General features: G+C 41.5%; 46 protein-coding genes. 40 read left to right on the top strand and 6 right to left on the bottom strand.

The window, feature by feature from the left end:
- The 9 genes from K4H96_RS10780 to K4H96_RS10745 all read left to right on the top strand — a co-directional run.
- On the top strand, positions 1-834 hold an 834-nt coding region (locus tag K4H96_RS10780; protein WP_457810472.1), incomplete at its 5' end, for a WYL domain-containing protein.
- A gap of 86 nt (positions 835-920) precedes the next feature.
- Positions 921-1,043 (top strand): hypothetical protein, encoded by a 123-nt coding sequence (locus K4H96_RS12280; RefSeq protein ID WP_263281030.1) that lies wholly within the window; start codon positions 921-923, stop codon positions 1,041-1,043.
- Between the two features lie 40 nt (positions 1,044-1,083).
- Positions 1,084-2,430 (top strand): DUF262 domain-containing protein, encoded by a 1,347-nt coding sequence (locus K4H96_RS10775; RefSeq protein WP_227956523.1) that lies wholly within the window; start codon positions 1,084-1,086, stop codon positions 2,428-2,430.
- Positions 2,424-4,280 (top strand): DUF262 domain-containing protein, encoded by a 1,857-nt coding sequence (locus K4H96_RS10770; RefSeq protein ID WP_227956522.1) that lies wholly within the window; start codon positions 2,424-2,426, stop codon positions 4,278-4,280. Before K4H96_RS10775 ends, K4H96_RS10770 begins: the two co-directional genes overlap by 7 nt.
- A 108-nt stretch (positions 4,281-4,388) precedes the next feature.
- The gene (locus tag K4H96_RS10765) at positions 4,389-4,652 is read left to right on the top strand and encodes a type II toxin-antitoxin system RelB/DinJ family antitoxin (protein WP_002908676.1); all 264 of its coding nucleotides are present in this window, start codon (positions 4,389-4,391) and stop codon (positions 4,650-4,652) included.
- Positions 4,645-4,923: a type II toxin-antitoxin system YafQ family toxin gene (locus K4H96_RS10760; RefSeq protein ID WP_002916507.1), complete on the top strand. Its 279-nt coding sequence runs from the start codon at positions 4,645-4,647 to the stop codon at positions 4,921-4,923. The genes K4H96_RS10765 and K4H96_RS10760 overlap by 8 nt, the downstream gene beginning before the upstream one ends.
- Positions 4,924-5,010: 87 nt before the next feature.
- Complete coding sequence (locus tag K4H96_RS10755; RefSeq protein WP_002893811.1) at positions 5,011-5,163, top strand: hypothetical protein; 153 nt, start codon at positions 5,011-5,013, stop codon at positions 5,161-5,163.
- A gap of 21 nt (positions 5,164-5,184) precedes the next feature.
- Positions 5,185-6,426: an aminopeptidase gene (locus tag K4H96_RS10750; protein WP_223337666.1), complete on the top strand. Its 1,242-nt coding sequence runs from the start codon at positions 5,185-5,187 to the stop codon at positions 6,424-6,426.
- A gap of 94 nt (positions 6,427-6,520) precedes the next feature.
- Entirely contained in the window at positions 6,521-6,751 is a 231-nt protein-coding gene (locus K4H96_RS10745) for a GlsB/YeaQ/YmgE family stress response membrane protein (RefSeq protein ID WP_002893807.1), read from the top strand.
- Positions 6,752-6,812: 61 nt separating this feature from the next.
- Here K4H96_RS10745 and def read toward each other — a convergent pair whose 3' ends face one another.
- Entirely contained in the window at positions 6,813-7,445 is a 633-nt protein-coding gene (gene def / locus K4H96_RS10740; protein WP_002902258.1) for a peptide deformylase, read from the bottom strand.
- A 193-nt stretch (positions 7,446-7,638) separates the two neighbouring features.
- On the opposite strand from def, the gene K4H96_RS10735 reads away from it, so the two are divergent.
- The 8 genes from K4H96_RS10735 (at position 7,639) to rpsO (ending at position 16,037) form a co-directional block, all read left to right on the top strand.
- On the top strand, positions 7,639-8,808 hold the full coding sequence (locus K4H96_RS10735) for an MFS transporter (protein ID WP_223337665.1): 1,170 nt from the start codon (positions 7,639-7,641) through the stop codon (positions 8,806-8,808).
- Between the two features lie 11 nt (positions 8,809-8,819).
- A complete protein-coding gene (locus K4H96_RS10730) occupies positions 8,820-9,548 on the top strand; it encodes a pseudouridine synthase (protein WP_223337664.1) in 729 nt (242 codons plus the stop codon).
- Between the two features lie 178 nt (positions 9,549-9,726).
- On the top strand, positions 9,727-11,778 hold the full coding sequence (locus K4H96_RS10725) for a BglG family transcription antiterminator (RefSeq protein WP_227956520.1): 2,052 nt from the start codon (positions 9,727-9,729) through the stop codon (positions 11,776-11,778).
- A complete protein-coding gene (locus tag K4H96_RS10720) occupies positions 11,771-12,049 on the top strand; it encodes a PTS sugar transporter subunit IIB (protein WP_032913355.1) in 279 nt (92 codons plus the stop codon). The genes K4H96_RS10725 and K4H96_RS10720 overlap by 8 nt, the downstream gene beginning before the upstream one ends.
- Positions 12,050-12,088: 39 nt before the next feature.
- Positions 12,089-13,471, top strand: coding sequence for a PTS ascorbate transporter subunit IIC (locus K4H96_RS10715; RefSeq protein ID WP_223337662.1), 1,383 nt, complete (start codon positions 12,089-12,091; stop codon positions 13,469-13,471).
- An 8-nt stretch (positions 13,472-13,479) separates the two neighbouring features.
- The gene (locus tag K4H96_RS10710; RefSeq protein WP_223337661.1) at positions 13,480-14,202 is read left to right on the top strand and encodes a transaldolase; all 723 of its coding nucleotides are present in this window, start codon (positions 13,480-13,482) and stop codon (positions 14,200-14,202) included.
- 319 nt (positions 14,203-14,521) lie between these two features.
- On the top strand, positions 14,522-15,517 hold the full coding sequence (locus K4H96_RS10705; RefSeq protein ID WP_227956518.1) for a hypothetical protein: 996 nt from the start codon (positions 14,522-14,524) through the stop codon (positions 15,515-15,517).
- A gap of 250 nt (positions 15,518-15,767) precedes the next feature.
- Positions 15,768-16,037 (top strand): 30S ribosomal protein S15, encoded by a 270-nt coding sequence (gene rpsO, locus K4H96_RS10700; RefSeq protein WP_001018251.1) that lies wholly within the window; start codon positions 15,768-15,770, stop codon positions 16,035-16,037.
- A gap of 563 nt (positions 16,038-16,600) precedes the next feature.
- Here the strand turns inward: rpsO and K4H96_RS10695 are convergent.
- Positions 16,601-17,527: an alpha/beta hydrolase family protein gene (locus tag K4H96_RS10695; protein ID WP_223337659.1), complete on the bottom strand. Its 927-nt coding sequence runs from the start codon at positions 17,525-17,527 to the stop codon at positions 16,601-16,603.
- Positions 17,528-17,816: 289 nt separating this feature from the next.
- On the opposite strand from K4H96_RS10695, the gene K4H96_RS10690 reads away from it, so the two are divergent.
- The 4 genes from K4H96_RS10690 (at position 17,817) to K4H96_RS12345 (ending at position 19,542) form a co-directional block, all read left to right on the top strand.
- Complete coding sequence (locus tag K4H96_RS10690) at positions 17,817-18,230, top strand: YjdF family protein (protein ID WP_223337658.1); 414 nt, start codon at positions 17,817-17,819, stop codon at positions 18,228-18,230.
- A 188-nt stretch (positions 18,231-18,418) separates the two neighbouring features.
- Complete coding sequence (locus K4H96_RS10685) at positions 18,419-18,640, top strand: DUF4649 family protein (RefSeq protein ID WP_002899027.1); 222 nt, start codon at positions 18,419-18,421, stop codon at positions 18,638-18,640.
- 18 nt (positions 18,641-18,658) lie between these two features.
- On the top strand, positions 18,659-18,973 hold the full coding sequence (gene trxA, locus K4H96_RS10680) for a thioredoxin (protein ID WP_223337657.1): 315 nt from the start codon (positions 18,659-18,661) through the stop codon (positions 18,971-18,973).
- A gap of 209 nt (positions 18,974-19,182) precedes the next feature.
- Complete coding sequence (locus K4H96_RS12345; protein ID WP_317628008.1) at positions 19,183-19,542, top strand: hypothetical protein; 360 nt, start codon at positions 19,183-19,185, stop codon at positions 19,540-19,542.
- Positions 19,543-19,592: 50 nt separating this feature from the next.
- On the opposite strand, the gene pepF is transcribed toward K4H96_RS12345, so the two are convergent.
- Together pepF and K4H96_RS10670 are read right to left on the bottom strand one after the other, a co-directional pair.
- Positions 19,593-21,389 carry an oligoendopeptidase F gene (pepF, locus tag K4H96_RS10675; protein WP_223337656.1) on the bottom strand — a complete coding sequence of 599 codons (1,797 nt, stop codon included), beginning with the start codon at positions 21,387-21,389 and terminating at the stop codon, positions 19,593-19,595.
- A gap of 115 nt (positions 21,390-21,504) precedes the next feature.
- Positions 21,505-22,866, bottom strand: a complete 1,362-nt coding sequence (locus K4H96_RS10670) for an MFS transporter (RefSeq protein ID WP_223337655.1) — start codon at positions 22,864-22,866, stop codon at positions 21,505-21,507.
- Between the two features lie 522 nt (positions 22,867-23,388).
- Between K4H96_RS10670 and pnp the strand changes: the two genes are divergently transcribed.
- The 10 genes from pnp to K4H96_RS10620 all read left to right on the top strand — a co-directional run bounded on the left by pnp (position 23,389) and on the right by K4H96_RS10620 (position 33,939).
- Positions 23,389-25,590 (top strand): polyribonucleotide nucleotidyltransferase, encoded by a 2,202-nt coding sequence (pnp, locus tag K4H96_RS10665; protein WP_223337654.1) that lies wholly within the window; start codon positions 23,389-23,391, stop codon positions 25,588-25,590.
- A 91-nt stretch (positions 25,591-25,681) separates the two neighbouring features.
- On the top strand, positions 25,682-26,299 hold the full coding sequence (gene cysE / locus K4H96_RS10660; RefSeq protein WP_002905377.1) for a serine O-acetyltransferase: 618 nt from the start codon (positions 25,682-25,684) through the stop codon (positions 26,297-26,299).
- Positions 26,300-26,329: 30 nt separating this feature from the next.
- Positions 26,330-26,548, top strand: coding sequence for a YdeI/OmpD-associated family protein (locus K4H96_RS10655; RefSeq protein ID WP_002905376.1), 219 nt, complete (start codon positions 26,330-26,332; stop codon positions 26,546-26,548).
- Positions 26,549-26,561: 13 nt separating this feature from the next.
- Positions 26,562-27,326, top strand: a complete 765-nt coding sequence (locus K4H96_RS10650) for a nucleoside phosphorylase (protein WP_002905375.1) — start codon at positions 26,562-26,564, stop codon at positions 27,324-27,326.
- A gap of 8 nt (positions 27,327-27,334) precedes the next feature.
- Positions 27,335-27,856: a dihydrofolate reductase family protein gene (locus tag K4H96_RS10645; RefSeq protein WP_000301974.1), complete on the top strand. Its 522-nt coding sequence runs from the start codon at positions 27,335-27,337 to the stop codon at positions 27,854-27,856.
- A 17-nt stretch (positions 27,857-27,873) separates the two neighbouring features.
- Positions 27,874-29,217: a cysteine--tRNA ligase gene (cysS, locus tag K4H96_RS10640; protein ID WP_032913663.1), complete on the top strand. Its 1,344-nt coding sequence runs from the start codon at positions 27,874-27,876 to the stop codon at positions 29,215-29,217.
- Positions 29,210-29,614 carry a Mini-ribonuclease 3 gene (locus tag K4H96_RS10635; protein WP_223337653.1) on the top strand — a complete coding sequence of 135 codons (405 nt, stop codon included), beginning with the start codon at positions 29,210-29,212 and terminating at the stop codon, positions 29,612-29,614. Before cysS ends, K4H96_RS10635 begins: the two co-directional genes overlap by 8 nt.
- Positions 29,601-30,476: a helix-turn-helix domain-containing protein gene (locus K4H96_RS10630; RefSeq protein ID WP_223337652.1), complete on the top strand. Its 876-nt coding sequence runs from the start codon at positions 29,601-29,603 to the stop codon at positions 30,474-30,476. The genes K4H96_RS10635 and K4H96_RS10630 overlap by 14 nt, the downstream gene beginning before the upstream one ends.
- Positions 30,477-30,584: 108 nt before the next feature.
- Entirely contained in the window at positions 30,585-31,715 is a 1,131-nt protein-coding gene (locus K4H96_RS10625; RefSeq protein WP_045634339.1) for an ABC transporter ATP-binding protein, read from the top strand.
- A 376-nt stretch (positions 31,716-32,091) separates the two neighbouring features.
- Entirely contained in the window at positions 32,092-33,939 is a 1,848-nt protein-coding gene (locus K4H96_RS10620; protein ID WP_223337651.1) for an APC family permease, read from the top strand.
- Positions 33,940-34,006: 67 nt separating this feature from the next.
- Here the strand turns inward: K4H96_RS10620 and K4H96_RS10615 are convergent, their stop codons facing one another.
- Complete coding sequence (locus tag K4H96_RS10615) at positions 34,007-34,969, bottom strand: aromatic acid exporter family protein (protein ID WP_223337650.1); 963 nt, start codon at positions 34,967-34,969, stop codon at positions 34,007-34,009.
- A 152-nt stretch (positions 34,970-35,121) separates the two neighbouring features.
- On the opposite strand from K4H96_RS10615, the gene rlmB reads away from it, so the two are divergent.
- The 9 genes from rlmB (at position 35,122) to K4H96_RS10570 (ending at position 40,565) form a co-directional block, all read left to right on the top strand.
- Positions 35,122-35,850: a 23S rRNA (guanosine(2251)-2'-O)-methyltransferase RlmB gene (gene rlmB / locus K4H96_RS10610; protein WP_223337649.1), complete on the top strand. Its 729-nt coding sequence runs from the start codon at positions 35,122-35,124 to the stop codon at positions 35,848-35,850.
- Positions 35,847-36,368, top strand: a complete 522-nt coding sequence (locus tag K4H96_RS10605; RefSeq protein WP_223337648.1) for an NYN domain-containing protein — start codon at positions 35,847-35,849, stop codon at positions 36,366-36,368. The genes rlmB and K4H96_RS10605 overlap by 4 nt, the downstream gene beginning before the upstream one ends.
- The gene (locus tag K4H96_RS10600; protein ID WP_223337647.1) at positions 36,358-37,221 is read left to right on the top strand and encodes a DegV family protein; all 864 of its coding nucleotides are present in this window, start codon (positions 36,358-36,360) and stop codon (positions 37,219-37,221) included. Before K4H96_RS10605 ends, K4H96_RS10600 begins: the two co-directional genes overlap by 11 nt.
- Before the next feature lie 179 nt (positions 37,222-37,400).
- Complete coding sequence (gene rplM / locus K4H96_RS10595) at positions 37,401-37,847, top strand: 50S ribosomal protein L13 (protein ID WP_002893769.1); 447 nt, start codon at positions 37,401-37,403, stop codon at positions 37,845-37,847.
- A 19-nt stretch (positions 37,848-37,866) separates the two neighbouring features.
- Positions 37,867-38,259, top strand: a complete 393-nt coding sequence (gene rpsI, locus K4H96_RS10590) for a 30S ribosomal protein S9 (RefSeq protein ID WP_002902303.1) — start codon at positions 37,867-37,869, stop codon at positions 38,257-38,259.
- A gap of 353 nt (positions 38,260-38,612) precedes the next feature.
- Positions 38,613-38,915: a TMEM175 family protein gene (locus K4H96_RS10585; protein WP_227956517.1), complete on the top strand. Its 303-nt coding sequence runs from the start codon at positions 38,613-38,615 to the stop codon at positions 38,913-38,915.
- Complete coding sequence (locus K4H96_RS10580) at positions 38,840-39,199, top strand: hypothetical protein (RefSeq protein WP_000397555.1); 360 nt, start codon at positions 38,840-38,842, stop codon at positions 39,197-39,199. The genes K4H96_RS10585 and K4H96_RS10580 overlap by 76 nt, the downstream gene beginning before the upstream one ends.
- Positions 39,196-39,519: a potassium channel family protein gene (locus K4H96_RS10575; protein WP_000825751.1), complete on the top strand. Its 324-nt coding sequence runs from the start codon at positions 39,196-39,198 to the stop codon at positions 39,517-39,519. Before K4H96_RS10580 ends, K4H96_RS10575 begins: the two co-directional genes overlap by 4 nt.
- Entirely contained in the window at positions 39,516-40,565 is a 1,050-nt protein-coding gene (locus tag K4H96_RS10570) for a DUF389 domain-containing protein (RefSeq protein ID WP_000126416.1), read from the top strand. The genes K4H96_RS10575 and K4H96_RS10570 overlap by 4 nt, the downstream gene beginning before the upstream one ends.
- 472 nt (positions 40,566-41,037) lie before the next feature.
- Here K4H96_RS10570 and K4H96_RS10565 read toward each other — a convergent pair.
- A partial coding sequence (locus K4H96_RS10565; RefSeq protein WP_227956515.1) for a tyrosine-type recombinase/integrase occupies positions 41,038-41,420 on the bottom strand: 383 nt, incomplete at its 5' end.

Raw genomic sequence — 41,420 nt, 5'->3', positions numbered from 1 at the left:
GCAGTTATGTTGGCTCCGATTGGGGCTCCCATGATAGTTGGCCAACTGGAGGAGTTGGCATACGATTCAAAATATCATACAAGATATTTAAAAGGAAAATCACTTTTTAATAAAAAAGATATTTTAATAATTTCTAAGATTTTATTAGAAAATAGAGCTTTAAATAAAGTAGAAAATGAGTACTTGTTAAAAAGCTTGTTGGGGCTTGTTTCAAAAGAGGAACAAAAAGAAATAGAAATGATTATCAACAGCGAAAGACTGAACTATGCCCCGATTACAGACGAGCAAAATCGTATTCAAAAGATTTGGGAATGGTCAGAGATGATTCGCAAGGAGAAGGTGCTAAAAATTTTCTACAAGGGTCCATATCAAGATAAAAAAGAACATTTAATTTTTCCAGTTTCTCTGTACTATGATATTCATTATTTTTACATTGTAGCCTACAATCTTAAGAATGAGCATTACATGACCTTGCGTTTGGACAGAATACAGACTTGGAAGTCCACAAAGGAATCTAAACCTCCTATTTCCTATGGAAAAAAATTCAGGGATGGAGATATTCGTAATCAGCGAGTAGACTCTTTTATAGGAAGAAAGATCACAGTTGAATTGGAATTCCGTTATGATCCAACTATTGTTTTAGACCAATTTCCTAATGCACAGCGCTTATCAGCTGACGAAGGATGGACACGTTTTAAGTTTGAGAGCCAATATACACCTGGTCTTAAGCGTTGGCTGCTCAGTCAAGGAGAAGCCGTTAAAATTTTGTCGCCACAGTCTTTAGTTGATGATATTCGGAAGACGATGAAAGAAATTTTAGGCTACTATCAATAAATATTTTTCATATTTGAACTTGAGTGGACATAAAATGTCCACCGAAAGGTGTAGAATTTATCCATTAAGAAATAAAGGAGGCAAAAATGATTGAATGGATTGTAGTTGATAGGTTTGGCAATCAAATCGCAGGACCATTTTTTGATAAAATAGTAGCAGAAAACTTTGCAAAAGCAATTCCTAATGCTACTATTATTCCAAAGCATTAATGGCCCAAAGATTCTATGCTGATAAGATTTTTAGGAGATAATGATGAATATCAATGAAAAAGAAATAGGGTTTGAAAGTAAAAAAGTATCAGAAATATTGAAATGGGATAGGCTAACAATACCAAGTTATCAAAGGCCTTATAAATGGAACAGAAAACATATCCGTAATCTTTTTTATGATTTACGAGATGCTATGGGGAAAAAGGAATATCAGATAGGCTCCGTTATCCTGCATGAAAATGAAGGACACCATGAAAATGAAGGACACTTAGATATTGTCGATGGACAGCAACGGCTAATTTCAATTTCTTTGTTTCTTCATTTATTAGATGATTTAGAGAATTATAAGGGGGCTAATCAACTGTTGAGTGCTAAATTTGGAGAGATATCTTGCTATCATGCGAGTGAAAATTATAATGAGTGGAAAAATTTAACTCAATTAGTTGGCGAAAATGAGGCAAAAGATATTTGCAATTTTTTATTGGAAAATTGTTCTGTCTCCGTGATTACTATGCCACAGGAACGATTATCTGAAGCCTTTCAGTTATTTGATTCTCAGAATAATCGTGGAAAATCTTTAGAACCTCATGATTTGCTCAAAGCTTATMATCTTCGTAAGCAAGATTCAGAAGATGAAAAGATTGTTGAAAATTGGGAACAGTTTGTGGAGGATAAAGATTTAAGCCTCAAAGAGTTGTTTGATAAACATCTTTTTCGTATGAGACGTTGGTCTCGGGGAGAGACAGGACTAACAAATAAGCGTTATGGATCTTATCTCCGTTTTACAGAGGATTTTATCGATGATTTTAAAGGTGTGGATTTAAATCAGAACTTTCCATACCTAGAATTGTATCGTCATGTTGAAGAGTTCCCTATGTCAATTACCATGCCTATCATTGATGGAAGTAAATTTTTTAAGTATATCGAATTTGCCCATGAAACTATTAGAGATCATAAAGATTTTTTAAATGAAAAGTTAGGATTTTCTGATGAAGCTGAAAGGGAAGAAAAAAATTTAACTTACCCAGAAGGTATGTTGAAAATTTACAATAGCTCAAAGGGACGCTATCTCAAGTGCCACAATATGTTCCTAAATATTTGTTCGCTTTTCGCAGAAAGATTTGGAGAAGAAGAGCTATCAAAGGAAATAGTAGAGACTTTGTTTATTTGGTCTTATTACCCCCGTGTTAAATCTCGAGCGATATATGATGCAACGGTAGGAAACTATGCTGGTGGTGGAAGGTTCAGACAAGAAGATGTTCAAAAACTATTCCAACTTTTAGCCCATGCTGTAACTCCAAATGATTTCATGGTCAAGATAGATCGAGAATTATTTGAAAATTATACTGTGGAGCAGATTATAGAGGAGGAAAAAGAGAAATGGTAGAAACACATATAAGCTTATCAGTTAATCGCTTGTTAAATGAAGATAGCTATGCTATTCCTCTTTACCAGAGAAATTTTGCCTGGACTTATGATGAAATTGAGCAATTATTGAACGATGTAGCAGATGCTTTTCAAGAACAAAGAGAAAATTACTATATTGGAACATTAGTCGTTAATGAAGAGAATGGTATTTTCAAAATCATAGATGGGCAACAGCGGACTACAGCCCTTAATTTGATTGCCTTAGCTTTGAAACATGAGTTTGGTTTTGATAGATTGAAAGCTGTCAATCTTACTTTCCCAGCTAGGAAGAAGTCGAATGAGAATATTCAAAAGTTATTCACCACGCAAAAAATCTCTGAGAATGATGAAAATGAACTAACTAGAGGTTACCGACATSCTCATGACGCACTGAAAAAAGTGCTAGAGGAGCGCCAATTTGAATCTCAATCGTTCTTTAATTATCTTTTTGATAAAGTCATTATTTTTCGTAGTATTCTTCCTAATGATTTAGATTTAAATCTCTATTTCGAACGTTTCAACTCTCGAGGAGAACAACTAGAGGCCCATGAAATTCTTAAAGCACAAATGATGGCTAAGTTTGGTGAAGATCAAGAAATGTCGCAAAAATTTGCGAGAATCTGGGATGCCTGTGCAGAGTTTGATAAGCCTGTGTTAAAAGCTTTTCAAATCCGAAGTAGACCAAACAATCCTGATGAAGAGGGGGAGAAAATTTTTGGAAAAGAATATGCTGATTTCAAATTGCTAGATGTATTTGATAAGATAGGAGTTGAAAAGTTAGAGAAAAAAAGTTTACTAGAGGCTATTTCTGGGGACAAATCTGAGAGGGGGAGAGTAGTAAGTAAAGAATCAGATATTTCAAACTATACAACTGTAATTGATTTTCCAACGTTTTTGCTTCAAGTGTTTTTCATCATGGAAGGARGTAATGAAACTACATTTGATGATAAAAAATTATTGAAAATTTTTGAAATTGAACGACGAGATAGAGAATGGGTCCAACAATTTGGGCAACTACTTCTGACAATGAAGCATCTATTTGATACTTTTATCGTAAAAAATGTCCAATTAGAAAATGAAACAGAATGGCAAATCAAACGAGGTAAGTACGAAACATACCAGCAAAATCAAAACGGTGGATGGAGATATGTTCGAATTAATTTTCAAAAAAACACTTTTTACAATTTAAACAAAAACATTATTTTCCTCCAATCCATGTTTGCTGTTACCTTCACTGCCAATCGAGATAGTCGTTGGTTATATGAGATCTTACAATTTCTCTACAAGCATATTGAAGAGTTAAATGATCAAGAATTTGGTGCTCGTTTTAAGGATTTTCTTGAAAAAATGGCAGTGAGATATGCAGAAGAAAGATTGTTTACCGAGGATGGAAGTATAAAGAAATACGGGGATATTCCTGTTTATGCATTTAACTTTGTGGATTATGTTTTATGGGAAAATCGTGCCGAATTAGAGAAAGAGTACAAGAATATTAAATTTGATAATTTCAAATTTGCATATCGGCGTTCCATAGAGCATTGGCATCCTCAGAATCCCAATAGTGATGAAAGAATTGAGAAAATGGATGATGAATTTTTGCACTCCTTTGGGAACCTTTGTATCATTACAGATAGCCAGAATTCCAAGTTTGGAAATTTAGATCCGAGTGCAAAATATAAACAGTGGGAAGGAATTTTTAGTCGTCAGAGTCTAAAATTACAAATAATGGCTGCCATAACGGAAAAGACTAAATGGAAATCAGATCAGATTGAAGGACTGGAAAACGAGATTGTACCTATGGTTAACGAATTTATAGGAAGTAAAAAGTAAGTTATAAGATTTATCGTAAATAGAGAATTTGAGAAGCTAATGTATATCTAATAGATTTACATCGGCTTTCTTTTTTGTTAAAATAGTCTGTAGAAAGAAGGTGAGAGTATGTCAAAGACTAGTATGAGCATCCGCTTGGACAGTGAGGTCAAGGAGCAGGCTCAGCAGGTTTTCAACAGCTTGGGAATGGATATGACAACGGCTATCAATATTTTTCTTCGTCAGGCTATTCAGTACCAAGGGCTACCCTTTGATGTTAGACTAGATGAAAATAGGAAGCTAATGGAAGTATTGGCAGATTTAGATCAAAATCGGAATATGAGTCAGTCTTTTGTGAGTGTCTCAGACTTGATGGAGGATTTACGTGCTTAAGATTCGTTATCATAAACAGTTTAAAAAAGATTTTAAGTTGGCTATGAAGCGTGGACTTAAGGCAGAATGGTTAGAAGAAGTCTTAGAGTTTTTGATTCAGGAAAAGGAACTTCCTGCCAAATATCGAGATCATCAACTGACAGCATCCAAGCACTTTAAAGGAGTGCGAGAATGCCATATCCAGCCAGATTGGCTCTTGGTTTATAAAGTGGATAAGGAAGAATTGATTTTAAACTTGCTTAGGACAGGCAGTCATAGTGATTTATTTTAATCTATTAAAAGATAATTGAGGATTCTGAAGACGCTAGTACAAGTAAGAGTTCATACCTTAGAATTATGATTTAGAAAGGACTCTCTCATGAAACTTAGAATAAATGCTGAAGATAAGCCAGCGCAAAAAGTTTTTGATTACCAGCTGGATCTTGACCCAGATACGATTTTGAAAATGACTGCCTTGATTTGCGGCACAGTGGCAGCGGTTAGCCTACTGTCCCTGTTTAAAGAGAAATAACAAAAGAAAAGGAGAAGCAGCATGGTTCTGCCAAATTTTAAAGAAAACTTAGAAAAATACGCTAAACTATTGGTTGCCAATGGTATCAATGTGCAGCCGGGTCACACGGTGGCGCTCAATATTGATGTGGAGCAGCGTGAGCTGGCTCACTTGATTGTCAAGGAAGCCTATGCTCTGGGGGCTCACGAGGTCATCGTCCAGTGGGCGGATGATTTGACTACGCGGGAGAAATTCCTCCATGCGCCGATGGAGCGCTTGGACAATGTTCCAGACTATAAGGTGGCTGAGATGAACTATCTCCTCGAAAAGAAAGCCAGCCGCTTGGGCGTTCGTTCATCTGATCCGGGGGCTTTGAATGGCGTGGATGCTGAGAAATTATCGGCTTCTGCTAAAGCTATGGGGATAGCTATGAAGCCGATGAGAATCGCAACCCAATCCAATAAAGTCAGCTGGACAGTCGCAGCAGCAGCGGGTACAGAGTGGGCTAAGAAGGTCTTTCCAAACGCAGCCAGTGATGAGGAAGCGGTAGATTTGCTTTGGGATCAGATTTTCAAAACCTGCCGTGTCTATGAGGATGATCCAGTAGCCGCTTGGCAGGCCCATGAAGAAAAACTCAGCTCAAAAGCTAAGGTTCTAAATGAGGAGCAATTTACTGCTCTGCACTACACAGCTCCGGGAACAGACTTGACATTGGGCTTGCCAAAGAACCATCACTGGGAGTCAGCTGGCAGTCTCAATGCCCAGGGCGAGTATTTCATTGCTAATATGCCAACAGAAGAGGTCTTTACAGCACCGGACTTCCGCCGGGCTGAAGGTTATGTGACTAGCACTAAGCCGCTCAGCTACAATGGCAACATCATCGAAGGCATTAAGGTAACTTTCAAGGATGGCCAGATTGTGGACATTACTGCTGAAAAGGGCGACCAGGTTATGAAGGATCTTGTCTTTGAAAATGCTGGTGCGCGTGCTTTAGGTGAGTGTGCCTTGGTACCAGATCCAAGCCCGATTTCCCAGTCAGGCATCACCTTCTTCAATACTCTTTTTGATGAAAATGCTTCTAACCACTTGGCTATCGGTGCAGCCTATGCGACCAGTGTAGTCGGCGGAGAGAACTTCTCTGAAGAAGAGTTGGAAGCAGTGGGTCTCAACCAATCGGATGTCCATGTGGACTTTATGATTGGCTCTAACCAGATGGATATTGACGGTATCCGCGAAGATGGCAGCCGCGTAGCAATCTTTAGAAATGGAGACTGGGCAATCTAAGATTTCGAGCTGCCCTAAATGGCGCATTCCATAATGATAGCTTCCACTTGCTTCTTGTGAAGCCTTGCTAGAAATATAGAAAGAAGGGGCATATATGATTGGTAGTATGTTTGTCGGTTTTATTATCGGCCTTATCGCCGGAGCTATTACCAGCCGAGGGGAGCGCATGGGCTGTATCGGAAAAATCCTCTTGGGTTGGTTTGGTTCCTTGATAGGTCAATTTCTTTTTGGTCATTGGGGACCAATGCTGGCTGATACAGCTATTGTTCCATCAGTGCTAGGAGCAGTTATCCTCTTGGCTATTTTCTGGAGACGGGATAGTTAGAATAGAAAAAATACCTAGATAGTTTCTATCTAGGTATTTTTGATAATGATATGCAAGTTATTTACTCAATCACCAACATGCCGTCTTTGACTGCAAATGGGTCTTTTTCGTTGATGCGGTCATAGAACATGATGCCGTTGATATGGTCGATTTCATGCTGAACAACAATAGCGTTATAGCCCTTGAGCTTGATACGATGCTTTTGACCGTCTTTGTCAAAGTAATCCACGGTCACTCGCGCATGCCGAACTACGTAGCCCGGTACTTCTCGATCGACTGACAGGCAGCCTTCACCATCAGCTAAAGCTGCATCCTGAACGGAATGGGCTACAATCTTAGGGTTGTACATCAGCGTTTGCAGGCTATAAGCTTCCTTAGGCGGATTGCCCTCTTCGTCGTCAGGGTTGGGAACTAAAACAGCGATGAGCCGTTTGGAAATATCCAGCTGGGGAGCAGCTAGACCAACACCGCCGCGCAGCCCCATTTTTTCTGCCATGACTGGGTCCTGGGAATGCTTGAGAAATTGCATCATTTTCTCGCCCAGAATGATTTCTTGGTCTGATAGAGGGAAGCTGACTTCCTCAGCGATAGCGCGCAGGGTCGGATTGCCCTCGCGGATAATGTCCTTCATATCAATTAAATGGGCTGGTTTGGTTAATCGTTCAATAACAGATGTTTTTTCACTCACAGACATGATTCTCTCCTTTTTCTATCCTTCATCATAACATAAAACCTGCAAGAAATAAAGGCGGGAGCGGTTTTGACTGGCTGGGGATGCCTGCTTTTTGATGAAGCCACAGCGACCCATAATATTCCTGACAAAGAAATTGCGTCTTGGCCCAAAAAACTGTATGATAGAGGTAGTGTGAATTTTAAAGGAAAATAGAATGAAAAAATTGATGGAAAAAGTGAGTATCCTCTCGCTTTCTTTGATTCTGACTACGGCTTTTTCGATTTCCAGTGCCCAGTCGGCCATGTTTGCTTTTTATAAAGGGATTCCAGAAAGTTGGGTAGAACTTCTGGTTTCTTTGCCTTCGGCTGGGATTATGCTGATGTTGCTGTTTAATAGGATCATTGAAAAATACCTGACAGAGCGTCAGATGATTGTGAGCGGGCTTCTGATTTTTTCACTTTGCGGGCTTCTTCCTTTACTTAATCAGTCTTACTGGCTTATGTTTGTATCTCGGCTTGTCTTTGGGATGGGCATCGGTCTGCTCAATGCTAAGGCTATCTCGATTGTTAGCGAGCGCTATAAGGGACAGGAACGCGTTCGGCTTTTAGGGCTGAGAGGGTCGGCAGAAGTAGTCGGGACAGCCCTCTTGACTTTTGGAGTCAGTCGACTTCTTCCTCTCGGCTGGCAGGCTGCCTTTCTCGTCTATACCTTCGGACTAGTGGTTTTGGCGCTTTATCTGCTTTTTGTCCCTTATGACAAGGTCTCTGAAAAGCAGCAAGAACAGTCTGAATCGACTCCTAAGCTAAGCCGGCAGGATTGGCAGTTAAGTCTAGCTTTTGCCTTTGTGGCGGGGGTTATTGTGCTGACCTATATCGCCATCAATGTGCGGGTGCCGGGGATTGTAGAGAAGTCTGGTATGGGGACGGCCCAAACTGCAGGTGTGATTCTTTCCTTGATGCAGTTGATTGGGATTGCAGCGGGTATCAGCTTTGCTAGTTTGACCCGTCTTTTTAGAGATAAATTGCTGATGCTTTCTGGTCTGGTTTTTGGACTGACTCAGATTATCATTGGCTTCTCACCAAATCTCTTGTCACTCAGTTTGGCTACTATTAGCGCCGGTTTTGTCTATAGTGTCGGTCTGACGACCATTTTTTACACCCTGTCCGAGCGCATCTCCGCCCACCTACTCAATCAAGCCACTTCTATCGTGATTTTAGGCTGCAGTATCGGAGCAACGGCCACTACTTTTGTCCTCAGCTTCATTGGGAGATTCTCCAACGCTCCAGCCTTTATCTTCAGCGTTTTGGGTCTAGCTATGATTCTGACCTCGCTCTTTGTTCTAAGATTTAGCAAAGAAAAGAGCGGAATAGCTCCAGAAAGTTAGGAGGTTATACGATGCGTCTGGATAAATTTTTAGCAGAAAATGGTCTGGGCTCACGCGCTCAGGTCAAGCAGCTCCTAAAGAAAGGGCTGGTTTTGGTTAATGGCAGAGCAGAGAAATCGCCTAAGGCTCAGATTGATGAGGCAGCAGATGAGATTATTGTTTCTGGCCAAAGGCTGACCTATGAAAAATTTGTCTACTATCTTCTCAACAAGCCGCAGGGAGTCATTTCGGCGACAGAGGATGACCGTCATAAGACAGTTCTGGACTTGCTAGACGAGACTGCCCGTCAGAAAGAAGTTTTTCCTGTCGGCCGCTTGGATATTGATACCCACGGCCTGCTCCTTCTGACCAATAATGGCAAGCTAGCCCATGCCATGCTGTCACCCAAAAAGCACGTCGAAAAAATCTACCGAGCTCAAGTGGCTGGCCTGATGGAGCAAGCAGATGTAGAGCGATTTGCTGCAGGAATAGAACTGAAAGACTTCACCTGTCAGCCAGCTCATCTCAAGATTTTAGAGCTGGACGAAGAAAAAGAGGCTTCTCTCGTAGAAATTACCCTAGCTGAAGGCAAGTTCCACCAGGTAAAGCGCATGGTGGCTGCCTGTGGAAAAGAAGTTACGGATCTTCAGCGCCTCACGATGGGACCCCTACAATTGGATTTCGCACTAGCTCTTGGAGAATGGCGGAGATTGACTACTGATGAATTAGAACGTTTAACAATTTTTAAAGTCGAGCTTTAAAATCCAGCACCTAATGAATAGGTGCTGGGTTTTAATTTACGCCGTTTTTGGGATGTATTCAAAATTACTATATATCTTAGGCACAATTCTATTGATAATTTCCTGATGACAATTGGACTGAATTTTGATTGAAAACGCTAACTATTTTGTTTATACTAATAATATAGGAGGGCTAGAAGTGTTATCAAATGAGCTCATTGAAAAATTTCAGCTTTTATCWAAATATTCAGATTCTTCTCTTGAGGAAATGGAAAAACTTCTAAAAATTAATCGTAAATATCTTATTCTGCAAATTGAAAAAATTAACGATGTTTTAGAATCTTTTCATTTTCCAGTTATTGAGGTGAAAGGAGGACGAATTAGAACTCCGGCAGTACCCTTGAATAGCCTTTTTGAAAAGATATCTCACCATACAGGTGACTATCTTTTTCATGAAGAGCGCTTAGAAATGATTACGCTTTATATTCTGTTGGCTCAGCACTTTGTATCCAATCAGCATTTACAGAATCTATTGCAGATGAGCAGAAATTCAGTCTTGTCGGATATAAAAAGGCTTAAGCAATATTTACTTWCTTATCAGGTAGAGCTATCTTATAATCGTAAACAGGGATATTTTTTAGCAGGAAAAACAAAAAAGCTCATTTATTTATTAGAGAAGACATTGAGTGAGCTTTTGTCAATAGCGAGTGGTCGCTGGGTACTTCGATATTTGCTTGAAGATTGCGGTCTAGAGCTTAATGATGGGGAAGTTGTAGACAGACTCGTTTTACTCGGAAAAAAGTATAACATTCATTTTTTGTCCGAAAAAACGAAAGAAGTAAGCTGTCTTATCGCTATTTTAAAAGCGGGGAGTTTAAAAATATGTCCTAACGATGATATTGCCTTAGGAGAGATATATACAAATTCTTTGTTTGATCTATGTGAAGAACTATTACAAACTTACCCAGAGTTGGCAGACAAAAAGAATTTTATCTTTTCTCGCCTGTTAGGTTGTACAGAAGGAGATCTTCAAGTTTTTTCTGACCAAAGGGTATTTGAGTTGATGGAAGATATAATAGAACAGGTCAAAGCTCATACAGGAGCAGATTTTTCTCAATCTCCTCAATTTCGTCAAAATTTATACTCGCATCTTTATCCAGCGTATTATCGCCTGTTATTTGATATTCCTTTAATAAATCCATTGAAAGAACAGATTAAAGCAGATTTTGGCTCACTCTACTATTTGGTAAAACGAAGTCTTATTCCTTTAGAAGAATACGTAGGTAAACTATTAAGTGATGATGAGATAGCTTACTTCACGATTCATTTTGGTGGATATTTAGAGGGAGAGTATAAGAAAGATAGTATACAAACTTTAAGGGCTTTGAGTATCTGTCCAAATGGAGTGAGTTCTTCCCTGATCCTTCAGGCGGAATTAAAGCATCTTTTTCCAAATATGATGTTTAAGCCTGTTCACCAGCTTGATGAAGCTAAAAAGATAGACATTGAAGAATATGACCTTGCTTTTTCAACAGTTCCGTTTGAATCAGAAAGACCAGTCTATTTACTGCAGCCTGTTATGAAGTCTGTTGAAAAGACCATGTTAAAACGCAGAGTCATCAGTCAATTTTCTTGGATTGAAACTCAAGGAATTTCCTTAGACGGGTTGATAGAAATTATAGAACGACATACAACGATTCATCACTATCCTGAGCTAATGAGAGAACTATCGAATTACTTGATAGGTTGGCAACAAGGTCAGACGAGAGGAGGATATGGTTTGACAGAATTATTAAAAAAAGAATTTATTCAACAGACTAATCAAGTCAAGGATTGGAAAGAAGCTATTTCTTTGGCAGCCGCACCTTTGCTGAGGGAAAATTATATTGAGCAGTCTTATATTGAAGGAATGATTGCTTCTGTGGAGAAGTTAGGAGCCTATATTGTACTAGCACCGAAAGTCGCTGTTCCTCACGCTGCTCCTGATTTGGGGGTAAACAAGTTAGGAATGAGTTTGCTGCAGGTGGCAGAGCCAGTTGATTTTGATGTAAAAGGAGATGAGGAAAAACAAGTTCAGTTGATTTTTGTACTTGCCGCCATTGATTCAACTGCGCATTTGAAAGCTTTACAAGAGCTTGCTATGATTTTAGATGACGATGAGTCCATAGAACAGTTAATTGCAGCAGAAAATCCAGATGAAATAATGGAAATCATTACCGAAACAATAAAGAATGGAGAAAAAGATGATTAAAATTGTCACAGTTTGTGGAAATGGTATTGGCAGCAGCTTACTTCTTCGGATGAAAGTAGAAGCCATTGCCAAAGATTTAGGAATAGAAGTAGAAGCAGAATCTTGTGATTCTAATGCAGCGGTCGGAAAGGGAGCAGACCTATATGTGACAGTGAAAGAATTTCAAGATATCTTTCCTGAGGGAACAAAGGTTTGTATCGTTAAGAGCTATACTAATCGCAAAAAAATCGAAGCAGACCTTGTTCCTGTATTAGAAGAAATGAGAAATTAAAATGAGAAATTAATAAGAAGAAAGAATGGAGGTTCAGCCATGAATGGTATACTCACGCTATTTCAAAATATCTTAAGTGAACCAGCCTTTTTAATGGGACTGATAGCTTTTGTTGGTTTAATAGCTCTTCGAACTCCAAGTCATAAAGTTTTGACTGGAACACTAGGACCGATTCTAGGGTATTTAATGTTAGCCGCTGGAGCAGGAGTTATTCAAAATAATTTATCTCCTTTAGCCAGTTTGATTGAAAAAGGGTTTGGCATTACAGGTGTTGTTCCCAATAATGAAGCTGTAACATCAGTTGCTCAGAAAATACTGGGTGTTGAGACGATGACAATTCTCATTGTTGGCTTATTGCTAAATTTATTATTTGCTCGTTTTACTCGCTTTAAATACATCTTTTTAACAGGGCACCATAGTTTCTTTATGGCTTGTTTATTGTCAGCTGTTTTAGGAGCAATTGGCTTTAAAGGAGCTGCCATGATTGCAGTAGGAGGATTTATATTAGGTGCTTGGTCAGCTATTTCTCCAGCTATTGGACAGAAATATACTCTTCAGGTAACGGACGGAGACGAGATTGCAATGGGACATTTTGGCAGTCTGGGTTACTATCTCTCAGCTTGGATTGGATCTAAGGTAGGAAAAGGCAGCACCAGTACAGAGGAGTTAAAAATTTCAGAAAAATGGAGTTTTCTTCGCAATACTACAATATCAACAGGTATTGTCATGGTTGTCTTTTATCTAATAGCAACAATTGCTTGTCTGATTCGTAGTCCTAAAACAGTTGAAGAGTTAGCAGCTGGTAAGAATCCTTTTATATTTGCTATCGTCAGTGGTCTAACTTTTGCGGTTGGTGTCGCTATTGTATATGCAGGGGTACGGATGATACTTGCTGATTTGATTCCTGCTTTTCAAGGTATCGCAACTAAGCTTATTCCGAATGCTGTACCAGCTGTGGACTGTGCTGTATTCTTCCCTTATGCGCCTACAGCAGTTATTATTGGTTTTGCCTTTAGCTTTTTAGGTGGATTGATTGGTATGTTCATTCTGGGAGCAATAGGTGGTGTGCTGATTATTCCCGGTATGGTTCCTCACTTTTTCTGTGGTGCAACAGCGGGAATCTATGGTAATGCAACTGGAGGACGCAAGGGAGCTGTTTTAGGTTCTTTTGTAAACGGCCTATTCTTAGCCTTTTTACCTGCAGCAGTTTTGCCAGTATTAGGTGAACTAGGTTTTGCAAATACGACCTTTGGTGATTTTGACTTTGGTGTATTTGGTATTTTGTTAGGTCGTGTAGGAGATTCTGTTGGTCAAGTTGGTATTTATGTGATAGTAGCAGTTCTAGCTGTTGTATTGCTTTTACCAAATTTCCTCAGCAAATCAGATACAGCACTGAATAATGTTTGCGACGAAGAAGAATAAGAGGGCGAATGATGGCACGAAAATTATCTATTAAAGTTTATTCAGATGGCGCAGTTTTGGAAACTATGCTTAAGGACCTAAATTCTGGTTTGGTATCGGGATTTACCACTAATCCTAGCTTAATGAAGAAAGCAGGGATTACCAGCTATATAGGATTYGCTAAAGAAGTATTAAAGGATATTAAGGAATTTCCCGTTTCTTTTGAGGTGTTTGCTGATGACATAGAAACAATGGAAAAAGAAGCAGAAAAAATAGCCTCACTGGGAGAGAATGTTTATGTAAAAATACCTGTGACAAATTCTAAAGGGGAATCGACTGTTGATTTAATGAAACGTCTAGCTACAAAAGGTGTTAAAATCAATGCTACGGCTATTTTCACTCTTGAACAAGTTCGCGAGGTAGTTGGAGTATTGAAGGCAGGGACTCCAGGGATAGTGTCAGTTTTTGCTGGACGTATCGCAGATACAGGTGTAGATCCTGTGCCGATTATGAAAGAAGCACTGTCTATTTGTCGTCAAAAAGATGGAGTAGAGTTGTTGTGGGCTAGTCCGCGCGAAACCTATAATATTTATCAAGCGGATGAGTTAGGGGTTGATATTATTACTTGTACCTCAGATTTGATTCAAAAATTATCGTTAAATGGTAAAGATTTGACAGAATATTCCCTAGAAACAGTTCAGATGTTTTTGAAAGATAGTACTAGTCTTGGTTTTAAAATCTTAGATGACTGAGTTGATATTTTAAAATCCTAACCTTAAACCCCAGTTCTTAATGCAGTAGTGCTGGGGTTTTAATTTGTTTCCTTGAYCGAGATAGAAATGCTTTCTTTAGAAATCTTTGGGGTTGAATTGTAAATAACTTAGTACTTCACAGCTAATTTTTTACATCTCATATAGTTGTAATCTACCAATGCTAGCCCAAGTCACAAATTTTTTCACTAGTGAATGTTTTTCTGGTTAATATATATGGTATAATAAATTTCAAGATAGTAAACAGTTAGTTTGCTAGAAATGAGAATTCATTGTTAGAATCATTATAGAGGAGGATGTTATGAATCAGAATGAGTGGGTTGCGCAGTTTGAAGCTACTTATCATCGAAAACCAACAGCTCAAGAGTTTCAAGCGGCAAAGACAAGTGGGCAGTTTGTAACTCAAGAAATTCCTAAAGCAACAACGATGCTTCCAGCTAAGAACAAGCGCCGTAACCTTATAGTGGGAATTTCAATCGCTGTTACAGTCTTAGGAATTTTGGTGTTCGTCCTATTTGGCATGGGACCGAAAATTTCAGATCTTGATGGTGTATGGATTAATCCAGCTGACTCTATTTCTTTTGTTTATGAACTGAATGATAAGAAAAAGCTACTTAATGGTAAAAAAGATATTGAAAAATTAGCTGAAGGAGACAAAGCTAAGGCTGATTTTGAAAAATTTATTAAGGCAGAAAACGATCCAAAAATTAAGACCTTAGCTGATTTTGATAAGCATTTCAAACTCAATACCAAGGCTATCTTTTCTGCTTATATTGACGAAAACAAGATTTACCACCTTCTGCAAAATGATGGAAGTATGATTATTTATGATAGTCGTTCAGGTATCAATAGTTCAAATGACTCACAGTATATCAAGCGTCTTCGATTTTATAAAGTTCAATATCCTAAGGCATTTGTTGGTGAGTGGAAAATTCGTTATAAAAATAGTGAATATTCAAAGAACGTAAGTATCTCTGATGTTGGAATTGTAAATATAAAATCCGATASTGATGAAGAATATAATTCTAGTGATTCGAGTAGATTGGGGCTCTATCCCTTTGTAGAATATACGAAATTGATTGCTGATAATCCTGAAGAGAAACTGAGTGAAAAAGAAGTTGGGGAAAAGATTGCCATGATTAAAGAATCAGTCAGTGAAGAAGGCTATCAAGTCCAAAGTAATAAGGATATCTACATTGATATCAATTCTAACAATTATTTCGTAGTAGTTCAAAATGGTAAGAAAATACTTATTCTTGATACTGGTGGTACAATCAGAGCAAGTTTAGAAAGATAGATGAACTAAAGTTTTTTATAACTATCCTGAGCGGATTATCTCTTTATTTGCTTGCTGGGGAATAGCCACCTATGCTTGGCCATCTAGCAAAAATTACAATTTAGAGTGGGAAGAAGATAGAGTAGAATCATTTGACAAAGGTAGTCCTTCTTGGTAGAATAAGAATGTCGTAATGACAAATAACTTCTTCTTGGTTGCAGGCCATGCCAAACCTGCCACTCGGATGAAGCGTAAAGAAAAGGAGTATATCATGGCAATCTCAAAAGAGAAAAAAAATGAAATCATTGCACAATACGCACGTCACGAAGGTGACACTGGTTCAGTAGAGGTACAAGTTGCTGTCCTTACTTGGGAAATCAACCACCTCAACGAACACATCAAACAACACAAAAAAGACCACGCTACTTACCGTGGTTTGATGAAGAAAATTGGTCGCCGTCGTAACCTCTTGGCTTACCTTCGTAAGAACGACGTTAACCGTTACCGTGAGTTGATCAACTCTCTTGGACTTCGTCGCTAATCTTGCGTCTAAAACGTTTCTATACTTCGTTGACTTCGCCTCGATGTACCATTAGTACAATCTTCGCCTCGTCGCCTAGTTTATAAACGTTTTATCCAGCAAGAATCATGATGCTAAGGGCGTCAAAAATCCGTATGAAAATAGGGAAACGACACCGTGTTCGATGAACACAAGGAGTTTCATCTTTTTCACTAGGATTTTAGTCCGAGCTCAAATTGGCTCTCTGATTCCAGAGGGCTTTTTTCTGTTCCTTCACCTTACCTAGATATACTCAAGTATTATCTTCGGTTACGGTTCCTAGTACTGTAAGGTAAAATAAACCAGATCTTCTCCCTTCGGGGAGATTTTTTATTTTCACTAGGATTTTAGCCTGAGCTAAAACAAGCCTTTTTATTTTAGGGGTGTTTTTTGTTAATCTTTTCTCTAAAATACTTTGATGCTTTGTTAGCCTAGTTCAACGGGTTTAAATATGAGGGCTTTTTTCTATCTTCAGCCAACATTTCTAATTTTTCCAAATAAAAAGTCCTTCTATGATTTTAGAAGAACTTTTTCTATCAGCAGATTTACTCTTTCAAGAATTTTTGGATGGCAGGAGCGGCAGTGATAGCAAATCTTTCGTCGATACGGTGCTCCCCACCTTCTACAGTGACCAGCTTAGCATTTGGAATGGTCTGACTTGCTTCGACAGCATACTGATAGGGCACGACTGCGTCATCGGTACCATGGATAATGAGGGTCGGAGCTGTGATTTTGGTCTGTTCGGCTTGGATGTCAATGTCTAAGGCGTCGATTAGATAAATCTTGCCCAGAGTAGTATTGTGGTGTGTCAGGCTATCAGGAAGTTGGTCGAAGTCAGGGCTCCCTAGCTCATGATAAGTCGCTTTGGCATCATCAAAAAGAACGAAAGCTGGAAAGATGAGCAGGAGTTTGTGTACGCGGTCCGGATAAGCAGCAGCATAGAGGCTGGCAACGACACCGCCTTGGCTGGCACCAAATAAGCTCATTTTGCTCTTATCTACAAAGGTCTCGGAACTCAGTTTTTCCATGACTTGAGTCAAGTCTGTAAGTTCGGTCTTGACCGACATATTCAGCATATCTTGTCCACCGCTTTTCGATTGGCGGCTGCCGCCGTAGAAATCAAAGCTGTAAACCAGATAACCTTGCTTTGCCAACAGCTGGCTGTACATTTCATATTGCTCAAGGGTGTTGTTCAATCCATGTGCGATAACAATAGTCGGCAATTTTTTACTCTTGTAGTCAGAAGGAGCAGTAATCTTTCCGTAGAGCTGCTTGTCATCGTATGAAACGCTGTATTCTTCAGACACGATGTCTTCTGTCGGAGTCGGTTGATTGTCCATTTTCTCGCTAGAAGCTGTCTGTGTGGTTTCTGGCTTAGGAGGAGTAGGATTTGATTTGGTCTGGGAGTGCCAGAAGAACAGAGCCAGTCCTGCCAAGCTCAAGGTTGCTAAGAAAGCCCAAATATACTTCATAGTTCTCTCCTTTCAGTATTTGTAGTATTATAGCGGAAATGAATGTATTTTACAAGAAGAGAGCTTTCTTGTTTTTTGATTTTTCTACCTTTCATACAAGAAAATCCAATTCACTTATCTAAGCGAGATTCTGATAATCTTGAATTTTTTAGAAAATCTTGCTAGACTGTAGCTACTAAGATAAAAACACAGTTCTGGTTGGTAGTCCAGACGCAAAAAACCATTTTTTGTCAGTAACCTTCCTCCTTGGTTGTCCATTCTTAGGGATTTTTTTAAAGGAGGTGCTGTCATGGATAAGATTTCAATGACGCTGACAGTTTACTTTGAAGAGGGATTTTGGCACGGTCTTTTCGAGAAGGAACATGCTCAATCTTATAGAGTTTGCCGAGTCACCTTTGGTGCAGAGCCTAGCACGCAGGAATTGTTGGATTTTCTAAACCGTTATTATCATCGGTTGCAGTTTAGTCCTAGCATCAGGGTGAAGGAGAAGACTAAGTCGGTCAGCCCTAAACGCTTGCAGAGACAGGCTAAAAAAGAGCAGCTGGCTTCACGGTCTTCAAAGTCTCAGGAAGCGCTGAAGCTGCAATTTGAAGAGCAAAAGAAAATCGCTCAAGTCAAGCGCAAGCAGCAGAAAGAACTGGCTAAGCAAAGGAAATTCGAACTCAAACAGCAAAAAAGATTGGAAAAGCATAAGGGGCATTGAGCTTGGTTTTTCTTATTTATATGGGAAAGTCTTCCGATGGGAGGCTTTTTTGTTTGTCAGGCAATCGGTGAGTGGCTTGAAAAGCGAAGTGATTTCTCCAAGTCGTTTCATTTGACAGATGTAACCAAATATATTACAATATAATCATAAAATAAAAATTACAAGCGTAGTTTTAAAAAGGAGAGTTTATGATTGAAATTACATATTTGGATGCTGTCAAGCAGGAGCGGAAGATGACCTTTGAGTCTTATCAGGAGTTTGAGCAATCCCAGCAAGCCTGCTTGATTGGAGTGGCAGATTATTACCCAGTTAAAAAATTGACTTATAAAGGTCATGATTTGAACTACCAGGGCACTTATGGAGATGTCTTCTTTTTCCTGATGAAGCAGGATTTGACAAAGTTTGACTAAGAATAAAGGAGAAAAATAATGGTAAAAGCAATCACAGATGCGACATTTGAGCAAGAAACAAAAGACGGATTAGTGCTCATTGACTTTTGGGCCACTTGGTGCGGACCTTGTCGGATGCAGGGACCAATCCTTGACAAGCTCTCAGAGGAACTTTCAGAAGATGAGCTCAAGATTGTCAAGATGGATGTGGATGAAAATCCAGCTACAGCACGCGCTTTTGGCATCATGTCTATCCCGACCTTGATCTTTAAAAAAGACGGTCAAGTCGTCAAGCAGCTAGCGGGTGTTCATACTGCCCAGCAGATTAAAGCAATTGTGGCGGAGTTGGGATAAAGTAAGATTACGGTTATATAGGCCTGTTTTAAAATGAGGCTGCTCTTGTTTTGGAGCGGTCTTTTTTATTTCGATTATAACAATAATGAGTCAATTTAAAATTTTTGTTTGAAAATGCATATTTTAAGGTATAATAAGTAGAGGTAAATTTTTTCCAACGGGATCGCGCTATAGAGCCGCATTATTTAAAACATGATGGGAATTAGGTGATGATTATTATTGAGTTGCTAAAACATCTTTTATTTGTTTTTATGATTTTTACACCATTCATCGCTCCAGCGGTTTTGTGTTTTTTTATAGGCTGGATGATTCCTAGAGAGCAGATAACGCAAAAAAGAATCATACTAGTATTGGCTTTGTTGATTCCTGTTTTACTTTTAATTTCGTATTTTGCTCCTCAGATATTAGGTCTGGTTTTTTGGAGTCTGATTTGGTTTTTCATCGGGTTGCTGCGAATGAAGAATTATACTAAGTCACAGTACTGGACAAGATGGCTTATATTTATCGCTTGTTTTAGTGCCTATATTTTACTTTATCTCCGCTTTTTTGGGCCTCTTTATTTTTATTAAACTATTTAAAAATCAGCTTGAACGAAATTCAAGCTGATTTTGTTTATTCTTTATTCCCCCAACTCCTCGCTGTAAGCAATAATCTGATCAACTGTGTCGGACAAGAATTGGATGGTATCGCGGAGCGGTTTGTCTGTCGAAATATCTGCTCCTATAATCATAGCTGACTCAAGCGGAGTCTTGCTGCCGCCAGATTTGAGCAGCTCAAGCCAGTCACGGGCACCATTTTCGTCATTTTTCAGGTGTAGGTAGCCAGCGGTAGAGATGACCAAGCCTGCGGAGTAAGTATAGCTGTAGAGTCCCATGTAGTAGTGGGCTTGGCGCATCCAAGTTAAGGCAGCATCGTCGTCAATCTCAACGGCATCGCCCCAAAATTCTGTCAAGACTTCTTTCATGATAGCGTTGAGTTTGCTTGCGCCGAAGGTTCCGCCTTCTTCAATCAAAGTATAGACCTTGCGTTGGAAGGCAGCTTCCAGCAAGTGAGTAATGAAGTTATGGAAGTAAGTATCCGTCAGACGGTGAGCCAGGGCAAAGCGTTTCTGGCGAGGGTTATCAAACTGGCGTTCCAGATAATCACTGAGCAGGAGCTCATTAAAGGTAGATGGCGCTTCCACATAGTAGGTGGACATGTGGGCGTTGAAATAGCTTTGGTGATTGTCAGAGAAGATAAACTGACCGGAGTGGCCAATCTCGTGAATCAGAGTATAGACATCACTCATACGGCCAGTCCAGCTCATGAGGACATAAGGGTGAACCCGATAAGGATCCGCAGCATAGCCTCCAGAGTCCTTTCCGGCATTGGCCGCAAAGTCAACCCAGCGTTCTTCCTTGTAGCGGGCAACTTCTTGACAATACTCTTGTCCGAGTGGCTCGACTGACTTCATGACGAGGTCATAGGCGTCATCAATGCTGACTTCGGGATTGAGCTCGCTGTCCAAGTCCAGCTTCCAGTCGGCAAAAGTCATTTTTTCAAGTCCGTTTACCTTAGCGACATGCTTGAGGTATTTCTGAGCTACTGGGGCAAATTCGCTCATAATCAAGTCAATCTGCCGGTCAAACATAGAGCGATCAACTTCCTGCTCTGCCAGCAAGTAGTCAAAGACAGACTCATAGCCCTTCATGTCAGCCAGTAATTTTTCAGACTTGACCTGAGCCAGATAGGCAGCTGCAGCGGCATTTTGGTGTTTACGAAGGCCTTCAGAGAAAGAGCGGAAAGACTTTTCGCGAATTTCTGCGTTTTCATGGTTTTGGTAGAAATTCTCATAGGTGACAAAGCTGTTTTTGTAAACTTTGCCGTCTACTTCAAAGTCAGCCATGGCAAAGTCGCCAGCCCGCATCTTGGTGTAAATATCCTGTGGACTGTAAAAGACTTCACCTAGATTGGTCAAGGCTTTTTCGACATCCGCTCCCAGATAGTGGGCTTTTTTGATTTTCGCTTGGCGAATGGCTGAGGTCAAATGGGGCTCTTGGCCTAGTTTCTCCAAGACAGCCTCGTCTGCGCCGACTAGGGCATCGTCGAAGAAGCTGAGTGCGACATTGGCCTCGGTCTCAAATTCCATAGCTGCTTGGGCAATCTGCGCAAAGCTCTCGTCGCCATAGTCAGTGGTCTGTGTCATAAAGCCGTAGTTGCCGATGTGGCTGATTTGGATATAAATCTGCTCTAACTCAGCAAAAGCCCGTTCAAAATCTTCGAAAGTGCTAAGTTTGCCTTGATAATCACGGACGAATTTCTGGATGTCCTCTCTGGCCTTTTCGATGGCCCGCAAGAAGTCCTCCTGGTCTTGGTAAAGGGCCGTTAGGTCCCAGAGTTCATTTTCTGGAAATTCAGAACGATGTTTTTGTTCCATAGTTTACTCCTTTTGTCGTATATAGAAATAGTATAGCAAAAAATCCCCCAAAATGTCTTTGGGGGAGAAGGATAAGTCAGTAATTTTTAGATGTTTATCAGGTCAAGGATAAAAGTCAAAGTTTCTTTGCAGCAATCTTTTTAAAAAGCAGTAGATAAGACAAGAATACGAAGATAACCAAGCCTAATAGAAGGGTGAAGACGTTTTGAGTTCCTTTTGTCATATTGGGAGCTTGATTAGCGATGACGGCCGTTACTGCGGTACCTATAGCACCCGCAAAGGTCTGGGCCAGCTGAAACAGCGCAGTCGTATCTGCAGTCTTTCCTTTATCAACTTGAGTCGTCGCTAGGGCAAGTGTGTTATTAAAGGCCATGTTTCGCCCCAAGGTAAAGCAAATATAAATCGCAATAACAGCTGTTAAGGTGAGTTCTTTTGTGAAGATAAGGAGCAAGAATACAGCAAGGAAAAGAAGTGAATTTCCTGTAAAAAGGGTTGGTTTCGGGCCTTTTCTATCATAGAGTTTGCCAAATACAGGAGAGAGAAAGGCTCCGAGCATGGTTCCTGGAAGCAGTGCAAAGCCTGCCTGAGCAGTTGAAATTTCTTTTTCTATGACCAAGAAGTTGGGGATCAGAAAATTAGCCGATAGGTTGATAAACTGAAAAATGAAGAAGGGTAAAATAGCCAATAAGACCGTTGGTTGCTTTAAGATACGAATATCTAGGAATGGATGATCGATTTTCAAGCTCCGATAGATAAAACAAGCTAGTGGCACTATGCAGAGAACAAGATAGAGCCAATCGATATGTCCTTCTTCTAAGCTGGAGATGGCTACAATGGCAAACACGAGTGAGCTTGCTAAGAGGAGAAATGAGAGAAGATCAAAGGCGCGTTTCCTAGGCTTCTCTGAATTTCTTAGAAAGAAAAAGCCAAGAATAAAGGAAATGATTGGGACAGGAAGAATAAAGGTATAAATCATATGCCAGTCAAAACGACTAATCATAAAACCACCATAAGTCGGCCCAATTGCTGGTGCTAGACTGACCACCATCCCAGACAAGCCCATATAGGTTCCAATTTTTTGCTTAGGAACACGCTCAACAATCAAGTTAAAGAGCAAAGGAATGGCTAATCCAGTAGCTCCTCCTTGCAGGATTCTTCCTACCATCAAGATGGGAAAGCTTGGAGCCAACATGGCAATCAGTGTGCCCAAGCAAAAGTTGGCTAAAGCGGTAAAGAGGATGGTTCTCTCTTTCCAATTGTGGGCTAAGGTAGCTCCTAAAGTAATCGTAATAGCCACTGCTAACAAATACCCTGTCGTAATCCATTGTAGCGTTCCCAATCCTAACCCAAAGACCTTACTTAGATGCGGGAAGGTCACATTCATACTGGTTTCAGATAAGATGCCTGCAAAGCAGACTAAGGCTGTCGCAAGGAGCGAGAAAAAATCTTTCTTTTCAACTGTTTGATGATCTGGCACGATTGTCTCCTTTACATGTTTGAAATGAGTCACTGTATTTATTATAAAGCAAGAAGTTCACTTTGAAAAGTGAATGAAGGCTATACCACTCTCATATGTGGTGAATCGAAAGGAAAAAACGAACTTTGACAGCCAACTATAATCAGCTATAGAWAAGAAAAATAGATTTTCAGTRCTTTTATAGAAAAAAAGCCATTTTCAGTCTTTTTCTTTTGCCTGAAATTGTGGTAAAATAAGGTCTGTACGTGCTTGATACAAAGATGAGGATATAATAAGYTRCTAAGRCYATGATATTAAAGTCACAGTGCTAACTGAACACGTCCTATWRGTTGCTTAAGGGCTTAAATATCTTGATGAACAGAATACGACCTAAAAGCTGTGTAAAAAAGATAAACTGTCTTGTCTTCATCGAAGACTTCGCCAGTTTCTTATTTTTAATTTGCTTTTAACGGACTTAATATCTTGATCTTTGTAGCCAAGGCGTATGAAAAAATTTGAGCATGTGCTCGGCAAGGAGTCTTTATGACAAAACAAGTTTTTAAAACTATTTTTGCAGGCCGTGAGCTGGTAGTTGAAACCGGTCAGGTTGCAAAGCAGGCAAATGGCAGCGCCGTTGTTCGATATGGAGAAAGTACCGTTTTAACTGCGGCAACCATGTCCAAAAAGATGGCTACTGGTGACTTTTTCCCATTGCAGGTCAACTATGAGGAAAAAATGTATGCAGCTGGGAAATATCCTGGCGGCTTTAACAAGCGCGAAGGCCGTCCGTCAACAGATGCGACTTTGACTGCCCGCTTGATTGACCGTCCGATTCGTCCTATGTTTGCGGAAGGGTTCCGCAATGAAGTTCAGGTTATCAATACTGTTCTTTCTTATGACGAAGATGCTTCGCCTCAAATGGCCGCTATGTTCGGTAGTTCTCTGGCTCTTTCTATCTCAGATATTCCTTTTAACGGCCCTATCGCAGGAGTTCAAGTCGGCTATGTAGATGGTGAATTTATCATCAACCCTAGCAAGGAACAAAAAGAAGTTTCACTTTTGGAACTGACAGTAGCTGGTACCAAAGATGCTATCAACATGGTAGAGTCTGGAGCTAAGGAGCTGTCTGAAGATATCATGCTGGAAGCTCTTCTCAAAGGGCATGAAGCAGTCAAAGAATTGATTGCCTTCCAAGAAGAAATTGTCGCAGCGGTCGGCAAGGAAAAAGCAGAAGTAGAATTGCTGCATGTTGATGAAGAGTTGCAGGCAGAGATTATCGCAGCCTATAACAGCGACTTGCAAAAGGCTGTTCAGGTAGAAGAAAAGCTGGCGCGTGAAGCAGCGACTCAGGCTGTCAAAGACCAAGTCACAGCAGTTTATGAAGAGAAATACGCAGACCACGAAGAATTCGACCGTATCATGCGTGATGTGGCTGAAATCTTGGAGCAAATGGAGCATGCTGAAGTGCGCCGTTTGATTACCGAAGATAAGGTCCGTCCTGACGGTCGTAAGGTTGATGAAATCCGTCCGCTGGATGCGGAAGTGGATTACTTGCCGCGCGTTCATGGTTCTGGTCTCTTTACTCGCGGGCAAACCCAAGCCTTGTCTGTTCTGACTTTGGCACCAATGGGCGAAACGCAAATTGTGGACGGCTTGGATCCAGAATACAAGAAACGCTTCATGCACCACTATAACTTCCCGCAATACTCTGTCGGTGAAACAGGCCGTTATGGGGCTCCTGGTCGTCGTGAAATCGGACACGGTGCTCTTGGGGAACGTGCCTTGGAGCAAGTCTTGCCTAACTTGGAAGAGTTTCCTTACGCTATCCGTCTGGTAGCAGAAGTCTTGGAATCAAACGGTTCTTCCTCCCAAGCCTCTATCTGTGCGGGCACTTTGGCTCTGATGGCCGGTGGTGTGCCGATTAAAGCTCCGGTTGCTGGTATTGCTATGGGCTTGATTTCAGATGGCAGTAACTACACGGTTCTGACGGACATTCAAGGGTTGGAAGACCATTTTGGCGATATGGACTTTAAGGTAGCTGGTACTCGTGAAGGGATTACCGCCCTGCAGATGGATATTAAGATTGAAGGAATTACAGCAGAAATCTTAACGGAAGCTCTGGCTCAGGCTAAGAAAGCCCGCTTTGAAATTCTGGACTTGATTGAAGCGACGATTCCAGCTCCACGTCCTGAGTTGGCTCCAACTGCTCCGAAAATCGACACCATCAAGATTGATGTGGACAAGATTAAGATTGTCATCGGTAAAGGTGGGGAAACCATCGACAAGATTATCGCTGAGACCGGTGTTAAGATTGACATTGATGAAGAGGGAAATGTATCCATCTACTCCAGCGACCAAGACGCGATTAATCGTGCTAAGGAAATCATTGCTGGTCTGGTCCGCGAAGCAAAAGTGGACGAAGTTTACCATGCCAAGGTTGTTCGGATTGAGAAATTCGGTGCCTTTGTCAACCTCTTTGACAAGACAGATGCCCTGGTTCACATCTCAGAGTTAGCCTGGACTCGGACCAACAATGTCGAAGATGTCGTACAAATCGGTGATGAAGTAGATGTCAAGGTGATCAAGATTGATGCCAAAGGTCGGGTAGATGCTTCCATGAAAGTATTGCTGCCACGTCCGCCAAAGTCTGATAAGCCGAAACATCATCATGACAAGGGACATCATCCGCACAAGGAACACAAAGGTCACAAAGACCATCAAGAAAGCCCTAAAACAGAAGAATAAGAGGTCACTTATTCCTGTAGACCTCATCAGAAATCGGCAGAGGCGAGCCTAGTTCTCGTCTCTCCTTGTTTAGAGAAGGAAGGAGGCTAGCATGGGTTGGTGGAAGGAATCTATTGATATTGTAAAAGAAAATGACCCGGCGGCACGAACGTCGCTGGAAGTCTTACTAACCTATCCGGGCATTAAAGCTTTGGCGGCTCATCGTCTTTCTCATTTTTTGTGGAAGCGTGGTTTCAAGCTATTAGCACGAATGCACAGTCAATTCTGGCGTTTCTGGACCCAGATTGAGATTCATCCCGGCGCTCAGATTGAGTCAGGTGTCTTCATCGACCATGGTAGTGGTTTGGTGATTGGTGAGACAGCCATTGTGGAGAAGGGGGCCATGCTTTACCACGGTGTGACCCTAGGCGGGACGGGCAAGGATACAGGCAAACGCCACCCGACCGTCCGTCGAGGTGCCTTGGTCTCTGCTCATGCTCAAGTCATCGGACCAATTGAGATTGGCGAGAAAGCCAAGGTTGGAGCCGGTGCAGTTGTAGTGGCAGATGTTCCAAGTGATGTGACAGTGGTTGGCGTACCAGCCAAGATTGTCCGTGTTCACGGTGAGAAAGACGAGCCAACCATTCACGAGGTAGAGGAGAAGCGGGAATACTATCTAGACAAGCTAGAGCATGCCCGTGAAGCCAGCCACCATTCATCAAGTCTGTAGAAAAGGTTGGCAAAGCTATCGAAGTGAAATATGACAGGAGGAACCGACATGTCAGATTTATCAGATGCTATTTTGAACCAGGTAGTCCTTGAACTGAAAGAGCGCTTGGACGGTCCTGCCAAGGAGCGCTTTACCAAACTACCGCCTAGCCACCAGCGCGAATGGGCTCGCTATATCAGTGAAGCCAAAAAAGATGAGACCAAGCTGCGCCGCATAGAAAAGATGAAGGTGGATTTGCTGAAGCCTTAAAGAAAGAGAAGTTATGCTATTAGAGGAATTTGAAGATGTAGCAGCAGTCATTGAGCCAAATGAAAAGCCAGTCCATGACAAGGGTGAGGTATGCGAAACCATCATCCTGTCCTTTAATGGCGAAATTCTGAAACGTTTGATTGAGTCAGAAGAAGTCTATCAGGGAGGCTATTTGAAAAGCATAAACGGACAGCATCCATGGTATATTTATGGCCAAGGACCTAGCAAGCTAGCAGTTATGTTGGCTCCGATTGGGGCTCCCATGATAGTTGGCCAGCTGGAGGAGTTGGCGGCTAGAGGCTTCAAGAACTTCATTATTCTAGGTTCCTGTGGCGTTTTGGATCGCTCAATTGAGGCGGATAAAATTATCCTGCCTGCGGCTGCATTGCGAGATGAAGGAACTAGCTATCACTATGCCCCACCGGGTGACGAAGTAGCCTATGACGAGTCTCTGCTGATCGAGCTGGAAGCCATCTTTGACAAGCACGATATCGAGCATATCCGCACCAAGTCCTGGACGACTGATGCCTTTTATCGGGAAACGCCTGAGAAAGTCAAGCGTCGCTTGGCTGCTGGAGCCAAAGTGGTGGACATGGAAGCTTCAGCTATCATGGCTTGGAGTCAATTTCGCAAGACCAAGGTCTATCAATTCTTCTACACAGCTGACTACGTGGATCATCATAACCGAACCTGGGATGCCCGCCATGAAGAGCGGACAGCTGATGCCATGACTTTTTTCACTATCGCTTTGACAATAGCAAAGGAACTAGAAAGGTAACTACAAGAATGGCAGTATATTTTTACGGCTGTATTACCATGGATGGCTACTTGGCAGACAGCCAGCACAGGATAGACTGGCTGCATCAGCTTGGTTCTGTAGAGGATACAGGCTATGATGACTTTTACAGGCAAATGGATATCACCATCATGGGCAAGCGGACCTTTGAGGAAATCCAAGATTTGCAAGATGTAGAAAGTTTTTATCAAGCTACGGAAAACTATGTCTTTACGCATGATAGGCACCTGCCTGTCAGCAATTACCAGCCAGTAGCTGGGGATGTGGTGGACTTTGTTCACCAGATTGACAAAGGCAAAAATGTCTTTGTGATTGGTGGTAATTCCTTGGTAGGACCGCTCTTGGATGCGGATCTTTTCGACCACCTCATTATTCAGATAGCGCCCCTTATCCTAGGAAAGGGGGTTCCCCTCTTTACCCAAGAGGAAGGGCAGCGCTTTTACCAACTGGATAGCCTCAGACAATTTGGCCCTTTTGCAGAGCTGGTTTTCAGCCGAAAAAGTCAGAAATAGAGAAGGGAGTGGACCGCATGATTAAAATTTACGACACCATGACCCGCAGCCTACGTGAATTTGTGCCCATTGAAGAGGGCAAGGTTCGCATGTATGTCTGCGGTCCGACGGTTTATAACTATATCCATGTCGGCAATGCCCGCTCAACAGTAGCTTTTGACACAGTTCGTCGCTATTTTGAGTATCGGGGATTTGAGGTCAATTATATTTCCAATTTTACAGATGTAGATGATAAGATTATCCATCGAGCTAAGAAAGAGGGCATTACTCCCAAAGAAGTGGCTGACAAGTATATCGCAGCTTTTCATGAGGATGTGACGGCCTTAGGAGTCAAGTCGGCTACTCAGCATCCGCGCGTGATTGACTTTATGGAGGCAATTATTGACTTTGTGCAGACTTTGGTGGACAAGGGCTACGCCTATGAATCAGAGGGCGATGTCTATTTCCGAGTCGAAAAATCTCACAATTATGCCAAACTAGCCAACAAAACCTTGGCAGACTTGGAGTTGGGTGCTTCTGGCCGGACAGATGAGGAGACTGCTCGTAAGGAAAATCCAGTGGACTTTGCTCTCTGGAAGGCAGCTAAGCCGGGCGAGATTTCCTGGGACAGTCCTTGGGGAGCAGGTCGTCCGGGCTGGCACATCGAGTGCTCGGTCATGTCAACGGAGATTTTGGGCGATACCATTGATATCCACGGTGGAGGGGCAGACCTAGAGTTTCCTCACCATACCAATGAAATCGCCCAGTCAGAGGCCAAGACTGGTCAGACTTTTGCCAACTACTGGATGCACAATGGCTTTGTCAACATCGATGACGTCAAGATGTCCAAATCTCTAGGCAATTTTATCACCGTCCATGATGCCCTCAAGACTATTGACGGTCAGGTACTGCGTTTCTTCTTTGCTACCCAGCATTATCGTAAGCCGATCAATTTCACGGAAAAAGCTGTTCATGATGCAGCGACCAATCTCAAGTATTTGAAGAATACCTATGATCAGCCTTTCACGGGTCAGGCAGACTCTGCTCAGTTTCAGGCCTTTCTGGACAAATTCACTGCCGCTATGGACGAAGATTTCAATGCGGCCAACGGTATCACGGTTGTCTTCGAGCTGGCCAAGTGGATCAACTCTGGCAACTACACTGCTGAAGTTAAGGCAGCCTTGGCCGAGCTCTTAGAAGTTTTTGGTATCGTCTTTGTAGAAGAAGTTTTGGATGCGGACATTGAGCGCTTGATCGAGGAACGCCAAGTGGCGCGGGCTAATCGAGACTTTGCGACTGCAGACCGTATTCGGGATGAATTGGCCGCTCAGGGAATCAAGCTTTTGGATACTAAGGACGGAGTGAGGTGGACACGTGACTGATGTCAACCTGATTAACGGCATTGCCCTCGCCTTTGAGGGAGATGCTGTCTACTCCATGTATATCCGGCGGCACCTGATTTTTCAAGGTCTGACCAAGCCTAATCAGCTGCATAGGGAAGCGACCAAGTACGTTTCTGCCAAGGCTCAGGCTAATCTTATCTCTCTGATGCTGGAAGAAGGGATTCTGACGGAGAAAGAAGAGGATATCTACAAGCGTGGCCGCAATGCCAACAGCCACACCAAAGCTAAGAATACAGATATCGTCACCTACCGGATGTCTACCGGCTTTGAAGCGGTTATGGGCTACCTGCATATGACGGAAGAAATCGAACGCTTGGAAGAATTAATTGACTGGTGCGTCAAACGAGTGGAGGAAGCTACTCATGAAAACAAATGAACTGCTGGCTTTGTTTCCAAAGGCTAGTCTACAAGATAAACCCAGTCAAGATAGCCAGAAAGTCTCGCTTCGTCTTGATCGGCAACATTGGCTAGTTTTGGCGACAGAAGATTTAACAGATCGAGAACAGCAACTGCTTGCTCTGCTGACAGAAAAAGAGTCCGTTTTTTCACAAAATCCCTGGTATAGGTATTTAGTACCTGAGTCCGAAGAGACGCTCCCCCATGAGGTTGAGGCGCTACAGTTCATTCATTGTCACCTTTTTCATTATGAGACAGAATCTATTTCAGCCTGGCTGGACATGATGCGAACTCTTTTGACCAATAAAGTCGCTTATTTTCAGACCAGCCCGCAAGACTATATTTTTGTTCTTGATCAGGGGCAGCAGTTGGCTGTTAAAGATTTGCTGAGGGATGTCTTGTCAGCTGTTGAATATGACTTTAACCTGCGTTTGGCTGTTTTGATTGGACAAGTCTGGCCCAGATCGGTGAAAGACGAGTTGCCACAACTCTATCAAGCCGAGAACAGCCTCTTCACTCAATGGTTGAATCGTTACCAGCACTCTTTTGTTTTGTCCTTCTCCCAGCTCTTTTTATGGGGCTTAGACGAGGCTAAGGACACTCTTCTTCCTCTGAAGAGAAAACTACATCAGCTTATAGAGGGGCAAGAGCAATTAACCGAGATTATCTTAGCCTTGTGGGAAAATGGAGCAGTTGTGACCAAAGCGGCTCAGCAACTTTATATTCAACGGAATACTCTCCAATATCGCTTGGATAAGTGGGAGGAGTTGACAGGCTTGCAGTTAAAAGAGTTGACGGATTTATCACTTTGTTACCATATCATTTTGAAAGATTTATTTTGATGTTTTGTGCAGGCTGCACAAAACATTTTTTTTATTTTAGGCAGTTTGTCATAGCATTGTAAAACGCTTTCAAATATAATAAGAGTATAAATTTAAAAGGAGCCTATCATGGTAGAATTAAACCTAAAAAATATTTACAAGAAATATCCAAATAGTGAACACTATTCTGTTGAAGATTTCAACTTAGAAATTCAAGACAAAGAATTTATCGTATTTGTAGGACCTTCAGGATGTGGTAAGTCTACAACTCTTCGTATGATTGCTGGACTTGAAGACATTACAGAAGGTGAATGTTCAATCGATGGTCGAGTGGTTAACGATGTGGCACCAAAAGACCGTGATATTGCCATGGTTTTCCAAAACTATGCCCTTTACCCTCACATGACTGTATACGACAACATGGCCTTTGGTTTGAAATTGCGTAAATACAGCAAAGATGATATCGACAAACGTGTTCAAGAAGCTGCTGAAATTCTTGGATTGAAAGAATTCTTGGACCGTAAACCAGCTGACCTTTCTGGTGGTCAACGTCAACGTGTTGCCATGGGACGTGCTATTGTCCGCGATGCAAAAGTATTCTTGATGGACGAGCCTTTGTCAAACTTGGATGCAAAACTTCGTGTATCCATGCGTGCTGAAATCGCTAAAATCCACCGTCGTATCGGAGCAACAACTATCTACGTAACACACGACCAAACAGAAGCGATGACTTTGGCTGACCGTATCGTTATCATGTCAGCAACTAAGAACCCATCAGGAACTGGTACAATTGGTCGCGTAGAGCAAGTTGGTACACCACAAGAACTTTACAAACACCCTGTCAATAAATTTGTTGCTGGCTTTATCGGAAGTCCAGCTATGAACTTCATCAATGTGAAGCTTGAAGGCAACGAGATCGTTACTGAAGGTGTGAGATTGAAAGTGCCAGAAGGGATCTTGAAAGTTCTGAAAGAAAAAGGCTACGAAGGTAAAGAATTGATTTTTGGTATCCGTCCAGAAGATATCAATACAGAACCTGCTTTCCTTGAAACTTTCCCTGACTCAGTAGTACACGCAACAATCTCTGTATCAGAGTTGCTTGGTTCAGAGTCTCACTTGTACTGCCAAGTTGGTAAAAACGAATTTATCGCAAAAGTAGATGCACGTGACTACTTGCAAACAGGTGAGGGAATTGACCTTGGCTTTGATTTGAACAAGGCGCACTTCTTCGATAAAGAAACTGAAAAAACAGTTTATTAATGTTTTCTACAATGAAGAAAATTTAGTTATCAAAAACGAGCTTGGACATCCATGCTCGTTTTTTTCTATTAAGACTTATCAATCCATACTTGATAGGCTCAAAAACCTCATAGTTGAAGAGATTATTTTTATAAGTGATAGCAAATGAACTTTGGGAAATATGAWTTTGTCCTTCGAAGTTATTTCATTAGAGATGAGGAGGTCCACTTCACATCTTTAAGGATAACTGAATCTTTCTCACAATCTATTAATTGCTACTAGTTCACATTGTTGAACAAGAAGAGTTGCTTAAAAATAGAAAAAATTTCAGAAAACTGTTGACATGTTTTCTGAAAAAGAGTAGAATAGCCCTTATTTTTTAATTGAGGAGGAACTTATGTTTTCCAAGTTAAAAGGATTTTTTATTGGACGTCCATTAAAATCCGGTAAAGAAGGAGAGGATGGTCATTTATTGACAAAACTACAGGCCTTGGCTATGCTCTCTAGTGACGCCTTATCTTCCATAGCTTATGGACCAGAGCAGGTAGTTCTGGTCTTAACTTCTGTGTCTGTCGGAGCTATTTGGTGGTCACTTCCAATAGGAATTGTTGTATTGGTTTTATTAGCTAGTTTAACCATTTCTTATCGTCAGGTTATCCATGCTTACCCTCAAGGAGGAGGAGCTTATATGGTAACGACAGAAAATCTTTCTCCAACAGCAGGCTTAATTGCGGGTGGAAGTTTACTGGTAGACTATATGTTGACTGTAGCTGTTTCAGTTGCTTCTGGAGCGGATGCCATTACCTCAGCTATTCCTGTCTTACACCCTTACAATTTACACATCTCGGTCTTGTTAGTCCTCGTATTGATGCTAATGAATTTACGAGGGCTAAAAGAATCAGCGACTTCCTTAATGATTCCTGTCTATCTTTTTATTGTCAGCACGTTATTGTTGATTGGTTTTGGTTTTGTGCAAATCATGACGGGAAACTTGGAATATCACGCAACTGCTCATATTGGCACTTCTATTACTGGAGTAAGTTTGATCTTATTGCTCCGAGCATTTACCAGTGGTTCTGCTTCCTTGACTGGAGTGGAAGCCATATCTAATTCGGTTCCTTTTTTCAAGAAGCCAAAGGCTCACAATGCTGCAAGCACCCTGTCTATTATGGCTTTAATCCTAGGAATCATGTTCGCAGGAATCACTTTCTTGAACTATTGGATTGGGATTGTTCCTGTCAAAGGTGTAACTACCTTGGCTCAGATGGCTCAGGCAATTTTGGGAAGTTCTCCACTTGGTCGTGTCTTATTCTATGTTTTTCAATTGTCAACAGCTTTGATTTTGGCAGTTGCAGCCAACACAGGTTTCTCGGCTTTCCCTGTACTTTCTTACAATATGGCTAAAAATAAATATATGCCACATATGTACATGGAAAAAGGAGATCGCCTAAGCTATTCTAATGGGATTTTTACATTGGCCTTTGGGGCTATTGCTCTCTTGTGGATTTTTAAAGGGAACACAGAGCGCTTAATCCCACTGTATACCATTGGTGTATTTGTGCCCTTCGCCCTCTCTCAAACTGGTATGGTTGTCCATTGGAAGAAAAAGTTTGGAAAAGATTTCTTGAAGCATTCAATTGCGAATATTCTTGGAGCTGTTATTTGCTACGGGATTGTTCTTATTTTACTTTTATTCCGTCTCGGCGATATTTGGCCTTTCTTTCCAATTATCATTGTCTTGACCTGGCTGTTCTTAGCTATTAAACAGCACTACAACAGGGTCGCAAGACAGCTGAGATTAGAAGAACATATCGAGCGTCAGAATTATACAGGCAATACAGTAATTGTGCTAGTCGGAAATGTCACCAGAGTTAGTGTTGGAGCAATGAGCTATGCTCGCAGTATTGGTGACGATGTCGTCGCAATGCACGTCTCAACAACTGAAACTGCTAAAAAGGATGCTGAAGTCGCAGAGGAATTTGCTGACTATTTCCCTGATATTCGATTTGAGACTGTTACGACTAGCTACCGCAATATCATTACTCCAACAGTTCAGTATGTGATCAAGGTAGCAAAGCGGGCTAAAAAAGAAGGAAGGACAGTGACAGTCTTGGTTCCTCAGTTTATCCCGAAAAAGAGCTGGCAAAATATCCTTCATAATCAAATGAGTTTAAAATTGAAATATTATCTAAAGTGGTACGAAGATGTTGTAGTCGCAAGCTATTCTTATCACTTAAAAGAATAAACTACTTTCTTAATGTAAAAAAGGAACCAAATTTTTTTGGTTCCTTCTTTATTTTGTGTAGAAAGAGTTAGTTCCTTTCTTCTTGATAATTCCTATAAAAATCAACCTTTAACTCAATAAAGGTCTCCAAGTCCCGCAGGAGCTGAAGGAGCGTAGCGCGGGTTTCAAATTCCTGGCGAGTTTTAGGAAGTGGCCGTTTTCGAAAGACAGCCAGATATTCCTCGATTTCATCCAGCAAATCATGGCCTGGATTTGCTTGACTTAACTGTTTGGCTGTTTTTAAAAAGAGTTTAGCCAATATGAAGCTTTCGCTAGCTGCTAGGCGGCAGGTATTGATATTACCGGCCATATCCAGCAAGATACGATTCTGAGCTCTTCGCATTTCAAAATAGTGAATATGGTAGTTGGTCTGGTGAAAGAGGTGGTTGGAGTGGTCCAGATAGACCAGCTGCAAGGCCTGTTGCAGAATCTTATCCAGCTCCTTGATCAGAGCTGCATCATTTCGGCCGTCTCCAGATTTTAAGAAATATTCAAAACGCAGGAGAATCTTTTTCAGCTGTTCCTCCACTTGCTCGTGGTAGCTGTCAATCTCTTGCTGGCGCGAGGGCATATAGAGATTGGCTAGCAGAGCAAAGCCAGTTCCAATAAGAAATAGAGCTAGCTCATTTCCAAGCAGTGACCAGGAGGTGGATTTTTCTAAGAGCAGATGGGTGACCAGGACGGTACTGGGGGTAATGCCGATTTCCCAGCCAAGCCGAAAGGCCAGAGGTACATAGATCGCGATATAGATGGCCAATGCTCCGAGATGAAAACCTAGAAAGTGAAAAGCCAGGCTTCCGATAGCCAGAGCCAGCAGGGTAGATAAAAAGCGATTGCCAGCTAGCTTTGCAGTACTGCGGCGGGTATCGGTCACGCTGAGAATGGCAATAATTCCAGCTGAAGTTGAGTAGGCCAGACCTAAAAAGTCAGCTAGCCAAGCAGCTAAACAGGTAGCCAGTACCAGCTTGATGGTGCGTTGGAGGAGAGACATGAGTAAGAGTTTCCTTTTTTAGACTTCTTTCTATTATAGCACGACTGGCGGGGAATCTTGGGAGCTGTTGATTGCTTTTTATCAGAGCAGAATTCTGTCTCGCCCGAGTAAATCCTGCCGCCATTTTTTCGCCTTTGTGTTATACTAGTCCTATGGAAAAAAACGATATTGTCTACGGTGTGCATGCGGTGACAGAGGCTCTCGCGGCTAACACTGGAAATAAACTCTACATTCAGGACGACCTGCGTGGCAAAAAGGTCGATAAAATCAAAGATTTAGCAGCGGAAAAGAAGGTTTCTATCTCATGGACGCCTAAGAAAACCTTGCAGGAAATGACTGACGGAGCAGTTCACCAGGGGTTTGTCCTGCGGGTGGCGGAGTTCGCCTATACTGACTTCGAGGTGCTGTTGAAAAAAGCAGAGCAGGAAGACAATCCGCTCTTGCTGATTTTGGATGGGCTGACTGACCCGCATAATCTGGGCTCTATCTTACGGACGGCTGACGCGACCAATGTAGCGGGAGTCATCATTCCTAAGCACCGGGCAGTCGGTGTGACACCAGTCGTGGCCAAGACTTCAACGGGTGCCATTGAGCATATTCCTATTGCCCGTGTGACTAATCTCAGCCAGACTCTGGACAAGCTCAAGGAAGCTGGTTTCTGGATTTTCGGTACAGATATGCAGGGGACGCCTTCTCATAAGTGGAATACAGCAGGCAAGCTGGCTCTCATCATCGGCAACGAAGGTAAGGGAATCTCCATCAATATTAAAAAGCAAGTAGACGAGATGATTTCCATTCCCATGAATGGCCATGTCCAAAGCCTCAATGCCAGCGTCGCAGCAGCTATTCTCATGTATGAAGTCTTTCGCAATCGCCTATGAAAAGAAAAATCTTACTGGTGGACGGCTACAATATGACGGCCTTTTGGCGGGAAACTCGTCCTTACTTTAACCGCGGAGAACTAGATGCCGCACGAACGATTCTGCTCCAGAAGCTCAGCAATTATGCCAGCTTTGAAGGACTGGAAGTTATCTGCGTCTTCGATGCCCAGTATATGCCGGGAGTTCGGCAGACCTACGAGGAGTTTAATGTGACGGTCGTTTTCACTGAAGAGGAGGAAACGGCAGATGACTATATCGAGCGCTTGGCAGCTGAGCTCAACACACCCAAAAATCAGGTGTCGGTTGCGACCAGCGATCTCAATGAGCAGTGGACTGTCTTCGCCCAAGGAGCTTTGAGAGTGTCTGCTAGAGAGCTAGAGAAGCGAGTGGCTGTTACCAAATCAGACCTCAATAAACTGAGCGGACAAATCAACCTGCAAAGACCGCCCTTGCGACCGATGGACAGCCAATCTTTGCGCGATTTACAAAAACTGATGGAGAAAAAAGATGACCTTTAAAATTTTAACCGATTCAACAGCAGACCTGCCAGAAAACTGGACTCAGGAAAATGATGTGCAGGTCCTAGGCCTGACCATTCAGCTGGATGGTCAAACCTATGAGACAGTTGGTGCAGGCAAGCTGACCAGCCAAGAACTTCTGGCTAAGATGGAGTCCGGCAGCAAGCCGACTACCAGCCAGATTAATGTCGGCCAGTTTGAAGATGTCTTTCGCAGCTATGCCAAGGAAGGGGCACCAGTTCTCTATGTAGCCTTTGCTTCGGCCCTATCGGGTACTTATCAGAGTGCAGTCATGGCACGGGAGATAGTCTTGGAAGATTTTCCGGATGCACTGATTCGCATCATTGATACCAAGGCGGCTTCTATGGGGGAAGGACTTTTAGTCATGAAGGCGGCAGAAGCTAGAGCTGCAGGCCAGACCTTGGAGCAGACAGCAGACTTGATTGAGAGCTTGGTACCTAAGGTCAAGACTTATTTTCTGGTTGATGACCTCAATCACCTCATGCGGGGCGGTCGGATTTCCAAGACTGCTGCGCTTATGGGGAGCTTGGTCAATATCAAGCCGATTATCGCTGTTAAGGGAGATGGAACCCTGGACTCTGTCGCTAAAGTTCGCGGAAAGAAGAAGGCGCAGGCAGAAGTAGTCCGCATGACTCTGGAAGGAGTTGCTGACCCGCGGGTGGTCATCGCCTATGCAGGTGCCAAAGAGATTGCTGAGAGTCTAAAAGCCCAGCTGCTGGAAAGCGACCAAGTAGAGGAAGTTCTCCTCATGCCTCTGGGACCTGTCATTTCCACCCATACTGGTCCTGGAACTTTGGGACTCTTTAGTATCGCCCAAGACATTCAAGACTAAGAAAAATGAAATCGCTATTTCATAAATAATTGCTTCAAATCTATTGCTTTTGCCTACTATTTTTGATATGATAGTAGGCGGTATTGTTTACCCCATTTGTAAGGCCCCGGAACCTTTCAAATAACTCGCGGACCGGAACATCCGCCCTGTAAACAAAAACGATATTCATAGGAGAAATCATGAACAAAACAACATACATGGCTAAGCCAGGTGAAGTTGAACGCAAATGGTATGTAGTGGACGCTACTGATGTCCCTCTTGGACGCCTTTCTGCTGTTGTAGCAAGCGTACTTCGTGGAAAAAACAAACCAACCTTTACACCACACACTGATACAGGTGACTTCGTAATCGTTATCAACGCTGAAAAAGTAAAATTGACTGGTAAAAAAGCGACTGATAAGATCTACTACACTCACTCTATGTACCCAGGTGGATTGAAACAAATCTCAGCAGGTGAGCTTCGCTCTAAGAACGCTGTTCGTTTGATCGAAAAATCTGTTAAAGGTATGCTTCCGCACAATACTCTTGGCCGCGCTCAAGGTATGAAGCTGAAAGTATTTGTAGGCGCTGAGCACACTCACGCTGCACAACAACCAGAAGTTCTTGATATTTCAGGACTTATCTAAGGAAAGGAACAAATAAGCTATGTCACAAGCACAATATGCAGGTACTGGACGTCGTAAAAACGCTGTTGCACGCGTTCGCCTTGTTCCAGGAACTGGTAAAATCACTGTAAACAAAAAAGATGTTGAAGAGTACATCCCACACGCAGACCTTCGTTTGGTTATCAACCAACCATTCGCAGTTACTTCAACTGTTGGTCAATACGACGTTTTCGTAAACGTTGATGGTGGTGGCTACGCTGGTCAATCAGGTGCAATCCGTCACGGTATTGCTCGTGCCCTTCTTCAAGTAGACCCAGACTTCCGCGATTCATTGAAACGCGCTGGACTTCTTACTCGTGATGCTCGTATGGTAGAACGTAAGAAACCAGGCTTGAAAAAAGCTCGTAAAGCATCACAATTTAGTAAACGTTAAAACTTATTTAAACTTATTGAAAGCATTTCGTATCAAAAATACGGGATGCTTTTTCTGTTCACCCCAAATTTTTGTAACTAGGTGATACTTGAAATTAATACAAATTTGGTTGTTTTTGATAAATCTAAGCAACACTACATGATGAAGTGAAAGGGGATGAATCTTTGATAGTATTCACTTATTGTGAAATATGATATATTTATTAATTAGATGGATGAATACTTCTAGAGTTAAATATAGTATAATAGGGACATACTTTTTGGTTTATTTTTGTTTGTAGTCGGATTATGAAAGAATATCCAATATTATGCGATAAGATAGAATGTTACAAAAAAGAAAGGGGATGCAATCCGATGAAGAAAGACAGATTAATTGTATTGACAGATGCTGTTCTAGCAATTATTATGACCATCTTGGTYTTAGAGTTAGAAAAACCAACAACACCAAGTCTTGAAGCTTTTTGGGATTTACGGCAAAATTTCTTTGCTTGTTTTCTTTCCTTTTTCTGGTTGGGATCGTTATGGATGGCACTAAACACATTATGGGAAAAGSTTGAGAAAATTTCCTCAGAAATTATTTGGTGGAATTTGTTTCTACTCTTGGAGCGGCAGGAGTTCTCTTTGGAGAATTTCATGCCATCCAAGATACCAGTCTGAATGATGTGGTGGACCGGATCTATATAAATGTCAAGGATTTACCGTTTCAGTCCTTGGGAGCTTTAGCTAATATCCTGTCTGATATTAAGAAGGGACTGATTCAAGACAGTCATATCTGGTCTTTCTTCCAGTCATTTTTCAAACAATATCAGTTGATAATCAGCTTAAATCAGATCTATCAGTTTGTCTATCTTTCTCTGATGGAGATCATGTCCTATCTTCACTTTGATTATTGGAAAAAAACGGCTCGGTCAGGAGCTAGTATGAATAAGGAGAACAAATGAAACGTTTAAAAATGTTATGGCATATTATGCAGGTTACGGGTTTTACTCGGTTTGCTCTGAGTTTTGTGACCTTTGTTTTTGGGTCAGGAGGCGTGCTTTTCCTAGTTGAACCTGCTATCACAAATTACGGAGACGGTCTTTGGTATGCTTTTGTGACTTCGACGACTGTCGGCTACGGGGATCTCCTAGCTGTGACCTTGATTGGAAGGATTACCAGTGTCTTCTTGACGATTTATGGGCTCATATTTTTTGGCTGTTTATCAGCTGTTATTTTTAATTATTATACCAATTTAAATAAGGAAAGAGGAGAGGACAAATGACTGCCAATTATTCAACACGGGAATACCGTGAGAAATTATACGATGACCTTCATGTTCGATTGAGAGATACAGCGATTTTGATGTGTGCAATTTTTATTGCCTCTATCGGACTAAATATGAATTCAACAGCTGTCATTATAGGAGCCATGTTGATTTCACCTCTCATGACACCGATTGTTGGACTGGGATTCGGTTTAGCTATTTTTGATACGCGTTTAATCAAGCAATCTCTAGAGGTTTTATTGACTCAAGTGTTGGTCAGTTTGCTTGTCTCGACTCTGTATTTCTGGATTTCTCCCTTGTCTTATGCAAGTAGCGAGTTGATTGCACGAACCTCTCCAACCATTTGGGATGTCCTCATTGCTATTGCTGGTGGGATTGCTGGTGTGATCGGTTCAAGGAAAAAAGAAGCAAACAATATCGTGCCAGGAGTAGCCATTGCTACAGCTCTGATGCCGCCTATCTGTACTGCTGGCTATGGTTTAGCTAATGGGAATGTACGATTTTTATTGGGGGCTCTCTATCTTTTCTTGATCAACTGTGTCTTTATCATGCTAGCCAACATTGTTGGAACAAGAATTTTGATGAGAAAATCTCCTTTAACTTCATTTAAAGAGCTGAGCATTAAAATGAGAATTGGCTTGATATCTTTGATTGTATTGTTGATTCTTCCAGCTAGCTATTCGGCAGTTACTCTGACAATAGAACAAGCGCGCAAAGAAGGGATCAAACAGTTTGTAGGAAAAGAGTTCGCCAATTATACGGTTATTAATCAAGTCTACAAGTCAAGTAACAATGAATTGGTCTTGACGGTTGTTGGAGATCCGATTTCAGAAGAAGAATTAGAAACACTCCACCAAAAACAAGCCTCTTACGGTATTCAATCTGTTCAATTGAAAGTGAATCAAGTTCAGAACTCGCCAACATTAGATAGTGAAGCGACCAAGGAATTTTATGAAAACATTGACAAGTATATTGATCAAAAACTCTCTGAAAAAGATTCACAAAACGATCTCGTAAAAGAAAATGAAGCAGACAAGGATTGAGGACAATGAACTGAATCGGTTTTTACGCCGTGTTTTTCTTGTATCTTCCTCTTTCTTACTTATAGCAGGTTGTTTTTGCTTGAATAAGAAATAAATTAGAAGTTCTATCATCTAAGAAAAATGATGAACAAAAAATCATTTAACTAATGGTGTGAACGTTTAGTGTTTATCAGCTCCATTCTCTGTAATTTTGGGGGTAAAATCCACACCATTCGGATAAAATTAGTTGAATTTGATTGGAAAAAAGCTTTTATAAAAGCGGAGAAAAGTCTTGATATTACGCTGTTTTTAGTCCAACTGAAATTCATACTTTCCAAACCAGGTCTTAAGAAAGCTCGTAAAGCATCACAATTCTCTAAACGTTAATCAATACGATTATATCAACGTTTCAAAGCACTCAAGAGTTTACCTCATGGGTGCTTTTTTAGCGATTTTTTGAAAAGTTTACCTCAAAGTTCACCTTATTTTTACCTTATTGTTTCAGAGATTTTAAGGCGAACTCACCAACTGCCATAGGAACTACATTAGAAGTATTGACATAAATCTGAGTTGTTCCAGTGTCACTATGAGTCAGAGCTTCGGAAATGGCTTCTAAGCTCATTCCTGCTTGTTTAGCAAGTGTCGCTCCTGTGTGTCGCAGTTTATGAGGTGTAGCATGTGTCAGCTTTTTGTGTCGCTTTCTAATACTTTTCATTTTATTGTTTAGATAGTCAGCGTGTAAAGGCTTATTGATGTTTCCTTTTGTGTCGATATATGTAAAAACAAATTGTTCTGGATTACTGATGATGCCAAACTTTGCCAGTTCATATTTTTGTTGTTCTTTCCAAGAGGTAAGGAGTTGAAGTAAGTCATTAG

The sequence above is a fragment of the Streptococcus sanguinis genome, from assembly GCF_020729765.1.
Classification (GTDB): Bacteria; Bacillota; Bacilli; order Lactobacillales; family Streptococcaceae; genus Streptococcus; species Streptococcus sanguinis_Q.
This window is presented reverse-complemented; position numbering and strand designations above follow the sequence as displayed.

Excerpts from the sequence above, each read along its gene's own strand:
- K4H96_RS12280 (WP_263281030.1), top strand. The coding sequence starts at position 921 with ATGATTGAATGGATTGTAGTTGATAGGTTTGGCAATCAAATCGCAGGA.
- K4H96_RS10765 (WP_002908676.1), top strand. The coding sequence starts at position 4,389 with ATGTCAAAGACTAGTATGAGCATCCGCTTGGACAGTGAGGTCAAGGAG.
- K4H96_RS10755 (WP_002893811.1), top strand. The coding sequence starts at position 5,011 with ATGAAACTTAGAATAAATGCTGAAGATAAGCCAGCGCAAAAAGTTTTT.
- K4H96_RS10750 (WP_223337666.1), top strand. The coding sequence starts at position 5,185 with ATGGTTCTGCCAAATTTTAAAGAAAACTTAGAAAAATACGCTAAACTA.
- K4H96_RS10745 (WP_002893807.1), top strand. The coding sequence starts at position 6,521 with ATGATTGGTAGTATGTTTGTCGGTTTTATTATCGGCCTTATCGCCGGA.
- def (WP_002902258.1), bottom strand. The coding sequence starts at position 7,445 with ATGTCTGTGAGTGAAAAAACATCTGTTATTGAACGATTAACCAAACCA.
- K4H96_RS10735 (WP_223337665.1), top strand. The coding sequence starts at position 7,639 with ATGAAAAAATTGATGGAAAAAGTGAGTATCCTCTCGCTTTCTTTGATT.
- K4H96_RS10730 (WP_223337664.1), top strand. The coding sequence starts at position 8,820 with ATGCGTCTGGATAAATTTTTAGCAGAAAATGGTCTGGGCTCACGCGCT.
- K4H96_RS10720 (WP_032913355.1), top strand. The coding sequence starts at position 11,771 with ATGATTAAAATTGTCACAGTTTGTGGAAATGGTATTGGCAGCAGCTTA.
- K4H96_RS10715 (WP_223337662.1), top strand. The coding sequence starts at position 12,089 with ATGAATGGTATACTCACGCTATTTCAAAATATCTTAAGTGAACCAGCC.
- rpsO (WP_001018251.1), top strand. The coding sequence starts at position 15,768 with ATGGCAATCTCAAAAGAGAAAAAAAATGAAATCATTGCACAATACGCA.
- K4H96_RS10695 (WP_223337659.1), bottom strand. The coding sequence starts at position 17,527 with ATGAAGTATATTTGGGCTTTCTTAGCAACCTTGAGCTTGGCAGGACTG.
- K4H96_RS10690 (WP_223337658.1), top strand. The coding sequence starts at position 17,817 with ATGGATAAGATTTCAATGACGCTGACAGTTTACTTTGAAGAGGGATTT.
- K4H96_RS10685 (WP_002899027.1), top strand. The coding sequence starts at position 18,419 with ATGATTGAAATTACATATTTGGATGCTGTCAAGCAGGAGCGGAAGATG.
- trxA (WP_223337657.1), top strand. The coding sequence starts at position 18,659 with ATGGTAAAAGCAATCACAGATGCGACATTTGAGCAAGAAACAAAAGAC.
- K4H96_RS12345 (WP_317628008.1), top strand. The coding sequence starts at position 19,183 with ATGATTATTATTGAGTTGCTAAAACATCTTTTATTTGTTTTTATGATT.
- pepF (WP_223337656.1), bottom strand. The coding sequence starts at position 21,389 with ATGGAACAAAAACATCGTTCTGAATTTCCAGAAAATGAACTCTGGGAC.
- pnp (WP_223337654.1), top strand. The coding sequence starts at position 23,389 with ATGACAAAACAAGTTTTTAAAACTATTTTTGCAGGCCGTGAGCTGGTA.
- cysE (WP_002905377.1), top strand. The coding sequence starts at position 25,682 with ATGGGTTGGTGGAAGGAATCTATTGATATTGTAAAAGAAAATGACCCG.
- K4H96_RS10655 (WP_002905376.1), top strand. The coding sequence starts at position 26,330 with ATGACAGGAGGAACCGACATGTCAGATTTATCAGATGCTATTTTGAAC.
- K4H96_RS10650 (WP_002905375.1), top strand. The coding sequence starts at position 26,562 with ATGCTATTAGAGGAATTTGAAGATGTAGCAGCAGTCATTGAGCCAAAT.
- K4H96_RS10645 (WP_000301974.1), top strand. The coding sequence starts at position 27,335 with ATGGCAGTATATTTTTACGGCTGTATTACCATGGATGGCTACTTGGCA.
- cysS (WP_032913663.1), top strand. The coding sequence starts at position 27,874 with ATGATTAAAATTTACGACACCATGACCCGCAGCCTACGTGAATTTGTG.
- K4H96_RS10630 (WP_223337652.1), top strand. The coding sequence starts at position 29,601 with ATGAAAACAAATGAACTGCTGGCTTTGTTTCCAAAGGCTAGTCTACAA.
- K4H96_RS10625 (WP_045634339.1), top strand. The coding sequence starts at position 30,585 with ATGGTAGAATTAAACCTAAAAAATATTTACAAGAAATATCCAAATAGT.
- K4H96_RS10620 (WP_223337651.1), top strand. The coding sequence starts at position 32,092 with ATGTTTTCCAAGTTAAAAGGATTTTTTATTGGACGTCCATTAAAATCC.
- K4H96_RS10615 (WP_223337650.1), bottom strand. The coding sequence starts at position 34,969 with ATGTCTCTCCTCCAACGCACCATCAAGCTGGTACTGGCTACCTGTTTA.
- rlmB (WP_223337649.1), top strand. The coding sequence starts at position 35,122 with ATGGAAAAAAACGATATTGTCTACGGTGTGCATGCGGTGACAGAGGCT.
- K4H96_RS10605 (WP_223337648.1), top strand. The coding sequence starts at position 35,847 with ATGAAAAGAAAAATCTTACTGGTGGACGGCTACAATATGACGGCCTTT.
- K4H96_RS10600 (WP_223337647.1), top strand. The coding sequence starts at position 36,358 with ATGACCTTTAAAATTTTAACCGATTCAACAGCAGACCTGCCAGAAAAC.
- rplM (WP_002893769.1), top strand. The coding sequence starts at position 37,401 with ATGAACAAAACAACATACATGGCTAAGCCAGGTGAAGTTGAACGCAAA.
- rpsI (WP_002902303.1), top strand. The coding sequence starts at position 37,867 with ATGTCACAAGCACAATATGCAGGTACTGGACGTCGTAAAAACGCTGTT.
- K4H96_RS10575 (WP_000825751.1), top strand. The coding sequence starts at position 39,196 with ATGAAACGTTTAAAAATGTTATGGCATATTATGCAGGTTACGGGTTTT.
- K4H96_RS10570 (WP_000126416.1), top strand. The coding sequence starts at position 39,516 with ATGACTGCCAATTATTCAACACGGGAATACCGTGAGAAATTATACGAT.